We start from the raw sequence: 55,037 nt of genomic DNA, 5'->3' as shown, positions 1-55,037 counted from the left end.
CGGGCTGACGACGGCGCTCCTGCTGTCCCGGGCCGGGCATCGCGTGGCGGTCCTCGAGGCCCGGACCGCGGGGGCGGTGACCACGGGCAACACCACGGCGAAGCTCTCGCTCCTGCAGGGGACGAGCATCTCGGCGATCCTGAAGCACCACGACGAGGACGTGGCCCGGGCCTACGTCCTCGGGAACCGCGAGGGCCAGGCCTGGCTGCTGCGCTTCTGCGACGAGAACGGCATCGGTTACCAGACCCGCGACGCCGTCGGGTACGCGACCACGGACACCGGGGCGCGGAAACTCACCGCCGAGCACCAGGCGTGCCTCACCGCAGGCCTGGACACGGAGCTCGGCAGCGCGGCGTCCCTCCCCTTCCCCGTGCGGAAGACGCTGCGCCTGAAGGACCAGGCCCAGTTCCACCCGCTCGAGGTGCTGGCCGGTCTGGCCGCCGAGTTCAGGCGGCACGGCGGCACGCTGGTGGAAGGCGTCCGCGTGGAGGGCGTCGCCAAGGCTCCCGAGGGGGCGGAGGGCGTGGAGCTGCGGACCAGCGCGGGCCCGGTGACGGCGTCGAACGTCGTCCTCGCCACGGGCATCCCGATCCTCGACCGCGGCGGTTACTTCGCCGTGCTGCAGCCCATGCGCTCGTACTGCGTGGCCCTGACCGTGGAGGACGACGTCCCGGAGGACATGTACCTCAGCGCGGACTCCCCCACCCGGTCGCTGCGCACCGCCGTCGTCGACGGCACCCCGTACCTGATCGTGGGGGGCAACGGCCACAAGGTGGGCCACAGCTCCGCCACGCAGGCACGGGTGGACGGCCTCACGCGGTGGGCGCAGGAGTACTTCCCGACGGCGCGCCCCGCCTACGCGTGGTCGGCCCAGGACTACGCCCCCGCCGCGGCCGTCCCCTACGTGGGCAAGGTCCCGGCGGGCGGCGGCCACATCTACGCGGCCACCGGCTACGACAAGTGGGGCATGACCAACGCGGTCGCGGCGTCGCTGGCCCTGTCGGGGGAGATCCTCGGCGGCAACATGCCGTGGGCCGGGACGCTGTACCGGACGAGGGTCAGTGGCGCCGACGCGCTCCAGACGGCGCAGGCGAACGCCGCCGTCGGCCTGGAGATGGTCTCGGGCTGGCTGGGCGGGCTGGCGCGCTCCTCGTCCTCCACGCCGGGTGAGGGCGAGGGCCGGGTGATCCGCGAGGGCGCGCGCCCCATCGGGGTGTGCACCGTGGACGGCGTCCAGCATCGCGTGTCGGCGGTCTGCCCGCACCTCAAGGGGATCCTCACCTGGAACGACGCCGAACGGTCCTGGGACTGCCCGCTCCACGGCTCGCGCTTCACCGCGGACGGAAAGCTGCTCGAGGGGCCGTCGACCGCGGACCTCGCCGACACGAGACGCTAGCGCCGGGAGCGCGGCGGACCGCGCCACTGCTGCCGGCTCCGCCGACCCCCGGGCTCCGGTGGGAGCCGGGCCGGATCAGGTCGCCGGAGCTCCCTCGATGGCGAGGATGGTGACGTCGACCCGCCCGACCGCGATCCCCTCGGCGTCCACGAGCCGTGCGGCCACGTCCTGTACCTCGCGCGCCAGGTCGAGGGCGGATCGGTTGATATCGGTGGCGACGTCGATCTTCAGGTCCAGGACTCCGTCCGAGAGCGTGAGGAGAAGCCCGTCGCGGGCGACGACGGGGGGTGAGCCCGCGGGCCGCAGGGTCCGGTGCAACTGGTCGAGGGCCGCGGGCGTCCAGCGGTCGATCACGCTGCGCAGCGTCGGTTCGAGGCGTACCACCCCCGGATGGTCGACGAGCGCCGCACTGATGACGTCCGCCAGCGGGTCGAGGTCCACGACCAGCGCCGGCCGGGGCTGCTCAGAGGTCATACAGGTCCTCCACGATGATGTCGATCTGCTGCATGGTGATGGATGTCTGGGCCTGCACCACGGTGGCTACCCGTTCACGGAGCAGGTCCATAGTTGCGGGGACCCTCACCCCGGAGGAGATGGCGACGGTGAGCGTGATCCGGACGTCCCCGGCGTCCACCGCCGCGACGGCCGGATCGGTGGTCGGGTCGGCGCCGGCAGGGGCCCCGGCGATGGTGCACCGGCGGGCACGGACCCCGGGGACGGTGGAGGCCGCGAACCGGATCAGCCCACTCAGGGCCTGCTCACTGATGTCGATCGTGCCCAGGGCCGTGGTCACCAGGGGCGTACGCCGGCTCCGCCGGACCTCGGCGCGGGCGACCATCATGATTGCCTCCTTCACCCGGGCCCCGGGTTGCAGTGCGGGGTCGTCGCGGTCGCGGTCACGCAGCGATCCCGTGACCGACTCCAGATGATGAAGCGCCAGGCGCGCGCTCCGGCAGTCCGGGCACTCCAGCTCGTGGGCGGTCGGCGGCTGGTCGATGGATGCCCAGACGTCATCGATGATCCGCCCGCACCCCAGGCGCGGCTGATCCTCATTCAACGCCATGGCTGCATCCCTTCTGCGAGGAACCGTCGAGCACGCGCAATACGTCCACGGACAGTGCTTTCGGGCAGTTGCACGATCACTGCAATCTCAGCGTAGGAGAATTCGTGGACATCCCGCAGCAGCCAGCAGGCGCGCGGTCCGGCCGGGACGGTCTGCAGCAGGTCGGCCAGTGCCTGCATCTGGGCTTCGGTCTCATGACGGAGCGCCGGATCCTGGACGGCCCTCGAGCCGAGGGCCGTGAGCATCCGACTCCCGGGGCCGCCCTCCCCCCAGTGCGGGGAGTCGGGCCCATCCGGTCCGCCGTCGTCGTCGAACGGGACGGCGTCCACCGGCCGGCGCTGGCGGCCCCGCAGCACGTCGAAGCACTTGTTGGTCGCCGAGCGGTACAGCCAGGGAATGAACGCCTGGGGCGCGGTGAGCGTGGGCAGGTTGCGCCAGGCGGCGATGAAGGTCTCCTGGACGACGTCCTCGGCCTCGGCGTGATCACCCAGCATGCGGAACGCCAGGCGGAAGACCCCGCCCTGATAGGCCGAGACCAGCCATTCGAAGGCGTCGAGGTCGCCGTCCTGGGCGCGGGCGACGATCGTCGCTTCGTCGAGATCGTCCAGGGACATCCACACCTGCTCGGGTGCGCCGGCCGCGGGCATCGCGTCCTCCGCGTCGTCGAACGCGGAGTCCGGCGGGGTGACGCGGAACGCATCGTCCGGGGTGCGGCCCATCCGGCACGCCTCCTTCCGCTGCAACGTCGTGACATCCCCCAGGACCCGCCGAGTGAAATCCATCTCGACATCGAAATCATAAGCGACCGGCACGGGCATCCCTCCCCCGGCATCCGCGCCCGCCGAGAATCGCACAGCGGAAGACGGGTCGACACTGCCGGCCCGGGAATCGGAGGAAAAAATTCCCGCCACCGGCGTGACGAATGAGGAGCGGCGTCGTCCTTACCTGTGTACGACACCATCCCCCACCCACAGGAGACCGATTCACATGGCAGACGATCAGAGCACAGCAGCACGCCGGGCAGCGGCAGTCCCCGCCACGGACGCGGACCAGACGCGCCAGGCCGACGAGATCCGCGGGGCCCGGACGTCCCGGCCGGCGAGCCCGCTGCAGACCGAGCAGGGCAACACGTCGATCGCGGACACCGTGGTGCAGAAGATCGCGGGTATCTCGGCCCGTGAGGTTCCGGGCGTGTACGCGATGGGCAACGCGGCGCGCCGCGCCTTCGACCAGCTCGCGGAGCGCATCCCCGGATCCCAGACCAACGCCTCCGGCGGGGTCAGCATCGAGAAGGGCGAGAAGCAGACCGCGATCGACGTCACCGTCGTCGTCGAGTACGGCGCGTCGATCGTCGAGGTCAGCAACAACATCCGCAGGAACATCATCAGCGCGGTGGAGCGGACGACTGGCCTCGAGGTCATCGAGGTCAACGTGACCGTCTCCGACGTACACCTGCCCACCGACGGGGACTCCGATGACTCCTCGACCGGCGCGAAGACGTCCTCGACCGGCACGGAACTCGAGTAGCCGCTCCCCTTCGTCACGGCCGGTCCAGGATGGGCCCTGGACCGGCTCGCCCGCCCTTATCCGCACCATTTCCTAGGACTTTGTCATGTCACGTAGCACCATCGGCCTCTTCGTCGGGCTCCTCCTCGGCTTCGCCGTGATCTTCGGGGGATTCCTCGAGTTCCTGGCGGTCATCCTCTTCGCAGCAGTCGGCCTGGTAGTGGGACGCCTCCTCGACGGCAAGATCGACCTGCAGGACCTCGCAGGGTCCCGCCGTCAGCGGGACTAGCACCATGACCACCACACCCACCAGGGGCGCCCTGCCACCGGCGCCGCACCGGGGCACCCTCACGCTGAGCGAGAAGGTCGTGCAGAAGATCGCCGCGCAGGGCGCCGCCGAACTCCCCTTCGTCGGGGGCCTTCGAGGAGGAGTACTCGGGATCGCACGCCATGCCGATTCCGGGCAGCGGCCCCGGGCGTCCGTCGAGATCAGCGGGAGGACCGTCGCGGTGTTCCTCGACGTCGCACTCGACTTCCCGGCGGATCTTGCCGCGCAGTCGGCGGACATCCGGCGGCACGTCACCGACACCCTCGAACACACCACGGGGCTGCAGGTGCGTCGGATCGACATCACGGTCCGGGCCCTCACCACCGAACCGGACAGACGACACAGGAGGCTCCAGTGAGCAGCACGACGATCCGCAGGCGCCCGGCCCGGACCATACCGGCGATCCTTTGCGCGGCCCTGCTGCTGGGCGTCGCGTCGACGGCCGTCTGGACCGGAGTCACCGCCCTGTCGGGGGACGCAGCCTTCCTCGACGCGGCCAAGCGGGTGGGTGCGTCCTCCTGGTCGAGTCAGGCCGTACTCGTCGCGGCCGCCCTCGCAGCGCTCGCCGGCGCGCTCCTGGTCGTCGCCGCCCTGGTGCCCGGCCGGTACAACGCCTACCTGATCGACCACGACGGGATTGCCCGCGCCGCGCTGAGGAACGCGGGGCTCGAGACCCTCCTGACCGCCAGGGCGAACACGATCGACGGCGTAGATACGGCCCGGACGACGCTCGCCGCCCGAACGGTCGACGTACACATCACCACGTACCTGCTGGACCGCAACGACCTGAGGGCGACCGTGACCGGCATCCTGCAGCACCGGCTGGACGAGCTGGGGCTGGCCCGCACACCGAGGGTCTCCGTGAGCGTCAGCACCCACAAGAGATAGGACGAGAACCCATCATGCGACACACAGCAGGGCGCCTGAACCGCGCCTGGCTCATCATCACCGGCAGCATCCTCCTCGTCGGCGGGGCTTTGGCCGCGGCTACCGGGCTCGGCCTGCTCGAGGGCCGCTCGTTTTCCGGCCTGCGCGCCCCGGGACGCGACCAGCCGGTCCTCGCGCCGGCCGCCGGGGACCAGGTGCTCGCCGGCGCCCTCCTCGCCGCCGGTCTCGTCCTCGGAATCCTCGCCGTCCTGTGGTTGCTGGCGCAGGTTCCCCGCAAGCACGGTGCGTCGACCGTCAAGCTCGAGGACCCGGACGGCAAGGGCCTCACCCTCGTGGAGCCGGCGCTCCTCGAGGACGCCATCAGCACCCGGATCGAAGAACTCGACGACGTGACCGGCGCGCGGACCGTGATCCGCGGTTCGTCACGGACCCCCGACATCACCGTCCGCGCCACGACCACGTGCGACGCGGCCATCCCCTACGTCGTCACGGACATCGAACAGCACATCAGGCACGACCTCCGCGCGAGCCTCGGCCAGGAGCCGGCCTCCCTCGCCGTCGAGATCGATGTCAGGGCCACCCCGAAGAAGCAGAGCTCCGTGACCGTCGAAGCGGTGGCGCTCGACGCCTGACGGGAACGGGCGCCGCTCATCCGTCAGGACCCAGGAACCCCGGCCGCAATCCGCGCGCCGGTCATCAAGAAACACCACAACCGGAGGAGAATCCCGTGGGATTGGACGACAAGATCAGGAATGCAGCGGAGAAAGTGGCAGGGAAGGTGAAGGAGGGCGTCGGTGAGGCGACCGACAACGAGCGCCTCCAGGCCGAAGGCCGCACCGATCAGGCGAAGGCGGACGTCAAGGATGCAGGCGAGAACGTGAAGGACGCCTTCAGGAAGTAATCACCAGCACGGGGCCACCCTCCGGAAAACACCACGGGTGGCCCCCGCGGATCAGGCGGGGTTGCGGCGGGCCTCGCCGACGGGTTCCGCGACCGGTCGCACGCGGCGGCTGATGAGGAGCACCACGGCGCCGAAGGCCAGGACGGCCACCGCGATGACGACGACGTACACGGCAACCGAGGCGTAGCCCGACGCCGGATCGAGGAACGGGTACGGCACCCAACCGTCGGTGGCGCCCCGCACCAGGACCACCGTCACCCAGACCAGCGGGAACACGAGGATGAGGCGGAGTACGCGGTAGGAAAGTGCGCGGCGATCGGCGGCGACGATCCAGTCCAGGACGGCGTAGACCGGGAATCCGACATGCATGACCCAGTTGGCCCAGGCGAGCTCCACGCCACCCGGAAGTCCTACCAGCAGCAGGTTGTAGACGACGCCGACGACGAACATGTACGTGGTGACGGCGGCCCGGACCGGGAGGAGCCACTCGGGGTCGGCCGCTCCGCGGACCTGGAGTACGGCGGCGAGGAGCAGGACGGCCGCAGCCAGGAGGTTGCCCTGGATCGTGAAGAACCCGAAAAAGTTGAACGGGTTCACCGGGCTCCGGGATGCCGTGTCCAGGAACGTGGACACGACCGCCAGGAGCACGACGGCACCCACCACCAGACGGACGGCGGCGCGGAGTGGCAGGGTCTGCGGACGGAGACCGGGACGACTCGCCACCGGACCGGCCTGGCCGGTCACGGCCGCACGTCCCGAGACGCCAGATCCTTCAGCAGGTCCCGCATCTCGGTCAGGAGCGCGGTGTCCACCGGGATCGGGGCCTCTTCTTCGGCGTCGTCCGGGCCGGCGAGCGCGTCCAGCCGCGCTCGCGCCCGGTTCATCGGCACGACGAACACGAAGTAGACCACGGCCGCCGTGATGAGGAAGGTGACCACGGCCGTGAGGACGGCACCCACGTCGACGAAGGTGGCGTCGTTACCCGGCCGGATCCAGAAGCCGGGCCCTTCCGCGTCGATCCCGCCGGCGGAAGCGATGACCGGGTCGATGATGTTCGCCGTGAAGGCGCCGACGAGGGCCGTGAACGCGCTCCCGATGACGACGGCGATCGCCAGTTCGATCACGTTGCCGCGCAGGACGAAGTCCCTGAAACCCTTGATCATCCTGCTGTCCCCTCGCTGAGCGCCCGTGCCGTCTGCCGGGTCCGGTCGTGCACGTCCCACTCTAGTGAGGCGTCCCTCCTCGGGATCGTCCCCACGCCGGGCGGCGGGACGGGGCGGGTCAGGACGCGACGCCGCGGTGGCTGCTGCGGCTGACGATGAGGTCCACGACGTCGAGGAGCTCGTCGATCTCCGCGCCGCTCGTGCGGCCGGTGCCGGCTGAGGCGAAGAACGCGGCGTCGTAGTAGAGGCCGTCGCCGAGGAGCTTGACGGCGTGCGCCGTCGTGCGATCCCCGAGCTGCGCATCGAGCGCGTCGAGCCATCGCTCCTGGATCTCGGCGAGAGAGGCCTTCGCCGTCGGATGCCCCTGCTGGGCCAGGCGCGCCATGGAGACGAGGGCTCGATCGAGCGGGCTGTCCTCGAAGACGGACGTCCGGACGTAGTAGCGGGCCGCGCCGTCCGGCGCCGCCGCCATCGTCTCGCGGTCCTTCTCGGCGAGGCCCCGGAGGCGGTCGGCCAGACCGTCGACGAGCGCCTCCTTGGAAGGGAAGTGGTACAGCAGTCCGCCCTTGGAGACCTCGGCGTCCGCGGCCACCGCTTCCATGGTGGCGGCCCTCTCGCCGTCGCGGATCAGAGCCTTCTCGAAGCTGTCGAGGATGCGCTCGCGGGAACTGGACACTCCCTGATGATACCGGTCACGATTGTTGTACTGTACCGGCTGGACGGTATAGCTTTGATGGATGACCACAACACCTTCCCCTTCTGCACGTGTGTCCGGGGTGAACCCGCGTGCCGTTCAGTCCCCCGATCCCCTGGCCGGCCGCCGCGAGTGGTTCGCCCTCGCCGTGCTGATGCTGCCGGTGCTGCTGGTCTCGGTGGACAACACCGTGCTGAGTTTCGCCCTGCCCGAGATCTCGCGTCACTTCGCCACGAGCGGGACCACCCTGCTCTGGATCGTCGACAGCTATCCCCTCGTGCTCGCCGGCCTGCTGGTGGCGATGGGCAGCTTCGGCGACCGCTTCGGCCGCCGTCGCCTGCTCATGATCGGCGCCGTGGGGTTCGCCGTGTTCTCCGTGATCGCGGCGTTCGCACCGACGGCGGCGCTCCTGGTCGCCGCCCGCGTGGGCCTCGGCGTCTTCGGCGCCATGCTCATGCCGTCGACCCTCTCGCTCATCCGCAACATCTTCCTGGACCGGAACCAGCGCCGGATCGCCATCGCGGTCTGGGCCGCAGGCTTCTCGGCCGGCGCCGCGCTCGGCCCCCTACTCGGCGGCATCCTGCTCGAGCACTTCTGGTGGGGTTCCGTGTTCCTCCTCGCGGTCCCCGTGCTGCTGCTCATGCTCGCGCTGACCCCCGCCCTGGTGCCCGAGTCGAAGGACTCCCACCCGGGCCGCGTGGACTACCTCAGCATCGCCCTGTCCATCGGGACCATGCTGCCGGTGGTCTACGCCATCAAGAACCTGGCGAAGGGAGGTCCGCTGCTCATCTCGGTGACGGCGGCCTTCATCGGCCTCGCGGCAGGCACTGCCTTCGTCACCCGGCAGCTCCAGCGTCGCAACCCCATGCTCGACGTCCGCCTGTTCGCGGTCCGCGCGTTCAGCGGCGCCGTCCTGGTGAACCTGTTCGCGATCTTCTCGCTCGTCGGCTTCCTGTTCTTCGTCTCGCAGCACCTCCAGCTGGTACTCGGGCTCAGCCCGCTCGACGCCGGGCTGGTCCTGCTCCCCGGCCTCCTCGTGACGATCGTCGCCGGCCTCGCCGTCGTGCCGCTGGCCCGCCGGTGCCCGCCGCACGTCGTCGTCCCGGTCGCCCTGATGTTCTCGGCCGTCGCCTACGCGATGATCGCCCTGCTCGGCGAGGGCGGGTCCGCGGGCCTCCTGATGACCGCCTTCGTGATTCTCGGGATCGGCGTGGGCGCCTCCGAGACCATCTCGAACGACCTCATCCTGTCCTCCGTCCCGGCCGCCAAGGCGGGCGCGGCGTCCGCCGTGTCCGAGACCGCCTACGAGGTGGGCTCCGTCCTCGGGACCGCCGTGCTCGGCAGCATCCTGCTGGCGTCCTATCAGCGGAACCTGCTGCTCCCCGCGGGGCTCAGCGGCGACCAGTCGGAGACCTCCACGGAAACCCTCGGCGGCGCGGTCGAGGTCGCGACCCAGCTCGGCCCGACCGGCGCGGCACTCCTCCGGGAGTCCGCGTTCCACGCCTTCGACAGCGGCGTCACCCTGACGTCCGGCATCGCAGCCCTGCTCATGGCCGGCGCGGCCGTCCTCGCGGCGTGGAGCCTGCGGGGCACGACGGCGGAGCGCGTCGACCACTAGACCCCGGAACTGTTGTCCGCCGCACCCCCGGATGGAACAGTGTGGTCATGATGATCGAGGTGCGCCCGGCGACGGTGTTCGAGGATGTCGCGACGATGGTGGGCCCCAGGCGAGCCGACGCGAACGCCTGCTGGTGCCTCAGCTACCGCCTCCCGGCCAGGCAGAACGCCGCGCTTGTCCGGCAGGAGCGCGGCGCCCTCGTGGAACGCCTGTGCCGTCAGGATCCACCGCCCGGGGTCCTCGCCTACGACGGCGACGACGTCGTCGGGTGGGCTGCCGTCCACCCGCGCGCCGACACGGCCTTCGCCAACAGCCGCACCATCCCTCGGATCGACGACGCCGATGCGTGGACGGTGTGGTGCATCCGGGTGAGGCCCGGCCATCGCGGCAAGGGCATCTCGCATCGACTGCTCGCGGGGGCGGTGGACTTCGCCGTGAGTTCCGGCGCTCCGGTCATCGAGGGGTATCCGGTGGACAACGCGGGCGCGAAGGTGGACAGCACGATGGCCTATGTCGGCACGCGCCGGCTCTTCGAGGCGGTGGGATTCAGCAAGGCAGCCGACACCACGTCGGTGCTGAACGGGTTCCCGCGGGTCCTCATGCGGCTCGAGCTGCACGCACGCCGGTAGCGCCGCCGCGATCCGCCGTCCCCTGCCCCACCGAGGACGCCCGTGTCCAGTCGCACAGTCCGCACCTCGCCCCACCGACGGGTACGGCGCCGGCATCGGGGACAATGGGAGGGTGGCCCTGCTAACCGAATCCCCCGTCCTCGACGCCGATGCCGTCCGCCGTGAGGCCGGACGCCGTCGCACCTTCGCCGTCATCTCGCACCCCGACGCCGGGAAGTCGACCCTCACGGAGGCCCTGGCGCTCCTCGCCCGGGCCATCCAGGACGCCGGCGTGACGCACGGCAAGTCGAGCCGCCACGCGACGGTGTCCGACTGGATGGGCATCGAGCAGGAGCGCGGCATCTCCATCAGCTCCGCTGCCCTCCAGCTCACCTACCGCGACACCATCCTCAACGTCGTGGACACCCCAGGCCACGCGGACTTCTCGGAGGACACCTATCGCGTCCTCGCCGCCGTCGATTCCGCGGTGATGCTGATCGACGCCGCCAAGGGTTTCGAACCGCAGACCGTCAAGCTGCTCGCCGTGTGCAAGGCGCGGAACATCCCCATCATCACGGTCATCAACAAGTGGGACCGGCCGGGCCTGGACGCTCTCGGCCTGATCGACGACGTCGGGGCGCGCACCGGCATGAATCCCGTCCCGCTCACGTGGCCGGCCGGGATCGCCGGGGAGTTCCAGGGACTCATCGACCTCCGGGCCGAGCGGGCCATCGCCCTGACGGCCGTGGAGGCCGGCGCCCAGGCCGCCACCGAGACCGAGGTGGACATCGACGCCCTCGACCCGCGGGACGCCGGTGCCTGGCTCGACGCCCGCGAGGAGTCGGGCCTCGTCGAATCCTCGAACGGATCCTTCGACCGTGAGGAGTTCGAGGCGGCCCGCCAGACGCCCGTCCTCTTCGCGGCCGCAGCCAAGAACTTCGGCGTCTCCCAGCTCCTCGACATTCTGGTGGACGTGGCGCCCTCCCCTACCCCGCGCCCCTCCAAGGATGACGAGCCCCGCCCCATCGATGCGCCGATGTCCGGCTTCGTGTTCAAGGTGCAGGCCGGCCAGGACAGTGCGCACCGCGACCACATCGCGTACCTGCGCATCTGCTCGGGCACGTTCGAACGCGGCATGGTCATCACCAACCAGCGCACCGGGAAGCCCTTCGCCACCAAGTACGCGCACCGCGTCCTCGGCCGCAGCCGTGAAGTGGTGGACACCGCGTGGCCGGGCGACGTCGTCGGGCTCGTGAACGCGACGAGCCTCCGCGTGGGCGACAGCCTGTTCGCCGAAGAACCCGTGCAGTTCCCCGACATCCCGCGCTTCTCCCCCGAGCTGTTCGCCGTCGCGCGCGCCAAGGATCCGGGGCGGTACAAGCAGTTTCGCCGCGGCATCGAGCAGCTCGAACACGAGGGCGTGGTGCAGGTGCTGCGCTCGGACCTCCGCGGCGACCAGGCACCCGTGCTGGCCGCCGTCGGTGCCCTGCAGTTCGAGGTCGCCGCCCAGCGGCTCGGCACCGAGTTCAACGCGCCGACGTCGCTGGACAACCTCTCCTACACGCTCGCCATGCGCGTGGCACCGGAGAGCCAGGGCGTCCCGGCGACGTTCCGCGGCGGCGAGATCCTCTTCCGGTCCGACGGCGAGATCGTGGCCGTGTTCGGCGACAAGTGGAAGGTGGGGCACTTCCGGAAGGACTTCCCCGACGTCGTACTCGAGCCGATCGGCGCGGCCGTCGATCAGTAGCACGGCGGGCGACACGGCCCCCGTGAGCGGGTGACTCAGCTCCACCGGTCCATCGAGCCAGCACCCGCCGCTCAACTGGTTGAGGTCCTGTACGCCCTCTACCGAGCACCGTGAGCCCGTCGGCCACACGGTCGCCTCGACGCGGGACGACGAAGTAGTGCCCCCACCAGAGCCAGTTCCTTGCGGGTCCTGCACGCCGCGTCACCGACATCACCCTGCAGGACCCGTGCCCGCTCGATCCCATCGAGCTCGGAGATCGCGCGGAAGTCCTTCAGCTCTGAGGTGGACGGTCGGATTTCTCGTAAGACTGCAGTTTATGAGGCACTACTGAAGCGGTCCTGGGGTCGTGACTCGGGCTCGTCGTTGGATCTCCCGGTACGCGGTTGTCCGGGAGACGCCCATGAGTTCGGCGATCTCGCCTCGCGTGTATTCGCCCTCGTCGACGAGGCCGAGCAGGTGCTTGCGTTGGTGGTCCGAGAGTTTGGGTTGCTTGCCGCGGAGTCGGCCCTTGGCTTTGGCGACAGCCATGCCTTCCCGGGTGCGGGCGCGGATCAGGTCGGACTCGAACTCGGCCACGATGCCTAGGACGTTGAACAGGAGCTTGCCGATCGGGTCTGTCGGATCGTAGATGCTGCCGCCCAAACTCAGGGCGACACCTTTGCGGGTGAGCTCGTCGGCGATGTTGCGGGCATCGAGGACGGAGCGTGCCAACCGGTCGAGTTTCGTCACGACCAGGGTGTCACCCTTCCGACAGGAAGCCAGCGCTTCCCCCAGGCCCGGCCGGGTGCGGTTCGTGCCGGTGAAGCCATGATCGACGTGGATGTTCTCCTCCTCGACGCCAAGGGACATCAGACTCTCCCGTTGAGCGGTGAGGTCCTGGCCGGCGGTCGAGACGCGCCTATCCGATCTTCATCGACTCAGTGTTGCAGACAAGGTACCTATGCGCCCGTTTTCACCGTCCCGGCTAAACGCCCTCTCCCTCGGTACGACGAGCCCGACCGATTGTCGATTCTCGAAGTCGCCTGCACTACTTCCCGAAGTCATCTGCACGGGCGCAAAGCGACCCATTTACGGACGGCGTTCGATCCTTTATTCGACTCAGCACGCTTCGTATGTCTGACGGCTTGGGGTTGCGGCTCTAGTCGCCCTCAAGGTGCAGGGCCGCATCTGCATCGGTTTCGACCCATCGGGTGAAGGTGGCCGTGAGGCCGGCCCGAGTGGGAGAGGCACAGAACGGGGACCGACCTCGGCACTCGCGGTCTCGTCCAGAGGGCGACGCGAATGAGTCGGAAAGGCTCATCTCCAGCGCGGGCTTTGGCTTCATACCCCATCCGCCCTACCGATTATGATGAACGATTTGACATCGCAGCACAGGTGGTATCTAGCAAATTTAATTTCCTACTCATAATCATTGACATCGTTAAGAACAAGACATCGAGAAAACTCTCGATGCAGCCTTGACCTCTAAGAAGAGTCTTCATATGCTTATAGGACATTGCTGAAAAGTTGTACAAATCGCACTGGGGGCGAAATGACAAAAAATACGCTGAAGATGTCCTTTGTAGGTCTCATCGTGACTTGCGGGTTGGCTGCAGGAAGCACGACCGCCGTAGCGGCACAGCCATCAGCAAGCGTCCCGCTGGAGCGTGTAGCTGTCGCGTCAGCTCCGGACAAGGGAGCCGAGCTCGAAGCAGAGTTGAATTACCTGATGTCGATCCCGGACAGTGTGTTGCTTGAAGGCGATGCCGCGCTCCAGCAGTGGACTGCACAGAATCCGCCAGCTGGGCCGGTGACGGGCTCACCAAGCGATCAAGCGAGTACCGATGCCAATGTCTTCCTGTGTACCGGTGCCATCGCCGCGGCCATCGCAGGGGTCGCCCTACCCGCGTCCAAGATCCTGAAGATCAAAAAGCTCATGAACGAGCTCGGCGGTGTGAGCGAAGCCGTCAAGCTCATGTGGGGTGCAAGTTTCAGTTACGAGAAGATGGCGGTTGCCGGTGGAGCCTTCGCCTCCCTAGCGGCTGAACTTGTCGGAATCGCAGGTATCCAGCAAGAGTGCTTCGAGTAGAAGCTGAAAATATCTCCGAACTCGATAAGGAGCAACGACTATGAAGTACGCACTTCCTGTCTCAATCATTGTCCTAGCCGCCTCGGGATTGGCTGTATGGCTCATCGGCAACAGTCTCATGTTGGGTATAGCCCTCACGGGGTTGGCCCTCGCCCTGTGGGCTTTCGCTCCGAGCACCATAGGTCGGCTGGGAACGGAATACCGGCCTTCGGGAGGAGTTGACGCGAAGCGGGTAAAGCAATACCGCATCGATCACCCCGGGGCGACTATCTCCGACGGGGTGCGCGCAACGCACCAGTAACAACCGCACTACGATCTCGAAGTCCTCATCTCGTCTTTGATGACGAGATGAGGACTTCAAGGTTCGGAGCAAATAGTAATATCATTTATGGTTCTTCGTACAGTGCATCAAGGGCCGAGATAAAAGGTTGCTTTGAGCCTCACATCCTGTTTGGCTGGGTGCTTTCCGAAGAATAGAGGAAATGCCTCAAGCCATGACGCACGTGACCACAGGACGATTGGCAGAATGAGAATACGGAAGCTCGCTACCATTGTGATCATTTTCGGAGCAATTTTCGCCGCGTATAACTTCGGCAAGTACCTAGACATGCTTGTTGGGCTTGCCCTGACGTCCGTGCTCGGATTCGTTGCGTACGTCGTCATCGAGGGGTTGGCGGCAAGAGATAGGACGCGCCAACCCTGATCCAAGCTGCCCTTGGGGTCCTGAAGAAAGTTGCCACAGTCAAAGGGGGATGAGATGAAGGCACGACAATGGGGGATTCTGCTTCTACCTGGCGTGATCCTGGTCTACTCGGTCGTCCGTGGCGTACAAGGCTCTGGTCCTTTGCGGGCTACAGCAGCCGGTATGGTCATCGTCATCGGGAGCCTCGTCGGGCATGCGCTGAAGGGCAGAGCTCGTCAGAAACCGCCACCGGAGGGGCCGGCATCTTGAGCGCCGGACGACGACCTCGCGCCTCCTGGCGCGAGGCACTGGTCACGGGTTTGGCAGGCATTGGCTTCGCTGTGTTTGCCGTTCTGTCGTTTCTGAAGGCCGACGCCTGGTACCTGGTCCTGGGATCGGTGATGATGGCTGGCGGGGCATGCGCCTTCATTTCTCTCGCCATTCAGGCTCTGCGCACCGACGAGCACGGCGGGCCCGGGAAGTGATCGCGTGGGCGCAAAGCCCGTCGTTCGCCGTGGCCTTGAAGCGGATGGACTCCACAATTGTCTCCTCCTGCCCGCGGCCATTTTTGCCGCAGGTGAAAGGATGCGGAAATGACTGATTACCAGGCCTTCCAGACCGAGTTGCGGCGCCTTGCCTTCAGGTCACGCCTGACGCCGTTCCTTGCGGCCGTGTGGCTTATCGTGATCGCGCTGATCGTCGGCTCGTTCGTCGCACCGCAGCCGTGGACGAGTAGTGCGCTGGATGTCGGAACGTGGGTGATCTTCGGCGTGATCCTCGCCGTCGGCGCGAAAGCCAGAACGAACGTCACCAGGAGACGGCAGTCCTCTACCAACTGACTCCTGGCCCAGGCAGACCCAACTGTCAACAACCTCCGTCAGTTCTATAGCTAGTTTCCGCAGTCGGCCTGTTGGATGAGGGATCGTCTTATGGCTGGGTATTGGCGGTGGTGATGGCCGTGTTGAACTCGGGACCGCCTTGGTAACGACGGGTCTGCCCCATGGAGGGTTAGAGTCGGGCGAGCCCTCAGGGACCAGATGAATAGGTTGTCATGCGGAACTTGTACGTTGTCACCCACACGGAAGCGACCCATCATGTCGATAGCCTCGTCGGTGGTTGGTACGACGCGGCACTGACTCCCCGAGGAGTACACGACGCCCAAAGGGTCGCCGCGGCACTGAGCGAGCGAATACCTGACGAGGAGGGAGCGCTGCTCGTCTGCTCGGATCTCCTACGGACCCGCCAGACCGCCGAACCCATCGCTGATCGGTTCGCCGTGGAAATGCTCCTGGACCCAGATCTTCGTGAGCAGTCCTACGGGGCTGCCGAAGGCACACCCCGTGGATCCACCCCCTACGCGCCCCCGCCCGCGGACGGGGATCGCATGCACCATCGCGACGGAATCGATGACTCCGAGACGAGATTCGAGTGGGCAAACCGGACGTATTCAGCTCTTCAGAAGATCCTCGTACATGGTGCCCGGGATGCAGTCGTGGTCACCCACGGCGGTACCGCAACCTACCTCATCGCCGCGTGGATCGGACTTCCCCTCGAACACGCGGGCTACGTGAAGTTCACGGTAGCCCCTGGCAGTATCACCTATCTTCGCGAAGACGACTTCTTCCACGACCGGCAAGTGGTAGCCCTGAACCAGACCAGTCATCTGAGCTGAAGACACCCTCCAAGCCGCGGCGTTTCCGCCCGACCACGATGGGACGTCGGCAGCGCGGGCGCACGAGGACCCCTGAGCGGGCGCCTGGACGAGGGAGGGTCAAGCTCAGATGTCGCCTAACTTCTACTGAGTGCTACCGTGCAATCGACAATGGGTGAGCTTAGGACGTGCGACGGGGTGCTGGTGGAAACGGCTAACAAATGGATCGCACATTTCCAGGCGAACTCGGATCGCCATCGTGCATTGGAAGCTGGTATCGAATGGGATGTCCCAGCGACCATTGATGACAAAACGCGACGCGGGTTCGTCCGCTCGTTTCAACGGTTCGAGCTTGGGGAGAGCGGTGATGGTGCTCGGCTTCTCAGCCTGGCAGCCGCGGCTGGAGATCCTGCCTATACGAAGGCCCTAGAGCTCCTTGTACAGGAGGAGCAGAAGCACTCCGCTTTGTTCCTGCGCGTGCTCAAACACCTAGACGCTGCGCCGCTCGAATCACATTGGACTGATGCGGCCTTTACGCGACTTCGCCGCCTCTTGGGCTTGCGTACCGAGCTTGGATTGTTCCTCATCGCCGAGAGTGTCGCGATGGAATACTTCCGCGCTCTCGCCGACCGGGCTCCCGATCCGATTCTGCGCGCCGTAGGTCGTCGCGTAGCTGAGGACGAAGGAAACCACATCCGTTTCCAAATCGATAGGCTCCGGGTTGGATTCTGCGAGACCCCGGCATTAGCTCGATTGTTTGTCGGAATCGGATGGTCTGTAGTTGCGGCAGGAGCGGCTACCGTGCTCGTCGTCGACCACGGCGCTGCGTTGCGCGCGTGCGGCATATCGGCTCCCGCCTACTGGGGACGCGCAACGCAGAATTTTTTGACGGCAGTTCAATCGGTCCTCGTACATCCTCATGCGCCGCTACTTGGACCCGCAGAGAGGCCCCTCTCAGACGTTCCAGACGTCCGATAACTGATTCTCTCTCGAGACTGCTCCTAGTCGTGGGTGCGTCAGATACCGTCAGTGCATGGAAAACCCTGGAAACAACCGAACTGAACCCGTGCGGATCCATGAAGTTGGTGTCGGATCAGGAAGCCCTGTTTCGCAAGGCACTGAGGGAGAACTTCCACTGGCTCAAACTGATCGCGGCCGTAACTCCTACTTCGTTGGAGCATGGATAATCGCCTTGTTATCGACTGGGCTGGGAGCACTCTGGTTACTCGGACTCATCCGGAAAGCGCCGGAACTTCCCGGCAACATCGTCACAGTCGAGCCAGCTACCGGGCTCGTTTCTAGTGTCGGGTCCAACAGCGGCAGCACCGTACTCGAGAACCTGGCTGAGCTAGGTCCCGGTTTGCTCCTCGTCGGCCTCTGCGGAGTCCTTGCACTGCTCATCGTTCAAGGTCTCACGCGACAGAGACCTTAGGTCGAAGGTCAGTAGCACGAGGCCTCCTCGCACAGGCCCTTGATTGGTTCCGCGGACTGAGGGGTAGCCCTCATACCAAGAGGAATCCGGGCACGCATGTCCATCCTTCAGGGCATCGTGCAATCAGGTTGTGGCGGTCGCTTAGAGGCTCATTGATGATGGACTGCGTCCGTCTTTCGCATACATACACGGTCGTCGACCACCGAAACCCTGGAAGGAGCAGCGTATGGAACCAAAAACGCCCCGGCTGACCAGCACAACCGCAATCCTCACACGACTGGTGGAGGATCCTGATGACCTCGCCGCTCACCCGGACCTGTATGTCGTCGACCTGTTCGCCGAGGAGGACCGGGCAGAAAAAGCGTGGCTGCGTGCTGGTATCCCGCGTTATTTCAGCTACAACGACGGGGTCATCACTCTCATGTGGGATGGCGTCGAGCTACTGGGCGTTCCTGTGTGGGATGACATTGTGGTCCTCTGGGTTTACCTGGTGAACGTCGTCGATGACTACCTTGTGACTGGTCGCGGTCACTGCTACTTCCCTGATCAGCCCACCCCGATCATTCTCGAGCGGATCCGTGGCGGTGCCCTGATCACCATCGGCGACACCAAACTGCGCGTTGATCCCTTAGTTTTCTGTCGAGAGCTTCTGGATGAAGCAGAGCGCTTCTGGCACTGGGTCGATCGACATGAAGTTCCTGTCAGCCCAGGCGACCAGCGGATCGACCGGATCCGAGCGCTCATTCCAAGCTACTGACTGGCCGTACCTACAGCGCCACTCATTCACCGAGGCCCATGAGCTGTACCGGGAAGGATCCCCTCTCGTGCGGCCCGATGTTTTCAGAGAGGCCTCTGGGATGATGGCAATATGCGGAACTTCGGTGCGGTACTGGGAGCATCGGTTCTACTCACCGCTGTCATCGGCTGTTCCATGCAGGTGGTCCCTACAGCTTGCCCAGCGATAGGCCACTCAACAGTGATACCCATCGAGGTAATTGGGACTCGAGCCGGCGCTGTTGCTGCAGTGCAAATCTGCTCAGACGACGGTTGTTCCTCGGGTGTACCCGTTCAGCCACCACAGGAGCCGGTGGAACAACAGCCGCCGAAGCCCCCGGGTTCCTTGGGAACGCCCGTAACCCACCAGCCAGAGCCAGTCTCACTTTTTTCTTCCTCCAGGGCCTCGCGGGTCAGCGAGGAGAGTTGGGAGATTGAAACGGACATGGTTCAACCGGCTGAGGTCACAGTCCAGGCGCTCGATTCTTTTGGCGAGGTTCTTGTGAGAACTGAAGCCGCGTTGGAGTGGACGCGAATTAGCGGTTCGGAGGAGTGCGGAGGGGATGCGCGCTCCTCAACAGTCCGTCTGAACACGGTGTAAAGAACACCGATGCCAGTTCGCGGTAGGGGATCGTCTTACGAACGAGGCGGCTTCCTGCGGACTACTTGGTAAGGAATACTGCCCATATGTCGCCTCCGTCGAAGAGACAATACGATCACCCGTTTCAGACCTGGACTGGAGTAGCTGTCGGCGTGTGCCTAATCATCCCGCCACTACTGCGACGCGACGAACAAGGTTGGACGGGCCTCAACATATTCTTCGTAATTGCCGGATCGACGCTGATAGTGGTTTGGATTACCAGATGGCTCCTGCAGAGGCAGCGCAGGAGACAAGAGCATCAAGGAGGAGACGGTCGCTCGACTTCCTCCGCGACTGACCTCGAGTAACAGCCCGATAAGGGATGGTCATGCGGAACTGAGCGAGCGACCATGAAGCGCTGCGATACCCGTACCAATTACGGTGCGGCTTACGCCGACTTCCCGGCAAGGGTGGGAGTCCGTCCAGCCAAAGGGACTTTGGGCGGACCGCGTTGCGGGCACCGAATGCGCGAGACCAGCACTACATTCGGTGAATGTCTTTCTTCGCAGTTCCCGTGGCCGTGGCGGTTCTACTGTCAATCCTGATCCCCGCGATCGTCGGAGCGGCCGTCCGCCGTGGTGACCGGAACGGTCGCGCGGCGACCGGCCCGACCACAGATACGGGGGCACTGTTCGTCGTGACGAATCGTCGCTGGCAGTCCGTTCTGTTCCGTGTGGTCGGCATCGTCTTCCTGGTGATCGGCGGTTTCTTCACACTCGTCGCTGTTGTGGAATCCGAGCAGATGGATGGGCCCGGCCCCCTCATCACCGGGGCCGGGATCACGGTGGCCGGAGTGCTCTTCGTCGTCCTCGCGATGGGCATCCGGCGGTTCCGGGTCGAGGCGTTCGGGAACCACCTGACGGTCCGCCCCTGGTTTCGAGCGACGCGGGTCGTCGCAGTGACCGAGATCGGGTCGGTCCGTCCATCGCTCAACCAGTACGGCGGAATCGACGTGAGAGATGTGAACGGCAGGATGCTCTTCACGGCGACCACGATCAGCATCGGCTACCACGACATCGCCGCCTATCTGCAGGAGCGACTCCCCCGGAAGCAGACCACCAACCCCGCCGTGCCTGGCGACGCAGCGTCCTGGCAGGGCGCAACCCTTCGAGCCGAATCGCTCCCACTCCCCCGCGGACGCAAGGGCACCGTGAAGTCGGGCGTTCGCCTCACCGCCGGAGGGGTATCCGGGCACATGCATACAAGCGAACTCGTCAACCTGCTCAATCACCGAATCGGCATCGCGGAGTCCACCACTTCGGACCCCCTCGTCTTCCTGTGCTGGCCCGACTCGGCGTCGCCTACATCGATTGTCTGGGAGGCCACGAAGGATCTACCAGCCGACTCGCTGGCCCTCCTCGCCGACCCCATGGAACGCGGCCCGGCCGCCGTGCTCACCGGGACAGAGCTCACCGACTTCTCGAAATGGATCACAGCCCTTCCCCGCTGAGCCAGCCCAATGGGATGCGTACCAGAAGAGAAGCGGCCCAGTTACCCAGGGTGATGGTCTATATCAGCTTGCATCTGCAGAAAGCGCCGATCCGCATACGCCGACGTCGGACACAATGAGTTATGCCGACTACCGAGAAAACCCGATCGCGATTGCTGACTGCGCAGCAGGAGCAGTCAATGGTGCGTCTCGACCGCCGATCACGTCCCGGGCAAAGGAACGACGGCTTCGTTGTCGCGGTGGGCCGAAAGTGGGTTCTGCTCGCGCAGACGATGTATGGGGGGTCTTCGACGGGTACGCGGCCGTCCGTCTCCGAGAGATCGCACGCGTGCGGCCCGATCGGTCTTTCGCGCAGAAGTTCGCCAGGACCGGCCGGAATGGCCACCCATTCCCCCGGTGGATCGACCGGCACTTGACCTGCATACAACCTCGAGCATGCTCAGGTCTTTCCTCGCCCCGGGTGTCCTAATCTCCATAGAGCGGGCTAAAAAGTACGACGCCGTGTGGATAGGGGTTCCGGACGAACTGACGCGCCGGCATCTTTACCTTTGGGAGGTCCGACCGGACGCAACCTGGCACGACGCTCCGCTCGGCTATCGGCTGCGGAGCATCACAATAGTCAGGACCGGAGATCACTACCTCGAAGGTCTCGGCGCAATTGCGGGACCGGCTCCTATGAAAAATTTCACGCGCCCCGAGGCCGATCGCGAAGATCGAACGCCTCCACTAGCTGTCCTGCCTCGGTAGGCGACGGGGGGAGAGGTGTTCGCCTAGGGATCCGCCTACGGACGGCGTTCAATCCTCTATTTGACTCAGCACGCTTCGTATGTCTGACGGCGTGGGGTTGCGGCTCTAGTCGCCTTCAGGGTGCAAGGCCGCATCTGCATCGGTTTCGACCCATCGGGTGAAGGTGGCCGTGAGGCCGGCCCGAGTGGGAGAGGCACAGAACGGACCGACCTCGGCACTCGCGGTCTCGTCCAGAGGGGCGACGCGGATGAGTCGGAAAGGCTCATCTCCAGCGCGGGCCCTGATGGTGACGGCATCACCCGCCCTGCTGAGGCGCACCGTGATCTCCCGATCGATCCACTCAGGGACAGGTGCCACCGACCAGTCAGAGACCCCGTGTGTGACGACGGCCCCAACCTGTGGGATTCCGTCGGACACCTCTACACCGGCCTTGATCCAGACGGATTCCGAAACGTGAAGGTAGATCCCCGCCTGGTCGAACTGCTCGGTGTAATCCAGGAGGAATGAAATCTCGACCGCCCCCTCGGCGGGCAGCCGTGCCAGCAGGGCATGCGCGCTGTCATGGACGAACCCGTACGAGGTCTGCCTCCATGCGTCGCTGTTCTCGGCTGCAGTCACCCGCAGAGCCCGCCCCTCAACAACGGCACGCACAGGCGGATTGCGCCACGTCCCCCGGTCCCAGACAGCGCCGGCTTCACTGATCGTTCGTGTCACGCCACATCCTTCGGGTCGGTCGTTCAAGCCTCGGACTTCATTCAACCAGTGGCGCACCCGGCATAACAGCGACATCCCAGGGACCGATCCCCTCCGCGCACCCTGAACGTGGGATCCCTCAGCGGGACGGGGCCGGGATTGTGGTGACCGGGGTGGGTGGTGTTCGGTGGCGTGTTTCGGCTCGTAGTCCGAGGTAGGTTCCGGTGATGATGAGACCCGCTCCGATGATGCCAAGAAAATGGAGTGTTTCCTGGCCGATACTCAGTCCGATGAGGACCGCCCAGATGGGTTCGGTGCCCATGAGCAGGCTTGCCCTGGATGCTGAGGTTTGTTGGATGGCCCAGGTCTGGACGAGGAACGCGAAGACACTGCACGCGAGACCGAGGTAGAGGACACCGATCCATTCGCCGGTGTCGAATCCCCGTACCGCGTGGAGTACGCCCTGGTAGTCGGCGAGGGTGTAGATGATCGCGCAGACCGCGCTCTGGGTCAGGGTCAGCGTGAGCGCACTGAACCCGCGGCCTCGGGTGAGTGCGGAGACCGCGGTGACGTGGACGGCGCGCACCAGTGCCGCGGCGAGGACGAGCATGTCCCCGACGGTGGGGGCCACAAATCCGCGCCCGGAGACGAGCAGGCACACGCCGACGACCGCGACGATCCCGGCGACGAACACCGTCCGCGGCAGTGGTACGCGGAAGGCGATACTCTCGGTGACGGGGGTGAACACGATGACGAGACTGATGATCAGCCCCGCGTTAGTAGCACTGGTACCGGCGATCCCGTGGGTTTCCAGGATGAGCACCGCGGCCTGCGTGAATCCCAGAACCACCCCGACCAGTGTTTCGCGGCGGGTGCCGCGGCGTCGGTTCCAGATCAACCAGATCACCACCAAAGCCACCGTGGTGATCAAGAACCGTAAGGAAAGGATGACCGTGACACCGACCGTGTCGGTGAGGGTTTTCGCCGCCAGGTAGCTGCTGCCCCAGACGAGGGCGATCAGCAGCAGGAGCAGATCCACCCTGCGCGCTGCCACAAACTTTCCAAGGGCGCTGCGGTATCGGACGGAAGATGGATGCGGGGTCCGGGACGGCGACGAGGAGAGGGAAGGCACTTCTCGAGTCTGTGGGTGATTTTCCGTTAAGACGAGAGGGCACTTGGTGAACTAATGGTTTAGCGTTCACTTATGGATCTTCACCAATTACGGCTGCTCCGTGAGTTGGGTGAGCGGGGCAGCCTCGCTGCAGTAGCGCGATCCCAGCACGTGTCGGCGTCCGCTGTGTCCCAGCAGCTCACGGCGTTGCAGCGAACGGTCGAGGTTCCCCTGACCGAACGGCGGGGACGGAATCTCGTGTTAACCGGCGCCGGCCAGGCCTTGGCGTCGGCGGCGGTGGACGTCAGCGTCGCGATGAGCTCCGCGGAACAGGCCGTCAGCCGGTACGTGCAGGACCCGACAGCCACGGTGAGCGTCTCGGCGTTCACGAGTGCCGGTCTGACCTGGTTCGGACCCCTCCTACATACCCTCTCGCGGGAAGGAGACCCGCGGCTGGTCTTCCACGACCGGGACGTGGGTCAGGACGCTTTCCCCGCCCTGACCGCCGACTACGACCTGGTCATCGCGCACCGCCTCGAGCACAGCAGCCCGTGGCCGGAGACGATCACCGCCCTACCCCTAGTGCGTGAGCCCCTGGATGTCGCGATGTCGGAACGGCACCGGCTCGCTCACACGCCGAGCGTCGGTGTCGCTGACCTCCGCGAGGAGGAATGGGTATCCGTCCAAAAAGGCTTCCCACTCGAATCAGCCCTGCAAGCCGTCGCCGTGCACGCCGGTAAACCCCTGAACATCACCCACCGGATCAACGAGTTCTTCGTCGCGGCCGCGATCGTCTCCGCCGGATCGGCCATCGCGCTGATGCCCCGCCACACCGCGCCCCCACCATCCGGCAGTGGGATCGTGCTGAAACCGCTCCACGGCCTACCGCTTGCCAGGCACGTCGACATACTCTGCCGACCCGAAGCCCTCCACCGCACCGCCGTCCACAAAGTCGCCACCACACTCCAACACCACGCAGCCACCAGAGAACGACGGTGCAGCCGCTAAGGACAGGTCCGCTGTCCGACGCCCTGTCGAGGAGGTGGAGCCGCTTCTGCGTGCAGCGCGACTGCCGGACCGGATGGCCTGCGGCCGGTCACCGCTCTGGCTGACTCCGTGGAAACCCTCCTAGGCTTCGGAGGACCGCCGTCGCCGGCCCTGCACCAAGCGCTGCGACCGCCGGCTCCGCCTACTCCCGCTAGGATCTCAGGGCCCGCAGGTAGCGGGACCGGACAACGCGCTGGGCGACGAGAATGAGCGGGAACAGGGCGCGCCACGGCTGATGCGCAGCTGGTCGCGTCAGCGACCGGATGGTCAGACGGACCTCGTCACCGTCCCGGTGGACGATGAAAGCCTCCTCGCCGTCTACCGGATGCCCGGGCCGGGTCCGGTAGGAGAAACCGACCCGTCCAGGGGTGTCGACGACGGCGACCACCTCGACGGGTTCGACCACGGTGACGCCGAGAATCCTCACTCTCACCTCGAGCTGCCGGCCCTGCTGGACGGGCCGAGCGTCCTCGACGGTGAAGCCACTCCTGGTCTTCACCACCCACCGCAGGACGTCGGCACCTGCCCGCCGCCAGCACTCCTCACCACTCCCGATGGCAGCTGTGACCTCCGACCGCCGGAAATCCGTTCCACCCCGAGGCCACACCGCGGAGGCGGGCGCGGTGGTCACGTTCGCACGCCGGCGCCAGCATAGTGGTGCCGGAGTCTTTCGCTGCAGCGCTGCTTCATGGGGATCGTTTCCGCCCGTTCTGTTGAGTGGGATGGCGCCGTGAGTGCGGGATCGCATCCCATGTCTACCTTGTCTCGCCGAGATCAGTCAGCCCGGCGATCAGGTGAGACGTTCGGTCAGGTGCACGGTGACCGCGTCGCCCACTTCCTTGCCGAGCTTCTTGCGTAGCTTGGCGCTGATCGAGAGCATGTGCCCGCCCACACCGGTCGGTAGCAGACCTGCCGTGACCGGTTCCCCGTCGACGGTCGCGGCGACCTTGATCGCCTTCCCGGTCCCGAAGCGCTCGGCCGAGTCGGGCACCTCCACGCATGACCAGAGGTCGCCCTTCACCATGACGCCGATCGGCGTGGTGAAGGTGATGTCGAGTGGTCCGGGGCTCGTGCTCACGGGGTGCTCCTCGTCCTTGATAGCGGCGTGTTCCTCCTGAGGGTATCGAGCGTCGACACGGGCGGCTCAGCGAGTGGTTCGGGGTGGCAGGAGGGTCACGCACTCACTGCGGAGCGGTGTGAGGATCGTTTCGGTGACGTCCTCGAGCTGCTCGAGCTGCCTGTCCTCGAGAAGCTCGAATACGCGGGCCCTGACTTCCGCGACGTAGCCGGGCTCCACCTCGGCCAGGAGCTCAGCCCCCGCTGGCGTCAGCCTCGCGAGGGTCTTCCGTGCGTCCGTCGGGTCCGTGCTGCGCGCCAGCAGGTCCCGTTTCTCCAGCCGTCCGACGATCCGCGACAGGTGTGACGGCGTCACGCTGGCAGTGGCAGCCAGGCGGCTCATGTGAATCTCCCGGTCCTCGCTGAGCGACAGACAGCGCAGTACCCCGTACTCGGCGTGGCTGAGGTCCGCGGAGCGCTCCAGGTAGGTATCCAACTCCGCGGGCAGCCACATCATGACGCCGACCAGCAACGACCAGGTTCGGTCCTGCTGGGGCGAGAGGCGATCTGCTTCGGACATGAGCACAGAATACCGTTACTTGCCACGGAAACGAATTGGCACTAGCGTTCCTTTCCGCGGCAAGTACTTGCTGCCTCGTACCCGTCAGAAAGCAGAACCCCCATGCGCGCTGCTCGTTTCCACTCCTATGGAGCACCCGATGTCCTCGTCGTCGAAGACGCCCCGGAACCTCATGCCGGCGAGGGATCAGTGCGAATCAGGGTGCACGCCACGAGCGTGAATCCGATCGATGTTCTCCTGCGCGCCGGGCATCTTCAGCAGTTCCTGCCGCTGACCCTGCCGGCCGTCCCTGGCCGGGACGCTGTCGGCGTCGTCGACGAGGTCGGCCCGGGCGTGACGGACACGCAGGTGGGTGACCTCGTCTTCGGTCTGGGTGGGATCAGCGACACCACGGCCGAGTTCGCGGTGCTCACCGCGTGGAGCAGTGTTCCTGAGGGGTGGTCGACCGCGCAGGCCGCCGCAGCGGGGCTCGCGTCCGCCACCGCGGCCGCCGCTCTGGAGGCGCTGGGTGACCTCAACGGCAAGACATTCCTCGTCGAAGGCGCCTCGGGTGCCGTGGGCAGCGCCGCCGCAGCGTTTGCCCTCGCCGCCGGTGCCACCGTCATCGGGACAGGGCGCCAAAGCAACCACCCGTACCTGGAATCGCTCGGCGTTCTGCCCACCACGTACGGTCCCGGGCTGGCCGAGCGTGTGGCCCTCCTCGCGCCCGCCGGCGTCGACGCCGCCCTGCATGCCGCCCCGTCCAGTTCGCTGCCGGACCTGCTAGGCATCGTCGGCGACACGTCCCGGGTCGTCACGGTCGTCGACGGCCAGGGGGCCGCGCACCTCGGCGTCAAGAATGTGAACGCCCGCAACGACTCGACCCTCCTGCGCTACGCCGCCGATCGCGGGCGGGACGGGCTCTACACACCACGCGTCGACCACGAGCTGCCTTTGGCGGACATCGTCAAGGCACACACCCTGGCCGAAGAGGGCAGCGGCAAGGTCGTCATCACCCAGCCCTGACCTCCGTGAATCCGACGACCGGAGGGCCTCGCCGATCGGCGCGGCCCTCCGGCGTCACACGGTCCCTGCATGGTGTCTGGGTCCTCGCCTGTTCCTGCAACATAGCCGCACTGGTGCGTTCGGGCGCACCTTCGAGCAGCCGCTCTCGCACCACGGCATGAGCCCATCGAACCTAGCGCTATTAGTTTTCAGCCTAATGGTGTTAGTCTCGCTCGATGGTTCGTGCATCTCTCAATAGTCCTGCGGTCATCGAGCGGGCCGCGGAACTCGCAGACCAGGACGGCCTCGAGCACGCCACCCTGGCAGCTGTTGCCCGGTCCCTCGGGGTGCGGCCCCCCAGCCTCTATGCGCACGTGCGTGATGCTGCAGCGCTCCACGACGGCGTCACCTGCCTGGCGCTCGGTCAGCTCGCTGACCGGATCACCGAGGGGATCGCCGGCAGGTCCGGCAAGGACGCGTTGACCGCTCTCGCCCAGGCACACCGCGATTACATGCACGAGCATCCAGGACGGTGGGACGCCCTCGGACGCCGAGCCGGTGCCACGGCCGCCCAGAGCGCGGAGGCCGCACGCCTGGTCCGCGCTACCGGAGCCGTCCTCCGCGGCTACGAGATCGTCGGAGACGACCGAATCCACGCCACCCGTATTCTCGGCGGCGCCCTGAACGGATTCCTCGAACTCGAACGAGCAGGGGCCTTCTCCCACAGACCGCCGGCAGCGACGGACACGTGGCCTCACCTGCTGTCCGCTCTGCACCTCGTCCTTTCGGGCTGGACGGCGAACATCATCAACCCTCAGGAAGTCCTGTGATGAAGACACGCGTCACGGCCGAGTTCATCGTCGGTGCGGCGGAGGTCGAGGTCACCGCCCTCGGTGTGCGACCCCACCGACTCCCCGCACACGTGCGCGCACGAGACGCCGATGGGCAACTGCTCGCCGCGGAAGCCCAGCCCTCCGGCGTGCGCGTGGCCCTCCGGACGGCCTCCCGGCAGGTATCCCTCGAGTTACAGGCAAGCCGGGTCACCTATCGCGGCGTGCACCGCCCCCGCGGAGCCGTCGACGTCGTCGTGGACGGCACGCACGTCCACACCTGCACCCTTCAGCACGGGGACAACACCACCATGGATCTCGCCACCGGTACCGGAACATCGACACCGGGAACCACGGACACCATCTCGGTCCACGGGCTGCCCTCCGGAGACAAGGTCATCGAGTTCTGGCTGCCCCACAACGAGATGGTCGACCTCATCCACCTCACCGCGGACCGGACCGTGACCCCGGCCCACCCACCCGGTCGTACCTGGCTGCATCACGGCAGCTCCATCAGCCAGGGATCCAATGCGACCCACCCGACAGGCATCTGGCCGGTCGTCGCAGCGCGTCGCGCGGGCGTGCAACTCATCAACCTCGGCTTCAGCGGCAGCGCACTCATCGACCCGTTCATGGCCCGGGTCATCAGGGACACACCGGCCGACCTCATCAGCCTGAAGCTGGGCATCAACGTGGTCAACCTCGACGCCATGCGCCTGAGGAGCTTCCGCCCCGCAGTCCACGGCTTCCTCGACACGATCCGCGAAGGACACCCCACCACACCCCTGCTCCTGGTATCCCCCATCCACTGCGACATCCACGAAGACACCCCCGGCCCGGGCGCCTTCGACACCGACAAGCTCGCCCAGGGATCGGTCGGGTTCATCGCCACCGGGTCACCCGAGGAGACGGCCCTCGGCCGACTGACGCTGCAGATCATCCGACAGCACCTCGCGGCTATCGTCGCCGAGCGCGCCGACGACGCCCTCCACTACCTCGACGGCAGGGAACTCCACGGTCCAGAGGACACACGCACCCATCCCCTGCCCGACGCACTGCATCCGGGCACGCAATCCCACCGCATCATGGGCGAGCGCTTCGCCGACATCGCCCTCGCCGACGGCGCTCCACTAGGCCCGGCAGGGCGCCCCTGACATCCGATCGTCAGCCACGCACTCCTCCCCAGGGCGTTCCGTCGCCTGAACAGTCGAAGCCCGACCGGCAGGCCGCGGTGCACGATGTCCAGACCCTCACATGCATCCGGTGCGTGGGCCACAGAAGAGCCCCAGGACAACATGATCGGGCCCGATCTGCACTGTTGCGTCGGGGTGTGGCCAAACTAAATGCTTCGATTGATCGAGGGCATCGGTACGAACGGGACGCGGATGCGGGCGAGGCGTGGTTACGATCCGGGTCGACCGATCGTCGCGGTGTCAGCCCTCGGGCTCAGTGTCCCCAGGTGCGCTTCGAGGACGTCGCGGACGGTCGTCCAGTCGTGCGGCCCGTAACGCTCGTTGTCCACGTGGTTCAGTTCGGCCTCGCCGCTGAACATGCTGACGAAGTACTGCATGCCCTGCCAGGCGGGAAAAGTCTCGTCCTCGTCTTTCGACAGGCGGCGTCCGATGCGGGCCGCGGCTGACAGGATGCCCGTGGTGCCGGCCCACTGGGTGGTGAACGTCGTTCCGGTGAGCTCGGTCATGATCCGTGCGATGTCCCGGGCCGTGACGCGGTCTCCGGCGATCTCGACGACGCGGGGCGCGGCGTCGTCCAGTGCGACGCGCGCGACGGTGCGGGCGACGTCGTCCTTGGTGGTGAAGTCCAGTGACTGATCGGGCGAGGACCAGTAGAGGACCTTGTGCCGTTTGAACAGGATCATCGGCGCCTGTCCGGTGAGCATGTCCGCGAAGGCGCCGTTGAGCACCGACGTGACGCGCAGCGGTGCGGCGTCGAGGTCGGCGGCGAACGTGCGGCGGAGCTCGAAGTTGCGGTTGCTGCCCGGGGTGATCCGGCGGTAGTCGGCCGAGTAGTCGGACGGGATGAAGCGTCTCACGCCGGCTTCGACGGCTGCGGACAGCAGTGCCCTCTGGGTGTCGAGGATGACGGCGCGTGCGCCGCTCACCGCAGAGACGACGACGTCGGCGCCGGAGAGTGCGGCGGCGAGGCCTGCTCGGTCGGTGTAGGCGGCCTCGCGGATCTCCACGCGCTTCTGTCCGGCGTACAGGCGCTCCGCGGTCCCGCTTCCGGGTCGGGTGAGGACGCGGACGGAGGTGTCGGGTGTCGTGGCGAGCAGTTCGCGGACGACCCGGCGACCGAGGTCGCCGGTGCCCCCGGCGATAAGGACGGTGGTCATGCTGAGGCGCTCTTCTCTGTGGGGGAGGCATCGGGGGCATCGGCGGGACGCCGGCCGGCTGAGTGGTGCTGGGTGGTCATGGGCTGCCCGGTACCGGCGGCGACCCCGACGCATGACTCCACATCGCCGGTGTCCAGGGCGACGCGGGCCATGAGGCGGCGGAGCTGCATCTGTTCCTCCGGGCCGAGATTCCTCATCAGCATGCCTTCCACCTCGCGCAGTGCTGCCCGCGCAGTGGCGAGGGCGGCTCGACCCTGCTCGGTCGGGAGGACCTGACGAATACGACGATCCTTCGGATCAGGCCGGCGTTCGACCAGGGACTCCCCCTCGAGAGCATCGACGACGTAGACCATCGCCGTCTTGTCGATCCCGAGGCGCTGCGCGAGGACCAGCTGCGAGGTCGGGGCCTCCGTCGTGATGGCCACCAGCACCTGGTACCCGCGCGGCCCACCCGGGACATCCGCGACGGCACCCGTCGCGAGCCGGGAGAACCCCTGCGACATCGCCTGCAACGACCACCCGAGCTCCGTCTGGATGCCCCCGGCCTCCCAATCGATGCCGGAGGCCGTGAGGGGTTCATTCGGTACCCGTGAAGCATCCATAACGAGATCATAGCAAAAAAAGATCGTCTCTCTTCTAGATGATCTGTGTTTATGATGATGTGATCATCCTGGTCGGCATGTCAGGCCTCACCGAAAGGCCACCATGCCCAGACGACTCTCCGCACCCACCCGACACTCCCCCGGCGAAGCGGCCAACATCACCCCGTTTCACCTGGAGATCCCCGCTGCCGACCTCGACGACCTGCGCCGGCGTATCCAGTCCACCCGCTGGCCCGACCGAGAGACCGTCCCGGACACCTCACAGGGGCCTCGGCTGGAGAAGCTCCAAGCCCTGGCCGATCACTGGGCCTCCGGATACGACTGGCGGCGGACTGAATCAATGCTCAACGCGTGGGGGCAGTTCACCACCCGCATCGACGGCCTGGACATCCACTTCCTGCACATCCGATCATCGGTGCCAGGGGCGCACGCGGTGCTGCTGACCCACGGCTGGCCCGGCTCCGTCCTGGAATTCCGGCACGTCATCGGGCCCCTGACCGATCCCGATGCGCACGGCGGCACCGCAGCGGACGCGTTCGACGTCGTCATCCCGAGCCTGCCCGGATTCGGTTTCTCCGGGAAACCCACCGGGACCGGGTGGAACACCCAGCGGACCGCCAGGGCGTGGGCCGTACTCATGGAACGCCTCGGCTACGCGCGCTGGTTCGCGCAGGGCGGCGACCTCGGAGCCTCTGTCACCGCCGAACTCGCCGCCCTGCACCAGGCAGAAAACATCGGCCTCGCCGGCATCCATCTGAACATGGCGCTCTTCATGCCCACCGAAGAGGAGATGCGATCGGCCACACCCGGGGAGCAGGCCATGCTGCAGGAGGGCGGCTACTACTGGCAGACCCTCTCCGCGTACTCGCAGCAGATGTCCACCCGCCCCCAAACCATCGGCTATCCGCTCTCGGACTCGCCCGTCGGCCTCGCAGCCTGGATCTACGCCATGTTCCAGGACGTCGGAGGCTCCCACGACCGGCATGGGAACGCCGAGGCGATCTTCACCCTCGACGAGATGATCGATGACATCATGCTCTACTGGCTCCCCAATACGGCAGCATCAGCTGCACGCATGTACTGGGAAGCAGGCCGGAACGGCTGGGCCAACCCTGGCACGCTCGAGGAACCGATCACCCTTCCCGTGGGACTGAGCGTCATGCCCGGCGAGTACATCCGACGGTCACGCCGCTGGGCGGAACGCCGATACATCAACCTCGTACACTTCACCGAAGTGGCCGACGGCGGCCACTTCGCCCTCCTCGAACAACCCCGCCTCCTCGTGGACGACATCCGCGCCACCTTCCGCACCCTCCGATAATTCACATCAAGACCTGAAGTTGTCCGACCTGCCGCGGTGCCTTGCCGCCGATCCGATCAAAGGATCCTTCGCAAAAGCGGTCGTACTCGACACTCTTCAAGAGTCGTACGCTCTGAACGCGGTGATGGACCGGTGAATGTTGCCCGGGTCGACCGGGCGCCGGATGCGGTGCGCCTGACCCGGAAGGGTCGTGCGCACCGCACAGGGCGTTCGCGTGATGTCACGAGTGATGATGACTGCCGCTGCGTCAGTCGCGGCGGTCCTCGCGCCGGTCCTCGCGCCGGTCCTCACGCCGGTCCCCGCGGTCGTCCCGCCGATCCTCCCGGCGGTCGCGGCGACGGTTGACTCCGTGGGCTACGACGATGGCCCCTCCCACGGCGGCGGCGGTCCTGCGCCTGCGTCGGGCTGCGAGTGGCATGTCAGGCTTCTTCTCTCGTTGCTTCTGATGATCCGGCGTCTGCCTCGTCCGCCTGGAAGGCGGCGATGACGGCCTGGGTCGGGATCCGCCCGCTGGCCACCAGCTGACCACCAGCCTTGCGGACGGCCGAGCCGAACGGGGCAGCCCACTGGTTCTCCCAGACGACCACAGCGGCTGAATGACCGGGCTCGATCGTCTCGGCCAGGTCCATGACATCCTGCTCGGACAGCACCATCGCGAGGTCGGCCTCGGCCATGCGCACCCCGCCGAGCTCCGACTCGTCGAGGTCGGAGATCTCCGCCATCTCCAGCGCGCCGTCGGCGTTCTTCCTGAGGAACGTCATGTCGAGAACCCTGATGAGCTCGCGGTTGATCAGGTCCTCCAGGAACGGGGCGATCTGGCCCTTACCGAAGTCCAACCCGGGGAACTCCACGACGAGCCAGTCGACCGGCCCTAGTTCATCCAACGTCTGAGTCATGCTGACGCCCTCCGTCTCTCGTTGTGATGCGCGGTCCGACGGGCCGCAGTCTCATCCTGTGGGCAGGTTCCGAACGGCGCGTCACCCGCCCGGGGTGACCTCCGGGCGGGCCTCACGCCCGGCCCGAAGGAAGCCTCAGACGGCTGCGGCGACCGGGAGCTCAGGTGTGAACGGATACATCTCCTGCTCGCCTCCGTGCACGACGACGCACGTGGCGTCGGGCACTTCACGCCATGCGCCGCGGAGATCCCCCAGCGGCTCGGAGACCACCAGGCGGGTGTCGTCCGAGAGGCCGTGGAGCAGCGGGTGGTCCGGGTACTGGTGACGAAGCGTCGCGATGTCGGTGCTGTGGAAGAGCGAGCGCGAGTTGCCCTCGCTGGAGTAGCGGAAGGCCCAGGTGGTGTCGCCGTCGGTGGTGGCGACCGTCATCTGGATGGGGTAGTCGATGCCGTGGCGCCGGCCGGTGTCCTCGATCAGTCCCACTGCCTGGGCCACGGCTGACTGCGGATCACGTTCGAGCCCGAAGGTGAGCGCGAGGTGGAAGAACAGCTCGGAGTCCGTCGACCCCTCGATCTCGGGGAAGAGATCGGGCGCGACCGCCAGGGCCAGGTCTCGCTTCACCTTCGGGAAGTCCGTGAGCACCCCGTTGTGCATCCAGAGCCACCGGCCGTGACGGAACGGGTGGCAGTTCGTCTGCTGGACGGCCGTGCCGGTCGTGGCTCGGATATGCGCGAAGATCCGGCTCGCCATGGCATGCCCGGAGAGCTCGCGCAGGTTGCGGTCGTGCCAGGCCGGCTCCGTACTGTGGAAGACACCGGGAATCGGCCCGGCGCCGTACCAGCCGACGCCGAACCCGTCCCCGTTGGTGGTCTCGGCTCCCATCCGGGAGTGCTTGCTCTGCATGACGAGGGAGTTCGACGGTTTGTAGAGGAGGTCCTCCAGCAGCACGGGGGAACCCGAATACGCTAGCCACCGACACATGTCGTCTCCTTGAGGATGGTTCCGGGATCTCGTCGCCGTCACGGCCATGCCGACGACGCCCGGTGTCCATCCTGTGCTCCGCCGGCCCACGGCGCGTCACCCGGGCGGGGTGACCTCCCCATTCGGCCCGGCGGAGCCTCCCGAGTGTCCGGCGGCGCGCCGGATCAGGGGACGAAGTGCGTCTCGGGGACCTGCTGGCCGATCGAGGTGACCACCGCGGCTGCCACCTCCGCGAGCTTCACGTTCCGTCCACTGGACGCGGCCTTGAGGATGGTAATGGCCGCCTCGTGGCTGCACCGGTTCTGGCCCATGATGATGCCCGCGGCCACATCGATCGTGGTCCGCGAGTTCATCGCAGCCCGCAGGTGCTCGCCGGTATCGGTGAGATGGGCGATCCGAACGGCCATGCGGAGCGACTTCGAGGCCTCCGTGGCGAGCTCCACGGCCGCGGCGACGGCGTCGTCGTCGAAGGCGTGCGGCTGCGTCGAGTACAGGTTCAGTCCGGCGGCGGCGAGACCGTCGAGCGGGATCGGCACGCCGATGGCGGAGCGGATCCCGTGCCCGGCGATGGCCGCCGTGTACTCGCCGAAACGCTGCTCCTGGAGGAAGTCGTCCACGGAATAGACCTGCCCGTCCCGGGCCGCCCGGATGCACGGTCCGTCGTCGAACGCGTACTGGACCTCGTCCATGAGTGTCGCCTGCTCGCTGCTGCTGGCCACCGTCGCCTTGGACCGGCCGCGCAGGAGGGTGACACCGCACATCACGTTCCCGCCCGGCGCGGAGAGGGTGTCCGCGGCGAGCCGGGCCAGGGCGTCGAGGAATTCGTTGATGTCCGAGCTGTCCAGGACGAGGTCCTGCAGCCTGCCTGGAAGGGCCAGTTCTCCGAGAATCTGCTCGTCGGTCACGACGGGTACCTTCCGATCCTTGGGGCCGCCGAGGTGCGGGCCCACCTGCCAACGGTACCGGAGCGTCCGCTTCAGAAGGTGGCGGATTTGCGGGCCGGTATGGGGTATGACGACGGCACGGCCGGACCGCTGTGGGATCCGGCCGCGCCGTCATCGATGGCGGGGCTGTGAGGCGTGGCTAGGAGGCGAGGCCTGGGGGCGTGAGGCCGCCGGAGCACGCGGCGCCGGGTTCGCGGGTCTGCTCGCCCTGGATGTACTTGGTGAGGAAGGTGACCAGGCGGGGGTCGTCAGCGGAGTCGGCCGTGAGCTGGAGGCCCCAGGCGCTGGCGGCGACGGGCGATTCGAGGCCGGGGTAGGGGCTGAGGAGCACGTAGGAGCGCGAGCCCACCAGCTCGGTCAGCTTGTCGATCTCGGCCTGACCGATGTCGGGGTTGTAGGCGATCCAGACGGCGCCGTGCTCCATCGAGTGGACGGTGTTCTCGTTCGGGAGGGGCTCGGTGTAGACACCGCAGTTGGTCCACACAGGATTGTGGTCCCCGCCGACGGGCGGTGACTGCTCGTACTCCACCGGACCGTCCACGTGATCGAAGGTCACGTCGGGGTACTCCTGGACGCCCTCGATGGGCTGGGACGCCAGGGCGTCGCGCTCCCGGTTGTCCTGTACCTGATTCACGATGACCAAGGTCACCGCGATGATGATCGCCAGGATGACCGCGCCGATCCCACCGAAGATGAGGGCGTTGCGCTTGCGTTCACCTGCCCGCTGCTGGGCTTGAATGGCGGCCAGGCGCGCCTGGCGGTCCTGGTTCTCCTGAGACCGTTTCTTGTTCAACGAGGTGTCCTTCGGTGCTGGGGTGGCTGCGGCGGTCGCCGCGGTTCGGATAGCGCCGGAATCAAATGTACCGGCGGGCGGCCCTACAGGGCGTCGAGCATGGTCTGCATGAGGGTGATCTCGGCCTGCTGGCCGGACTGGATCTTGGTGGACAGCGTGCGGACCTGGTCCGTCTCCGCGAGCTCGGCGCCCGCTGCGGCCATGTCCACGCCCGCCTCGTGATGGGTGATCATGAGCTGCAGGTACAGCCGTTCGGCGTCCTCACCGCGCGCGGCACGCAGTTCGTCGAGCTGGGCTTCGGTCGCCATGCCGGGCATGAGCCCGTCCGGCCTGAGCATGGTTCCGGCATCGGCCGCCGACCCCATCTCCATGCCGCCGTGGTCTCCCGAGTCCGCCATCCACTCCATGCGCGGCTGCGCGTCGCTCTGCGGAAGCCCCCATTCCTCGAGCCACGCGTACATCTGCCCCGCCTGCTGCTGCTGGGTCAGTGCGATGTCGTACGCGATGGACCGGAGGGTCTCGTCCTCCACGTTGTCCCGCACGATCATGGACATCTCCACGGCCTGGTTGTGGTGCACCTGCATGTCCCGGGCGAACCCCGCATCGGCGCTGCCGGCGTCGGGGTAGGACGGGCCGGCAGAGACACGGCCGGCCGTGAAGGCGAGGGCGAACAGCGCGACGACGGCGATCGCAGCGAGGATCAGGAGGACTCGCTTCTGCCAGCCGGACAGCGAGAGGGTCATGGACGTCCTTGGGTCGAAAGTATGCCGATTAGCCAACGTACGGCATCCTGCTGGGTGTTCCCCCAACGAGGAATAACGGAGCGGCTTGGCCAGTTATACCCCCCAAGGGTATCGTGAACCGTATGCGAGGAGGCACATCATGACCACAGGGACGAATGCGGAGAGCACCGCGGAGTACGGCTACACGGCCGACAAGGACGCCTACCTCAAACGGCTGCGGCGTATCGAAGGCCAGGTGCGCGGCATTGCCCGGATGGTCGAGGAGGACAAGTACTGCATCGACATCCTCACGCAGGTCGCCGCCGTCAACAAGGCACTCCACGCCGTCTCGATGGGGCTGCTCGAGGAGCACATCTCGCACTGCGTCGTCGGGGCCGCCCAGGACGCCCAGGTCTCCGGCACCAGCGATGCCGTGCAGGAGAAGGTCCAGGAAGCCACCGCGGCCATCGGCCGCCTCCTGCGCTAGAACCGATCACCCACCCACCGAGGAGAACACCATGAGCACCACCACCGTCAACATCACCGGCATGACCTGCGGCCACTGCGTCAGCGCCGTACAGAGCGAACTGTCGGCCCTGCCCGGCGTCGAGACCGTCGACGTCGAGCTCGTCAACGGCGGCACCTCCACCGCCACCATCTCCTCCTCCGCACCCCTGGATGCCGCCTCGATCGACGACGCCGTCGCCGAGGCCGGCTACACCGTGGTGCCCGCCGGATCCTGACATGACCACCCGTCAGGCCCCGGCCCAGGGCGTCGAGCAGGAGCACCGCGTCGTCGAACTCTCCATCCAGGGCATGACGTGCGCCTCGTGCGTCGGGCGGGTCGAGCGGAAGCTCGGCAAGCTCGACGGCGTCGAGGCGAGCGTCAACCTGCCGCTGGAGAGCGCCGTGGTCCGCGTGCCGGCCACCGTCAGCGACCAGGACCTGATCGACACCGTCGTGGCCACCGGCTACGGCGCGCACGTGGTGCACCCCGACCACCCGGACGGCGACGAGCACGACCACACGCCGTCGCTCCTCGGCGCGCGCCTGGTCCTCGCCGCCGTCCTGTCCGTGCCGGTGCTGCTCATCTCCATGGTGCCCGCCCTCCAGTTCGCGAACTGGGGCTGGGTGGTCTTCGCGCTGTCCCTGCCGGTGGTGACGTGGTCTGCCTGGCCGTTCCACCGCGCAGCCGTCATCAACGCCCGCCACTTCTCCTCCACGATGGACACGCTCGTGTCCATCGGCGTCACGGCCGCGTTCCTGTTCTCGGCCGGGCAGCTCTTCGCGGACCCCACCCTGACGCAGCATGCGGGCATGGCCGGGATGGACATGACGGAGCACTCCCTCTATTTCGAGGTGGCCGCCGTCGTCGTCACCTTCCTCCTGCTGGGCCGCTTCCTCGAGGCGTCCGCGAAGCAGCGCGCCGGCGACGCCCTGAAATCCCTCCTGAGCCTCGGCGCGAAGGAGGCCCACGTGCTGCGCACCGTCGACGGCGAGCGCACCGAGGTCACCCTGCCCGCCGACGCGCTGATCCCCGGGGACGCGTTCGTCGTCCGCCCGGGGGAGAAGATCGCGACCGACGGCACGGTCACCGAGGGCCACAGCGCCGTGGACACCGCCCTGCTCACGGGCGAGAGCATCCCCGTCGAGGTGGGCCCGGGCGACGCCGTCACGGGGGCGACGATCAACACGTCAGGCCGGCTCGTGGTGCGGGCGACGCGCGTGGGGTCCGACACCGTGCTCTCCCAGATGGGCCGCCTCGTCAGCCAGGCGCAGAGCGGGAAGGCGCGCATCGCGCGGCTCGCCGACCGCATCAGCGCGGTCTTCGTCCCCGTGGTCCTCGGAATCGCCGTCCTGACGTTCGTGCTGTGGCTGGTCCTGACCGGGGACCTCGACGCCGCCTTCACGGCGTCCGTGACGGTGCTGGTGATCGCCTGCCCGTGTGCCCTCGGTCTCGCCACGCCCACCGCACTCCTGACCGGCACCGGCCGCGGCGCCCAGCTGGGCATCCTCATCCGCGGCCCCCAGGTCCTCGAGGACACCCGCACCGTGGACACCATCGTCCTGGACAAGACCGGCACCGTCACCACGGGCACCATGGCCGTGGTCGACGTCGTCGCGCTCGCCGCCGTCCCGGCGCCCGACCTGCTGCGCCTCGCCGGCGCCGTGGAGTCCGCGAGCGAGCACCCCATCGCGCAGGCCGTCGCACGGCACGCCGGCGGCCCGCTGCCCGAGACCCGTGCCTTCTCGAGCGCGCCCGGGGGCGGCGTACGCGGGGAGGTCGACGGCGTCGTCGTCACCGTGGGGCGGGCCGACTGGCTGGAACGCCACGGGATCCGGACGTCCGAGGCGCAGGCGACCAGGTTCACGGCCGCGGAGGACGCCGGACGGACGGCGATCTGGGTGGCCGTCGGCGACGACGTCGCAGGCCTCATCACCCTCTCCGACACCGTCAAGGACGGCTCGGCTGCAGCGATCGCGCGGCTGCGGCGCCTCGGACTGCGGCCCGTCCTGCTCACCGGCGACAACCGGGCCGTCGCCCTGCAGGTGGCCGCCGCCGTCGGGATCGACGCCGCCGACGTGCGCGCCGGGGTCTCGCCCGAGGGCAAGGTGGACGCCGTCCGGGAACTGCAGGCCGGCGGGGCCACCGTCGCCATGGCGGGGGACGGCGTCAACGACGCCGCGGCACTGGCGCAGGCGGACCTCGGCATCGCCATGGGCTCGGGCACGGACGTCGCCATCGAGGCGGCGGACCTCACGGTGATGGGCAACAGCCTGGAGCAGGTGGCGCAGGCGATCGAACTGTCCCGCCGGACGCTGCGCACCATCAAGGGGAACCTGTTCTGGGCCTTCTTCTACAACGCCGTCGGCATCCCCGTCGCCGCGCTCGGCCTCCTCAACCCGATGCTGGCGGGGGCGGCGATGGCCGCCAGTTCCGTGCTCGTCGTCGCGAACTCGCTGCGGTTGCGGAGCTTCGGACGGTAGCCCGGCGCGTTCATGACGCGCCGGGTGTCAGGTCACGGTGGTGCGGCCGCCGGGGCGTCCTCCGCAGCAGCGCGGGCGTAGGTTCCCGACACCCGCCGGTAGACCGGGGTGAAGAAGGCCAGGACGGCGGCCGCGATGATGAGGATGCCGGCCACCAGGAACACGAGGGCGATACCGCGGGAGGATCCCTCCCCCAGTAGCGGGGCCAGGCGGGCGGCGCCCTCGGCCGATCGCGCGTACGGGATGATCCAGACCTGCGCGATCGGCGCGATGACGAACGCGGTGACCGGTGCCGCCGCGGACTCGAACGCCATGGCCAGTCCGAACACGCGCCCCTGCCGGGGCAACGGGACCACACGCTGGATGACCGTCTGCTCGGCGGCCTCGACGAACGGGACCAGGACCAGGTAGAGCCAGATGCCGAGGACGTACAGCCAGCCCCATTCCCTGAGGGTGAACACGGCCCCGACGACCCCCATCACGATCACCGCGCTGAGCATCGTGCGCAGCGGGTTGGAGCCGAGGCCGAACTTCCCGATCAGGGCGCCGCCCAGGACGAACCCCGTGGCACCGACGGCGAGGTAGATGCCCCACATCTCCACGCTGAACAGATCGAGACCGTAGGGGTCCATCAGCGCCATGTAGACACCGCCCATGAAGTTGTTGAACGTGGAGAACAGGATGAGCGCGAACAATCCCGGGATCGCGAGGACCGCGGCGATGGAGCCACGCAGATCGAACCCGCCCTGCGCGTCCGTGGCGGCCGCGCCCACCTCTTCGGGCATGCGCAGCGTGAGCAGGTGCGCGAAGGCGAACGCCGTCAGCACCAACGCGACGACGATGGTCCAGCCCATCCCGAGGAGCCCGATCGACAGCCCGGAGAGCACGGACGTGATGATGAACATCAGCCCCTGCACCATGCCGACCAGCCCGTTGGCGTTGGCTCGCCGGTCCGGCTCGATGAGGATGGTCACGGTCGTGGACAGCGCGATGTTCCGCATGTTCTCCACGACGGCACCGATCAGGATGATCAGGGCGAAGACCCAGAACCACGGCTGCTGCAGATCGAGCAGGGTGGCGGCGGGCGTCACGAGGAACACGGCGCCCGCCAGCAGGAACATCACCAGGGTGACGCCGGCTGCGAAGCGCATGACGGCGAGCTTGCGGTGGCGGTCCACGAGGGTGCCGAAGCTGATGCTGGAGAGCGCGATCAGCAGCATGTACGCGCCGCCGATCACGCCGGTGGCGATCACGTTGCGCGTCTCCAGGTAGGCCCAGAACGTCAGGGCGAACCAGAGGTAGCTGGTGGTGATGTTCGCGAGCCCGGTGTTCACCAGGATGCCGAGGAAGGTGCGGTGCCGCTCGGCCGGGCTGCGGAGGGACGCGGCCTGCGGCGAGGGGGCGGCCACCTCCTCGCGAGGTGCCGCACTGTGCTGGGGAACCGCACCGACCCCCGGCGGGGCCGGATCCTGCCCGGTCATGCGCCCCAGTGTACGGCGGGCCGGCGACGGCCTGAAGAGTGCGGACCCGCCGTGCACCCGGCGCGACGGCCCAGACCCGGTGCGGCGTTCCCCCGGATCTGCCCGCCCGCCGCGGCGGCCCGCACCTACCCGGTCAGCTCCCTCCGCGATGGACGTCGACGTGCACGTGGTCGAGATGGCGGAGGATCTCGTTGGCGGGCTCGGGGGCGTCGTAGTCGCCCCACTGCGCCCGGGTGCTGTGGTCGCTCCAGAACCGGTCGTCGAAGATGACGTACTGGATATCGAGGTCCTCGGCGTGGGCGACGAGCCAGTGGGCCACCAGCCACCCGGCGCGGCGGTTCTCCTCCGTCACGGGGCGGAAGAAGACGTCGACGGCCCGGCCGTCGTAGTGCGTGGACTCCGCCCCGTGACCCTGCCCCACGCCGCCCGGGGCAAACCCGCCCAGGCTCTGCTCCCCGAACACCTCGGCCATGGCGGCACGGACCTCCTCGGCACGCGGCGTCAGGCCGGTGGCCGTCAGCTCCTGGACGGGAAGGTCACCGGCCGCGGAGCCGCGGCAGGCCAGGACGGGACCGGCGTCGTCGGCCGGTCCCTCCGCGAGCCGGCGCAGGACCTCCGCATCGATCCCGGCGGTGTCCATAGCCGGCATCCCGCGCGCCGTGAGCGCCACCGCCGTCGTCGCCTGCTGCGCCTCGCTCCGGGTGAGCCCCATCTCCCCCGCGGGTGTCGTGACAGTGCACGGCGATCCCCCGAGCACCGGAGGGCCGGCGGACCGCAGACTGCTCAGCAGCCCGGGGCCCAGGAGAGCGAGCGTGGCGGCCAGCAGTCCGATCACGAGGAGGCCCGCCAGTGTTCGAGGCAGGCGACTCCGACGCCCTCGGCCGTGCCCGGTGGTGCTGTTCACGGCGTGCGTGTCCTCCCGTCGGATGGCACCGCCGGAAAGACGCTGCTCACAGTTCAACCGATCACGGCCGGGCGGGAGTTCCCGAGGTGCCTCACGGGCGCGGCAACGGCTCCACAGGGTTGGGCTGGTCGAGTGCGGTCTCGAGCTCGCCGTCGGGCACCGAGCGCAGTTCGTCCACCCGGACGCACACGACGCCGGCGACGATCAGCAGCCCGCCGACCAGCTGCACGGGCCCGGGCAGCTCGCCGAGGATCAGCCAGGCCGCGAGCACCGCGAACATCACCTCGGTGAGGGCCACGAAGCTTGCGACCTTCGAGCCGAGGCGCTGGGCGGCAAGGATGCCCGTCACGTAGGCGGCGACCGTCGCGACGAGCACGAGGACGGCCACCGGGACGATCCAGCTGTAGGTGCCCCCGGCCAGCTGGACGTCCGAGAACACGAACCGGAACGGCATGATGTTCGTCAGGCCGAGGAGCAGGATGGTGGCCGCCGCCACCACCATGCCCCCGCCGGCCATGACGATCGGTGGCAGGGTGTCGTCCACCCGCGCGGACATCAGGAAGAACACGACCAGGCAGACGGCGGCGGCGAGACCGAACAGCACCCCGACGGGATCCAGTCGGGCGTCCCCCGTAAGGTCGAGGACCAGCAGGAGCCCGAGGATCGCCGTCACGGACCCGATGACGGTGAGGACGCGCGGGGCCGTCCGCGAGCGCAGCCAGAGGAATCCGACGAGCAGCACGGGTGCGAGGTACTCGAGCAGCAGCGACACCCCCACGGACATGCGCTGCACGGCGTTGAAGTAGAAGAGCTGGCAGAGCGCGATCGCCGTCGTGCCGTAGATGGCGATGGTGAGCGCGTTGCCGCGCAAGGTGGACCAGCGGCCGCGCAGGATGATCAGTACGGGGACGAGCAGGACGACGGCGGCGCCTCCGATGCGCAGCCCGACGGCGGCGCCGGGGCTCCAGCCGATCTCGAGCAGGGACTTCGCGAACGGCCCCGAGACGCCGAAGGTCGCGGCGGAGACGAGCGCTATCCAGAGGCCGGCGGTGGGGCGCAGGGACACGTCCTCTCCCTTCGGCTCGATACTTGGTGTCAGGGGTGACAAGTGGTTATGGTCGTGACACTAGACGAGCGCGATGTCAGGAGTCAACATGCCTTTCACCTATGACACGGAGGTGGCACTGGCCACCGTGGCTGCGCTGATCAACACCGCGAAGGACGACCTCGATCCCCTGGTGACGCCCGGGGGTCTCGATCGGTTCCTCGAACAGCAGCGGTTCAGCGGCTCCCGCACCCGCACCGACGCCGAGCTGCGGGCTGTGCGCGCGCTGCGCGCCGAACTCGAGGTCATCTGGTTCGCGGAGGAGGACGACGCCGTCCGGCTCGTCAATGCGATCCTCCGCCGGGCCCACGCGCTCCCCCAGCTGGTCCGGCACGACGAGTGGGACTGGCACTTCCATGCCACCGCGCCGGAGGCACCGCTCGAGGAACGGATGGCGACCGAGGCCGCCATGGCCCTGGCGGATGTCATCCGCGGGCACGAGTTGGACCGCCTGCGCTCCTGCGCGGCCGAGGACTGCGACGGCGTGGTGCTGGATCTCACCCGCAACCGCTCAAAGCGCTTCTGCGACACGGGCAACTGCGCGAACCGGACGCACGTGAAGGCGTACCGCGCACGGAAGGCGCAGGGGGCCTGACCGGGCCACTGCTGACCATCACCTGAAGGTCTCGGTTCCATAACATTCAGCCAGCGTCTTGTCGCGATGATGCCCGGCCGATATGTTGTCTTCGCCTACATATTGTCGATGGCCACATCGACCGGGCGCTACAGCGTTGTATCAGCTCGATCCAGCCACACGGCACACCAGCGGCCCGCCGACCGTCACCTCCGGCATCCGCCCTGGCGTCCTGACCTCCGGTCGGATCCTTTTCAAAGGTTCACCCATGACCACGATCAAGAATGTCTCGGCCCTCCTGCTGGCCGCCGGCGTCGCGGCGGGCCTGTCGGCCTGCGCCCCGGCCGGATCGGCGACCCCGGACGCCGAGGGCGATGCGGCCACCACCTGCAATGTAGGGATCTCCATGCCCACCCGCAGCCTCGAGCGCTGGATCAACGACGGCGAGGGGCTCAAGGAGAAACTGGAAGCCGCCGACTGCACGGTCGACCTCCAGTACGCCGACAACAAGACCGACCAGCAGATCAGCCAGATCCAGAACCAGGTGGCCGGCGGGGCGAAGATCCTCGTGGTCGCGGCCATCGACGGCCAGACGCTCGGCCCGGCGCTGGAGGAGGCGAAGTCCCAGGACGTCCAGGTCATCGCCTACGACCGGCTGATCAACGGCACCGAGGCCGTGGACTACTACGCCACGTTCGACAACTACAAGGTGGGCCAGCTCCAGGGCCAGTTCATCGAGGAGCAGCTCGGTCTCGCCGACGGCAAGGGCCCGTTCAACCTCGAGCCCTTCGCCGGCAGCCCGGACGACAACAACGCCGCGTTCTTCTTCGCCGGGGCCTGGGACGTGCTCCTGCCGTACGTCGAATCCGGCCAGCTGGAGGTCCCCTCCGGCAAGTCCCCCGCCGATAACGACGGCTGGAAGGCCATCGGCATCCTCGGGTGGGGGTCCGACGACGCCCAGGCCGAGATGGACAACCGCCTCCAGTCCTTCTACACCGGCGGGGACAAGGTGGATGTGGTCCTGTCCCCGAACGACAGCCTCGCGCTGGGCATCGAGGCCTCCCTCAACGCGGCCGGCTACGAGCCGGGCACCGACTGGCCCCTCATCACGGGACAGGACGCCGACGTCGCCAACGTCAAGGCCATCCTGGCGGACCAGCAGTCCATGACCGTCTGGAAAGACACCCGCGAGCTCGGAGGTCAGGTCGAGTCGATGGTGGCCGCGATCGTCGCGGGCGACGAGGTGGAGGTCAACGACACCGAGACCTATGACAACGGCACCAAGGTGGTTCCCTCCTACCTCCTGGATCCCGTGGTGGTGGCGAAGGACGACGTCGAGTCGACGCTCGTGGAATCGGGCTTCGTCGCAGCAGCAGACCTCGGTCTCTGACCACCCCGAGGACGAGCGGGGCGCGGCCGTCGGGCCGCGCCCCGCTCGTCCGCACTAGGCGAAGCGAGAGCAGCATGAGTGAGCCCATCCTCGAGATGAGCGGGATCGTCAAGGAGTTCAACGGCATCAGGGCGCTCGACGGCGTCTCGGTGAGCGTGCAGCGCGGCGAGGTGCACGCCATCTGCGGGGAGAACGGGGCGGGCAAGTCCACCCTGATGAAAGTGCTGAGCGGCGTCTACCCGCACGGCAGCTTCGACGGGACGATCACCCTGGACGGCGACCCGGTGGCCTACGGCTCGATCAACGACAGCGAGCGCGACGGCGTGGTGATCATCCACCAGGAGTTGGCGTTGAGCCCGTACCTGTCCATCGCCGAGAACATCTTCCTGGGCAACGAGGTCCAGCGGGGCGGGGTGATCGACTGGAACAGGACGAACGTCCGGGCCGCCGAGCTCCTCGCCCGCGTGGGACTGCAGGAGAACGCCGCGACCAAGGTGCTCGAACTCGGCGTCGGCAAGCAGCAGCTGGTCGAGATCGCGAAGGCACTCTCGAAGGAGGTGAAGATCCTCATTCTCGACGAACCCACCGCGGCCCTCAACGACGACGATTCGGCACACCTGCTAGGCCTGATCGAGCAGCTTCGGACTCAGGGCATCACCTCGATCATCATCTCCCACAAGCTCAAGGAGATCCGAGCGATCGCCGACACCGTCACCGTCATCCGGGACGGACGAACCATCGAGTCCTTCCCGGTCGAGGACAGCGACGAGATCGAGACCCGCATCATCCGGGACATGGTGGGGCGCCCGCTCGACCACCAGTTCCCGCCCCGGGAACCTTCCATCGGCGAGGAGAAGTTCCGCGTCGAGGACTGGACCGTGCACCACCCGATCGACGTGGATCGGATTGTCGTCGACCGCGCGTCGTTCCACGTGCGTGCCGGCGAGATCGTCGGATTCGCAGGACTCATGGGGGCGGGACGTACGGAACTCGCCATGAGCATCTTCGGGCGCTCCTACGGCAGCGGGATCTCGGGGCGGGTCTTCAAGGACGGCCGGGAGATCCAGACCCGCACCGTGGGGCAAGCGATCCGCAACGGCATCGCCTACGTCACAGAGGACCGCAAGCGCTACGGCCTGAACCTGATCGGCAGCATCACCGTCAACGTGTCCGCGGCAGCCCTCGGGAAACTCGCACGGCTGGGCATCATCGACCGGCACCGCGAGTACGCCGTCGCCGAGGAATACCGCCGGCAGATGAACATCAAGACGCCGAGCGTCTCCTCCGTGGTGGGCAACCTCTCGGGCGGGAACCAGCAGAAGGTGGTCCTCAGCAAGTGGATCTACTCGGGCCCGGACGTCCTGATCCTCGATGAACCGACGCGGGGCATCGACGTCGGCGCCAAGTACGAGATCTACGGAATCATCAACGAGATGGCAGCCCAGGGCAAAGCGGTGATCGTCATCTCGAGCGAACTGCCCGAACTGATCGGCCTCTCGGACCGCATCTACACCATCGCGGAAGGCAAGCTCACCGGCGAGCTGGATCGCGCCCATGCCAGCCAGGAGGACCTCATGCGCCGCATGACCGCTTCCAGGATCCAAGGAGCACAGCCCTCATGACCACGACCACGGCCGAGCAGGCCACCGCCCCCGTCCCGCCCCGGCCTGACGGGGCCAAGAAGAAACGCCGCCGCGTCGACCTGCGGCAGTACGGCATCCTCGCCGCCCTCGCCGTGATCATCCTGCTGTTCCAGGTGCTGACCGGCGGCCGCCTGCTGTATCCGGGCAACGTGAGCAACCTGATCCAGCAGAACGCCTACGTCCTCATCCTTGCGATCGGGATGGTCATCGTTATCATCGCCGGGCACATCGACCTGTCCGTGGGCTCCGTCGTCGCCACCGTGGGGGCTGTCGCCGCCCTGTCGATGAACAGTTGGGGACTCCCCTGGGGTGCCGCCGTTGCCCTGTCCCTCCTCGTCGGGGCGCTGATCGGGGCGTGGCAGGGCTTCTGGGTGGCCTTCGTGGGCATCCCTGCCTTCATCGTGACCCTCGCGGGCATGCTCGTCTTCCGCGGCGTCGCCCTCGTCCTGCTGACCGGCGGGACGATCAGCGGACTCCCCCGCTCCTTCAACGCCATCGGGTCCGGCACCCTGCCGTCCACCGGCACGCCGGACCTGATCACCCTCGGCATCGGCGCCCTCGCCTCCCTGGCCCTGGTGGTGCAGCAACTGAAGGGACGCGCCGACCTCCGCCGGCTCAACCTGCCCCGCGAACGGACCGCCTCGTTCGTCCTCAAGATCGCCCTCGCCGTCGTCGCGATCATGTACCTGTGCTATCTGCTTGCCTACAACCGCGGCACACCGATCATCCTCATCATCCTCGCGACCCTCGTGCTGCTGTACTCGTTCATGCTCTCCCGGACCGTCTTCGGCCGCCACGTCTACGCGATGGGTGGCAACCTCTACGCCGCGATGATGTCCGGAGTGAAGACCAAGTGGGTGAACTTCTTCATCTTCGTCAACATGGGCTTCCTGGCCGGCCTCGCCGGCGTCGTCAGCACGGCTCGCGCCGGGAGCGCCGTGGCATCGGCGGGCCAGAGCTTCGAACTCGACGCCATCGCCGCCGTCTTCATCGGTGGAGCGGCTGTCCAGGGCGGCGTCGGGACGGTTATCGGCGCGGTGATCGGCGGCCTGGTCATGGGCGTCCTCAACCAGGGGCTGTCCATCCTGTCGGTGGATGCCGCCTGGCAGCAGGTCATCAAGGGGCTGGTGCTCCTACTCGCGGTGGCCTTTGACGTCTACAGCAAGCGGCGCACGGGTCGCTGACCATCCGGGCCGGCGATGGCACGACCCGGGTCGGTTCCCCGACGTCAGGCCGGGCCGTCGAGGCCGCCGATGTCCTGCACGCCGTCCTCCGGAAAGCCGTCCTCAGAGTAGCCGCCGTCGGCGAGACCCGGGCCCGGCAGGGGCGAAGATGCTCCCGCGTACGCCGCCACCCCGGGAACCCGTCCGAAGGACACCGCGGGCGGGTCGGGGACGCCCGCCGTCGGCTCCGGGCCGCCGCTGCCGAGCAGGCTCCGGGTCAGGGAGGCATCGTCGGCCATCAAGCCCTCCACGGCGGCGAGCAGGTGGGTGTCCGCGACGGCGACGCCCTGCAGCGCAGCGGAGAGGACGGCCCGGCGCACCAGTTCCCGCGTGAAGGACGCCGTGGTGCCGGCGGTGCCACCGGCGGCGGAGCCGAGGGCGTCCGCGCTGAACGGCAGGTCCCGCGCGTACAGGCGCAGCAGCGCGGCGCGCTCGCGCTCGGCCGGCAGGGGGATCTCGACGGCCAGGTCCACGCGCCCTGGCCGCTGCGCGAGCGCCCGCTCCAGCATGTCCACGCGATTGGTGGTCAGGACGAACGTGACGTCGGCGTCGTCGTCGAGCCCGTCCATCGCATCGAGCACCTCGAAGAGCAGGGGCTGCGGCCCGTGGCCGAAGCTGCGGTCCTCGGCGATGAGGTCGCAGTCCTCGAGGACCACGATGGACGGCTGCAGGGCCCGGGCCGTCCGGGCCGCCTCGGCGATGTGGGCGAGGGTGCCACCGGACAGGATGATCGCCGTCGTGCCCTCGCTGGCACTCAGCAGGTACCGGACCGTGTGCGTCTTGCCGGTGCCGGGAGGCCCGTACAGGAGGATGCCGCGCTTGAGATGCTGGCCCGCCGCGACGAGCGCTTCCCGGTGCGCCGCGATACCGAGCGCGTGCTCGCTCACGCGCTCGAGGAGGCCGTCGGGAAGAATGACGTCGACGGCCTCCAGTGTGGGCCGGCGATGGAAGGTCACGCCCGCGGCGCTCGGCCCGAAGTCCTCCGCGGTCAGCGACAGGACCTGGCCCTTCATCACGCTCTCGCGCTGCATCCGCCGTCGGAAGTCGGTCAGGAAACCGGCGACGACGTCGGCATCCGCGCAGAGGACCTCGAGGGACCCGACCTGCCGACCGTAGCGCGGCTCCGCGCGGCGCTGCAGCAGGGCGACGGGAACGTCGTCGCGGTGGAACAGGCGCAGGCCGAAAGCGGTCACCTGCCGCTGCTCGTCCGGGCCGACGGGAAGGTTCGCGTAGTCCGGCTGCGACAGCGGGAAGTTCGGGTAGAGCTCCGACTGCTGGATCATGTCGCCGAGGGACAGGTGGTGGCGCTGGTCGCCGCCGCCGACCCCTATGGCGCGGACCTCGGGCGTCAGCGCCGCGAGGATGATGTCGGCGTCCACGAAGCGGTGGGCCGGCACTTCCTCGACCACCACCGGGAGGTCACCCGGAGCCGCACCGAGGTGCGCGGCGAGGGTCTCGACGAGCTCCCTCCCGCGCGCGTGGTGTGGCTGCGCCTCCTGCGCGAGGCGCACCATGGTGCCGAAGTCCCTGATGAATGCCGGTAGATCGTCGCCCATGGGGGCAGGCTAACAGCGCCGTCAAGCAGGCGCGGGCATTCCCGTCAGGAATCCTGCTTCGGCAGGCGCTCCCCGTAGCGGGGCGGGTCATCGTGCCCGGGAGCGGCCGCCGAGGAGGCGGGCGGACCTGGCGCCGCCGGGTCCTGCGCGGACGAGCCCTTGGCATCCGGCCGCGCGGAGGACCGGTTGACACCGGAGCCCTGGCTGAGGTGCTCGGCGTTCGGCGTCTCCGCCATCATCAGCATCGCGCAGATCACGAGGGAGACGATGAAGGCGATGCCCGCCGCCGTCAGGCCCAGGCCCATGCGAAGCTCGTTGGAGCCTCCGCCCGTGGCGAAGATCGACGTCGCGAATCCGGCTACCAGGGCCAGGACCGCCGAGAAGACGAGGGGCGCCTTGATGCCGTGGCGGAACCGTCCCTGGGTGGGTTTCCCCGGTTGACGCTTGGCCACGGGCACTCCTTCCGGTGATGCGAACTTTCTACGAGGCGTAGAGTCTCCAGTTTACGGGGTCCGGCTCGCCCTGGGAGCCTCAGGCCCGGGGTGCGCTGAGCGCTGAATCATGGCGGTAGCTCAGGCTCGCGATGCCGAGCACGACGGCGGTGAGCAGCGCGCCGCCACCCGAGACGCCGAGCAGCGCATGCGCCCCGAGCGACTCGACGAAGGGCAGGATGGCGCCCGTGGTAAGGCCGACGGCGCCGACCACGACGAGATCCCGCGCCGCGACATGCCCGCGCGTTGCGAGCCCCCGCAGGAGTTCGGCGGCTCCCGCCACGACGAGCGCGACGGCGCCGGCGTACGCGAAGACGGCATCGGTCCGGAGTGCGAGGACGGCCACGCCGGCCCCGAGCAGCAGGCCGCCACCGACCGTCGTAAGCACCCCCGACCCGGCACGCCAATGCGCTCCGCGGTGCGCCCACAGATAGCCGCCGCCGGCCAGCAGGAAGTACAGCCCGCCGACGACGGCCAGCACGAGAGTGGACGGTTCACGCCAGAAGATCGTCACGAGACCGAAGGCGCCGCTGACGACGGCACGCATCAGGAACGGCTTCCACACCGTGAATTCGGCGGGGTCGGGCCTGGCGCCCGGGGCAGGCGATGCGGCAGCCATCAAGGGCCTCTCTGCAGGAGTGCGGGGCCGGGCGGTCTCCGGCGTGTCCAGTTTAGTCCGGCGCGTGAGCAGGGTTCCACGGGGCAGCCAGGGCGGAGCTCGGCACCCCATTCGCCCCACAGGCCAATCCCGTATCTGGTTTCGCGAGGAAAAACACAGCCGATCTTGACGGGCGTACGAGGCTGAGCCACTGGGCAGGAGCGCATACTGGAATCACCCCTAACGATGTCCACGGATCCGTCCGAGGGCTTCAGCCGGAATACACCGACGAGCCTCGTGCACGAACGTGGGACTCTTTCCGGCCGTCAAGCAGTCGGCCGCCGGAGGGAGATCGGTCCCGCACCCCTCCCGCCCCGTGCCGGACCGCAGCAGCTGAACAGTTGCCGGGCGCACGTAGGACGACGACAGGTCGACAACCGGACAGCCCTGCGGGTCGTGAACGATGCGATTGTTGCTATTCTTTTGCTTTTGAGGTCCTGGTTGAGACGCCAGCCCGGATCAGAGCACGTCGAATGGCTTCCGCATGACTCTCCCCCTCGATCCCTCGGCGTCCCTTCCCGGGCCCGTGTCCGATATCGAGTACTTCATCGACTGCCCGACCGGCACCGTGGAGCACTACTTCGCCGACGACACCTACCACTGGTCCGACGGGGTGTACCGGATCCACGGCTACGAACGCGGCGACGTCGTCCCCACCCTGAAACTCGGCATGTCCCACTTCGACCCCGCGGACCGGGACGCCGTCCAGGCGTTCTGGACCAAGGTCACCACCACCGGCGGACCCTCATCGGTCTACGCCTCGCTCCGCGACCTTCACGGGAACACGCGCAAAGTCCTCATCTCCGCAGACTTGATCCTCGAGGACAACGAACCCATCGGGGTGTGGGCGCTCGTCGTGGACCTCACCCGGTCCATCCACCTCGACCGACACCAGCTCGCCAACGAGGCCGTCGCCGCATCTGCGCTCCGCCGGGCCGTCATCGAGCAGGCCAAGGGCATCCTCATGGGCCGCGCCGGCCTCACGGCCGCGGACGCATTCGCCCGGATCAGCTCCCACAGTCAACACACCAACCGCAAGGTCGTCGTCATCGCCCAGGAGATCATCGACCGGGCTGTGACGCTCACCCGCCAGGACCCGGACGGGGCCAGGGGCCGGGCACTGCAGGACCTCCTCCGGGCCCTCTGACCCGGCTACCGGCGATCAGCAGGTGAGTCCGCTCAGTGCTGGTCCGGGGCCAGCGTCTCCGGCGGTATCACGAGAAGTTCCGCGATGCGCCGGCGGTCGATGCTCGTCACCTGAAGCGTGACGCCGTCGACCTCGACGGTGTCCCCCTCCGACGCGAGCCGGCCGAGGCGGTCGAGGACGAACCCGGCGACCGTGTCCCACGTCCCGCGGGGCAGCTCGATACCCGTGGCTTCGGCGAAGTCCTGCAGGTTGAGCCGGCCGTCGACGACGCCCCCGCCCTCTGCCAGCTTCAGGGGGGCCGCATCGGTGTCGTACTCGTCGAAGATCTCCCCGACGACCTCCTCGACGAGGTCCTCCAGGGTGACGATCCCGTCGGTGCCGCCGTACTCGTCGATCACGACCGCGATGTGGGTGTTCCGGGCGCGGAGCTTCGTGAGCGTCGGCAGGACCCGGGCGGTCGCGGGCAGGTAAGGGATCGGGCGGAGGACCTGCTCCAAGGGTGCGTCCGGGTCCTGGGACGCGGCGTCGTACAGGTCGCGGACATGCACGAAGCCGGTGATGTCGTCGATGGACTGATCCACCACCGGGTAGCGGGAGAACGGCAGCCCCTCGATGTGCGCGATGGCCTCAGCGACGGACTGGCCGCTGTTGACGGCGACGACTTCCGGCCGGGGGCGCATCACCTCGCTGATCTGCCGGTCACGGAGCGAGAGCACGTCGTCGAGGATGCGGCGCTCGTCCTCGGGCAGTCCCTCGTGGGTGGTCACGATGTCGCGGAGTTCCTCCTCCGTCATCTCCTCGCTCCGCTGGTTCGGGTCCCCGCCGAGGAGCCGGACCACCGCGTTCGTGGACACGGACAGCAACCAGATCACCGGCCGCATGAGGTGCGCGAAACCGTTCAGCACCGGCGCCACAGCGTACGCGAACTGCGCGTTGCGCTGGATCGCGAGCCGCTTCGGCGCCAGCTCGCCGAGCACGAGCGACAGGTAGGCGACCACCAGGGTGAGCAAAATCGTGGCGACCGTGAGTGCGGCCGCTGCGCTCAACCCGAGCGGGACCAGCAGCGGCGCGACGGACGGCGCGATCGATGCGGCCCCGTAGGCGGCCGAGGCGAACCCGGCGACCGTCACGCCGATCTGCACCGCGGACAGGAACCTGTTCGGGTTGCGGGCGAGTGCAGCGACCTTCTCGCCCCGCTTGCCCCGCTGGGCTATCGCGTTGACCTGGCTGTCGCGGAGCGTGACCAGTGCCATCTCGGTGGCCGCGAACACGCCGCCGATCAGGACGAACACCACGACCAAACCGATGTTCAGCAGCAGCTCCCCGTTCATCGCACGGTCCCGGGAGTGCCCGGCCTCCGCCGGGCGCCGGGTCTGTCGCAGTCGGACGAGGCTTCAGGAGAGCGAGTCATGGATCCACTCTAGGAAGGAAACCGCTACACGGTCGAGCCGGAAAGCCGTCAGCGAACCTCAGGAGCGCCCGCGACATGTCCTGCAGCGTCAGCCGTGTCCATGGCGGGGCGTCCCCAGATCATGGTGAGCAAACCGACGACGAGGACTGCAGGCACGCCGTAGACGAGGACCGTGCTGACGATCGGTGTGCGGAGCGTCCGGATGACTTCCCCGATGCCCGGGATGGTGAACGCCTGTTCGTACACGTAGTTCCCGTCGAGGGTCGCGATCCACGGATCGACGGCCTCGTTGGCGTCACCCTTGGTGCGGACCGCCGTCGTCCCGTCGTCGTTGGTGATGACCTCGATCACCCGGTGTGTCTCCACCCGATGGTCCTCGACCGGAATGTGGTAGCTGATGACATCGCCGACCTGCACGCCGGCGACAGGCTGCTGGGTCGTCACGACGACGTCGCCCGGCACGATGCTCGGCGCCATGCTGCCGGTGAGCATCGTGGCCGTCTGGTAGCCCAGGAACCGGGGCCCGACGGCGAGGAACAGGAAGGCGAGAAGGGCACCGATCACCAGCACCGTGCCGGTCACGCTCACCACGCGCGCCATCACGCGCCGCACCAGGGACCGCTCCGTCACCTCCGGGCGCCCGGAAGGGAGCGCATCAGGCATCGAGGTGGAGACTGCCGGGGCCGGCGGGGTGGAGGTGGGGGCGGGAGCGGGGATGACGGGCAGGGGTGCCAGATCGAGCAGAGCCATGATGGGACCATTTCGTGAATGCTGCCGGGAAGGAGACCTGGAACGGGGCCGCTGGAGCGGCGTTCGTCCGGAAGCCACTCTGCTGCCCCCACCCGAATCCATGAGTGGCCGAACCTCGAAGTAAGACCGAAGAATCACCGAAGCCGTGAAGCGCACCCACGCCGGCAAGTGCCCATCCCGAAAACCGATGCCGAGCAAGTCCCGAGGTCAGGAGGAGTTCGCGCCCGGGCCGGACCCCGAGTTGCTCGAGCTGACCCAGACCACCGCCGACCTCGAGATGGCGGACATCGACGCCATCGTCCCCGGGCAGTACACCTAGCGGGCGTCGCCGACCCAGATCTCGATCTGCAGATCCAGCGCCATGCGCTGGAGGGTCAGGGCGTCGTCGTCGCTGAAGGAGCGTGGGCGGTCATCGATGAGGCAGAGCGTCCCGATCCGCCAGCCGTCGGCGGTCGTGATCGGGTAGCCGGCATAGAAGCGGACATGAGGGCCGTCGACGACGAGCGGATGGTCGCAATACTCGGGGTCGGTCGCCGCATCCGTGATGATCAATGCCCCGGAGGCTTCGATCGTGCGCGCGCACAGGGCGATGTCGCGGGGCAGGTCCTGACCGATCGGTCCGGAGACCGATTTGATGACCTGCCGGTCCTCCGTGATCAGCGCCATCGATGCCGAGCTCACCCCGAAATGCTCGCGGGCCCGCCTCGTGTAGCGGTCGAAGCGGTCCTCCGCTCCCGTGTCCAGGAGCCCCGTTTCGTAGAGGGCGTTGCACCGCCGGTACTCGGGATCATCATCCTCCTCGGAGGCTTCGTCGAGCTGCTGACCGTCGCCGGCGATCCCGTACGGCGCCGTTACGGCGGGCCGGTCGAACCGGTGCCCGTCGGGATCGAGTACCAGCTCCCGCAGGTTGTCCCCGAAACCGGACCCGTCCGTCACCTCGTCGGTGCTGTAGTGCGCCCCGTCCACCGGAAGCTCGCCGTCATCGATCATCTCGTTCAGCGCGTGCGCCACCAGGTCCCGATCCGGGGCAGCCAGAGTACCTCCTCCCTCGAAGTAGGAGACCACGTCGCGGACGTCACGCGTGCCGCCGAGACCCGTGTAGGTGACCCACACCGACTGCGCATCGAAAGCCGTGATCCGGAGAGCCTGGACAGCCATCCATTGCTGTACGTCCTCGCTGATCATGATGCCGCTTCCCTGGAACAAGTAATGCCGATGTCTGCCGGGCGGATGCCCATCCATCAATCACGGTAGTCCGTGCACCTGATCAGCGCGCATCGCGCCCACCCTCCGGACCTGAGTGGACAAATCGCGGAGAGGCGGTGGCTACAGGAGAAGAATCCTGCATAGATCACGACGACGACGGTGGGCGGTTTTCCGCCGCCGCGTCCAGTTCTGTCCCGCTGCGGCCCGGGGGCCCGCGAGAATGCCCGGGTCACCTAGAGTGGGT

General features: G+C 67.6%; 59 protein-coding genes and 1 pseudogene (1 of these 60 only partly in view). 30 read left to right on the top strand and 30 right to left on the bottom strand.

The features are described from left to right. A protein-coding gene (locus C4K88_RS13340; protein WP_104122101.1) for an FAD-dependent oxidoreductase crosses the window boundary here: on the top strand, window positions 1–1,396 show its 3' portion. 98 nt of this gene lie to the left of the window's left edge; 1,396 of the gene's 1,494 nt are visible here — the last part of the coding sequence; its start codon lies beyond the left edge, outside the window; it ends in the stop codon at window positions 1,394–1,396. Window positions 1,397–1,471: 75 nt separating this feature from the next. Here C4K88_RS13340 and C4K88_RS13335 read toward each other — a convergent pair whose 3' ends face one another. Genes C4K88_RS13335 through C4K88_RS13325 form a run of 3 tightly spaced genes read right to left on the bottom strand, consistent with a single transcriptional unit; the run spans window position 1,472 to window position 3,241 of the window. Then, a complete protein-coding gene (locus C4K88_RS13335; protein ID WP_104122100.1) occupies window positions 1,472–1,870 on the bottom strand; it encodes a hypothetical protein in 399 nt (132 codons plus the stop codon). After that, window positions 1,860–2,459 (bottom strand): Asp23/Gls24 family envelope stress response protein, encoded by a 600-nt coding sequence (locus C4K88_RS13330; protein WP_104122099.1) that lies wholly within the window; start codon window positions 2,457–2,459, stop codon window positions 1,860–1,862. Before C4K88_RS13330 ends, C4K88_RS13335 begins: the two co-directional genes overlap by 11 nt. Further along, window positions 2,450–3,241 (bottom strand): RNA polymerase sigma factor, encoded by a 792-nt coding sequence (locus C4K88_RS13325; RefSeq protein WP_206604371.1) that lies wholly within the window; start codon window positions 3,239–3,241, stop codon window positions 2,450–2,452. Before C4K88_RS13325 ends, C4K88_RS13330 begins: the two co-directional genes overlap by 10 nt. A gap of 205 nt (window positions 3,242–3,446) precedes the next feature. Here C4K88_RS13325 and C4K88_RS13320 point away from each other — a divergent pair, with 205 nt between their 5' ends. The 6 genes from C4K88_RS13320 (at window position 3,447) to C4K88_RS13295 (ending at window position 6,082) form a co-directional block, all read left to right on the top strand. Beyond that, a complete protein-coding gene (locus C4K88_RS13320) occupies window positions 3,447–3,986 on the top strand; it encodes an Asp23/Gls24 family envelope stress response protein (RefSeq protein WP_104122098.1) in 540 nt (179 codons plus the stop codon). Between the two features lie 85 nt (window positions 3,987–4,071). After that, entirely contained in the window at window positions 4,072–4,254 is a 183-nt protein-coding gene (locus tag C4K88_RS13315) for a DUF2273 domain-containing protein (RefSeq protein WP_104122097.1), read from the top strand. Between the two features lie 4 nt (window positions 4,255–4,258). After that, window positions 4,259–4,651, top strand: coding sequence for an Asp23/Gls24 family envelope stress response protein (locus C4K88_RS13310; RefSeq protein WP_104122096.1), 393 nt, complete (start codon window positions 4,259–4,261; stop codon window positions 4,649–4,651). Beyond that, window positions 4,648–5,181: a DUF6286 domain-containing protein gene (locus C4K88_RS13305; RefSeq protein ID WP_104122095.1), complete on the top strand. Its 534-nt coding sequence runs from the start codon at window positions 4,648–4,650 to the stop codon at window positions 5,179–5,181. Before C4K88_RS13310 ends, C4K88_RS13305 begins: the two co-directional genes overlap by 4 nt. A 14-nt stretch (window positions 5,182–5,195) precedes the next feature. Continuing rightward, the gene (locus C4K88_RS13300) at window positions 5,196–5,813 is read left to right on the top strand and encodes an Asp23/Gls24 family envelope stress response protein (RefSeq protein ID WP_104122094.1); all 618 of its coding nucleotides are present in this window, start codon (window positions 5,196–5,198) and stop codon (window positions 5,811–5,813) included. Window positions 5,814–5,908: 95 nt separating this feature from the next. Further along, window positions 5,909–6,082, top strand: a complete 174-nt coding sequence (locus C4K88_RS13295) for a CsbD family protein (RefSeq protein ID WP_104122093.1) — start codon at window positions 5,909–5,911, stop codon at window positions 6,080–6,082. Window positions 6,083–6,133: 51 nt separating this feature from the next. On the opposite strand, the gene C4K88_RS13290 is transcribed toward C4K88_RS13295, so the two are convergent. From C4K88_RS13290 to C4K88_RS13280, 3 genes are all read right to left on the bottom strand, one after another. Next, window positions 6,134–6,805 (bottom strand): Pr6Pr family membrane protein, encoded by a 672-nt coding sequence (locus C4K88_RS13290; protein ID WP_104122252.1) that lies wholly within the window; start codon window positions 6,803–6,805, stop codon window positions 6,134–6,136. Between the two features lie 17 nt (window positions 6,806–6,822). Continuing rightward, window positions 6,823–7,245, bottom strand: coding sequence for a large conductance mechanosensitive channel protein MscL (gene mscL / locus C4K88_RS13285; protein ID WP_104122092.1), 423 nt, complete (start codon window positions 7,243–7,245; stop codon window positions 6,823–6,825). Between the two features lie 118 nt (window positions 7,246–7,363). Beyond that, window positions 7,364–7,921 (bottom strand): TetR/AcrR family transcriptional regulator, encoded by a 558-nt coding sequence (locus C4K88_RS13280; protein WP_104122091.1) that lies wholly within the window; start codon window positions 7,919–7,921, stop codon window positions 7,364–7,366. 61 nt (window positions 7,922–7,982) lie between these two features. Between C4K88_RS13280 and C4K88_RS13275 the strand changes: the two genes are divergently transcribed. The 3 genes from C4K88_RS13275 to C4K88_RS13265 all read left to right on the top strand — a co-directional run bounded on the left by C4K88_RS13275 (window position 7,983) and on the right by C4K88_RS13265 (window position 11,912). Then, the gene (locus tag C4K88_RS13275; protein WP_104122090.1) at window positions 7,983–9,557 is read left to right on the top strand and encodes an MFS transporter; all 1,575 of its coding nucleotides are present in this window, start codon (window positions 7,983–7,985) and stop codon (window positions 9,555–9,557) included. A 47-nt stretch (window positions 9,558–9,604) separates the two neighbouring features. Next, a complete protein-coding gene (locus tag C4K88_RS13270) occupies window positions 9,605–10,186 on the top strand; it encodes a GNAT family N-acetyltransferase (RefSeq protein WP_104122251.1) in 582 nt (193 codons plus the stop codon). Window positions 10,187–10,298: 112 nt separating this feature from the next. Further along, complete coding sequence (locus tag C4K88_RS13265) at window positions 10,299–11,912, top strand: peptide chain release factor 3 (RefSeq protein WP_241521929.1); 1,614 nt, start codon at window positions 10,299–10,301, stop codon at window positions 11,910–11,912. Between the two features lie 324 nt (window positions 11,913–12,236). On the opposite strand, the pseudogene C4K88_RS13255 reads toward C4K88_RS13265, so the two are convergent. Beyond that, window positions 12,237–12,809, bottom strand: a pseudogene (locus C4K88_RS13255) (recombinase family protein); the annotation flags it as partial. Between the two features lie 634 nt (window positions 12,810–13,443). On the opposite strand from C4K88_RS13255, the gene C4K88_RS13250 reads away from it, so the two are divergent. The 4 genes from C4K88_RS13250 (at window position 13,444) to C4K88_RS13240 (ending at window position 16,334) form a co-directional block, all read left to right on the top strand. Next, window positions 13,444–13,980, top strand: coding sequence for a hypothetical protein (locus C4K88_RS13250; protein WP_146065691.1), 537 nt, complete (start codon window positions 13,444–13,446; stop codon window positions 13,978–13,980). Between the two features lie 948 nt (window positions 13,981–14,928). Then, window positions 14,929–15,147 carry a hypothetical protein gene (locus C4K88_RS17155; protein WP_146065690.1) on the top strand — a complete coding sequence of 73 codons (219 nt, stop codon included), beginning with the start codon at window positions 14,929–14,931 and terminating at the stop codon, window positions 15,145–15,147. Between the two features lie 108 nt (window positions 15,148–15,255). Next, window positions 15,256–15,501, top strand: coding sequence for a hypothetical protein (locus tag C4K88_RS13245; protein WP_104122087.1), 246 nt, complete (start codon window positions 15,256–15,258; stop codon window positions 15,499–15,501). Window positions 15,502–15,713: 212 nt separating this feature from the next. Next, entirely contained in the window at window positions 15,714–16,334 is a 621-nt protein-coding gene (locus C4K88_RS13240) for a histidine phosphatase family protein (protein ID WP_104122086.1), read from the top strand. Window positions 16,335–16,823: 489 nt separating this feature from the next. Here the strand turns inward: C4K88_RS13240 and C4K88_RS17435 are convergent, their stop codons facing one another. Further along, the gene (locus C4K88_RS17435) at window positions 16,824–17,006 is read right to left on the bottom strand and encodes a hypothetical protein (protein ID WP_167399051.1); all 183 of its coding nucleotides are present in this window, start codon (window positions 17,004–17,006) and stop codon (window positions 16,824–16,826) included. A 965-nt stretch (window positions 17,007–17,971) separates the two neighbouring features. On the opposite strand from C4K88_RS17435, the gene C4K88_RS13230 reads away from it, so the two are divergent. Next, window positions 17,972–18,502, top strand: coding sequence for a hypothetical protein (locus C4K88_RS13230; protein ID WP_104122085.1), 531 nt, complete (start codon window positions 17,972–17,974; stop codon window positions 18,500–18,502). 1,150 nt (window positions 18,503–19,652) lie between these two features. Then, complete coding sequence (locus tag C4K88_RS13225; RefSeq protein ID WP_104122084.1) at window positions 19,653–20,609, top strand: hypothetical protein; 957 nt, start codon at window positions 19,653–19,655, stop codon at window positions 20,607–20,609. 852 nt (window positions 20,610–21,461) lie between these two features. Here the strand turns inward: C4K88_RS13225 and C4K88_RS13220 are convergent. Together C4K88_RS13220 and C4K88_RS13215 are read right to left on the bottom strand one after the other, a co-directional pair. Continuing rightward, window positions 21,462–22,070 (bottom strand): DUF1349 domain-containing protein, encoded by a 609-nt coding sequence (locus C4K88_RS13220; protein WP_277621650.1) that lies wholly within the window; start codon window positions 22,068–22,070, stop codon window positions 21,462–21,464. 118 nt (window positions 22,071–22,188) lie between these two features. Then, entirely contained in the window at window positions 22,189–23,103 is a 915-nt protein-coding gene (locus C4K88_RS13215) for a DMT family transporter (RefSeq protein ID WP_206604370.1), read from the bottom strand. A 150-nt stretch (window positions 23,104–23,253) separates the two neighbouring features. On the opposite strand from C4K88_RS13215, the gene C4K88_RS13210 reads away from it, so the two are divergent. Then, a complete protein-coding gene (locus C4K88_RS13210) occupies window positions 23,254–24,168 on the top strand; it encodes a LysR family transcriptional regulator (protein ID WP_104122082.1) in 915 nt (304 codons plus the stop codon). A gap of 190 nt (window positions 24,169–24,358) precedes the next feature. Here C4K88_RS13210 and C4K88_RS13205 read toward each other — a convergent pair whose 3' ends face one another. From C4K88_RS13205 to C4K88_RS13195, 3 genes are all read right to left on the bottom strand, one after another. Further along, on the bottom strand, window positions 24,359–24,955 hold the full coding sequence (locus C4K88_RS13205) for a DUF1990 family protein (protein WP_104122081.1): 597 nt from the start codon (window positions 24,953–24,955) through the stop codon (window positions 24,359–24,361). A 42-nt stretch (window positions 24,956–24,997) separates the two neighbouring features. Then, entirely contained in the window at window positions 24,998–25,285 is a 288-nt protein-coding gene (locus C4K88_RS13200) for a DUF1905 domain-containing protein (protein WP_104122080.1), read from the bottom strand. A gap of 66 nt (window positions 25,286–25,351) precedes the next feature. Beyond that, window positions 25,352–25,843: a MarR family winged helix-turn-helix transcriptional regulator gene (locus C4K88_RS13195; protein WP_104122079.1), complete on the bottom strand. Its 492-nt coding sequence runs from the start codon at window positions 25,841–25,843 to the stop codon at window positions 25,352–25,354. 102 nt (window positions 25,844–25,945) lie between these two features. On the opposite strand from C4K88_RS13195, the gene C4K88_RS13190 reads away from it, so the two are divergent. From C4K88_RS13190 to C4K88_RS13180, 3 genes are all read left to right on the top strand, one after another. After that, a complete protein-coding gene (locus C4K88_RS13190) occupies window positions 25,946–26,848 on the top strand; it encodes an alcohol dehydrogenase catalytic domain-containing protein (RefSeq protein ID WP_104122078.1) in 903 nt (300 codons plus the stop codon). A 215-nt stretch (window positions 26,849–27,063) separates the two neighbouring features. Then, entirely contained in the window at window positions 27,064–27,657 is a 594-nt protein-coding gene (locus C4K88_RS13185) for a TetR/AcrR family transcriptional regulator (RefSeq protein WP_104122077.1), read from the top strand. Continuing rightward, on the top strand, window positions 27,657–28,811 hold the full coding sequence (locus tag C4K88_RS13180; protein WP_104122076.1) for an SGNH/GDSL hydrolase family protein: 1,155 nt from the start codon (window positions 27,657–27,659) through the stop codon (window positions 28,809–28,811). Before C4K88_RS13185 ends, C4K88_RS13180 begins: the two co-directional genes overlap by 1 nt. Before the next feature lie 248 nt (window positions 28,812–29,059). On the opposite strand, the gene C4K88_RS13175 is transcribed toward C4K88_RS13180, so the two are convergent. Continuing rightward, window positions 29,060–30,007, bottom strand: a complete 948-nt coding sequence (locus C4K88_RS13175; protein WP_104122075.1) for an NmrA family NAD(P)-binding protein — start codon at window positions 30,005–30,007, stop codon at window positions 29,060–29,062. After that, window positions 30,004–30,609 (bottom strand): MarR family winged helix-turn-helix transcriptional regulator, encoded by a 606-nt coding sequence (locus C4K88_RS13170; RefSeq protein WP_104122074.1) that lies wholly within the window; start codon window positions 30,607–30,609, stop codon window positions 30,004–30,006. The genes C4K88_RS13175 and C4K88_RS13170 overlap by 4 nt, the downstream gene beginning before the upstream one ends. Window positions 30,610–30,712: 103 nt before the next feature. On the opposite strand from C4K88_RS13170, the gene C4K88_RS13165 reads away from it, so the two are divergent. Next, window positions 30,713–31,930: an epoxide hydrolase family protein gene (locus C4K88_RS13165; RefSeq protein WP_104122073.1), complete on the top strand. Its 1,218-nt coding sequence runs from the start codon at window positions 30,713–30,715 to the stop codon at window positions 31,928–31,930. 247 nt (window positions 31,931–32,177) lie between these two features. Here C4K88_RS13165 and C4K88_RS17430 read toward each other — a convergent pair whose 3' ends face one another. The 6 genes from C4K88_RS17430 to C4K88_RS13140 form a co-directional block, all read right to left on the bottom strand. Then, on the bottom strand, window positions 32,178–32,348 hold the full coding sequence (locus tag C4K88_RS17430; RefSeq protein ID WP_167399035.1) for a hypothetical protein: 171 nt from the start codon (window positions 32,346–32,348) through the stop codon (window positions 32,178–32,180). Window position 32,349: 1 nt separating this feature from the next. After that, complete coding sequence (locus tag C4K88_RS13160) at window positions 32,350–32,826, bottom strand: DUF6325 family protein (protein ID WP_104122072.1); 477 nt, start codon at window positions 32,824–32,826, stop codon at window positions 32,350–32,352. A gap of 135 nt (window positions 32,827–32,961) precedes the next feature. Next, the gene (locus C4K88_RS13155; protein WP_104122071.1) at window positions 32,962–33,807 is read right to left on the bottom strand and encodes a class II glutamine amidotransferase; all 846 of its coding nucleotides are present in this window, start codon (window positions 33,805–33,807) and stop codon (window positions 32,962–32,964) included. Between the two features lie 164 nt (window positions 33,808–33,971). Continuing rightward, entirely contained in the window at window positions 33,972–34,712 is a 741-nt protein-coding gene (locus tag C4K88_RS13150; RefSeq protein WP_167399050.1) for a GAF and ANTAR domain-containing protein, read from the bottom strand. A gap of 178 nt (window positions 34,713–34,890) precedes the next feature. Then, window positions 34,891–35,544 carry a thioredoxin-like domain-containing protein gene (locus C4K88_RS13145; RefSeq protein ID WP_104122070.1) on the bottom strand — a complete coding sequence of 218 codons (654 nt, stop codon included), beginning with the start codon at window positions 35,542–35,544 and terminating at the stop codon, window positions 34,891–34,893. A gap of 83 nt (window positions 35,545–35,627) precedes the next feature. Beyond that, on the bottom strand, window positions 35,628–36,287 hold the full coding sequence (locus tag C4K88_RS13140; protein ID WP_104122069.1) for a DUF305 domain-containing protein: 660 nt from the start codon (window positions 36,285–36,287) through the stop codon (window positions 35,628–35,630). Window positions 36,288–36,426: 139 nt separating this feature from the next. Here C4K88_RS13140 and C4K88_RS13135 point away from each other — a divergent pair, with 139 nt between their 5' ends. The 3 genes from C4K88_RS13135 to C4K88_RS13125 are packed head-to-tail and all read left to right on the top strand — an operon-like array spanning window position 36,427 to window position 39,254. Continuing rightward, on the top strand, window positions 36,427–36,753 hold the full coding sequence (locus C4K88_RS13135; protein WP_104122068.1) for a metal-sensitive transcriptional regulator: 327 nt from the start codon (window positions 36,427–36,429) through the stop codon (window positions 36,751–36,753). Window positions 36,754–36,784: 31 nt separating this feature from the next. Next, the gene (locus tag C4K88_RS13130) at window positions 36,785–37,009 is read left to right on the top strand and encodes a heavy-metal-associated domain-containing protein (protein ID WP_104122067.1); all 225 of its coding nucleotides are present in this window, start codon (window positions 36,785–36,787) and stop codon (window positions 37,007–37,009) included. 1 nt (window position 37,010) lies between these two features. After that, on the top strand, window positions 37,011–39,254 hold the full coding sequence (locus tag C4K88_RS13125; RefSeq protein ID WP_104122066.1) for a heavy metal translocating P-type ATPase: 2,244 nt from the start codon (window positions 37,011–37,013) through the stop codon (window positions 39,252–39,254). 32 nt (window positions 39,255–39,286) lie between these two features. Here C4K88_RS13125 and C4K88_RS13120 read toward each other — a convergent pair whose 3' ends face one another. The 3 genes from C4K88_RS13120 to C4K88_RS13110 form a co-directional block, all read right to left on the bottom strand. Beyond that, window positions 39,287–40,735, bottom strand: a complete 1,449-nt coding sequence (locus C4K88_RS13120) for an MFS transporter (RefSeq protein WP_104122065.1) — start codon at window positions 40,733–40,735, stop codon at window positions 39,287–39,289. 133 nt (window positions 40,736–40,868) lie between these two features. Then, entirely contained in the window at window positions 40,869–41,639 is a 771-nt protein-coding gene (locus C4K88_RS13115; RefSeq protein WP_241521920.1) for a VldE C-terminal domain-containing protein, read from the bottom strand. Between the two features lie 91 nt (window positions 41,640–41,730). Further along, on the bottom strand, window positions 41,731–42,705 hold the full coding sequence (locus C4K88_RS13110; protein WP_104122064.1) for an EamA family transporter: 975 nt from the start codon (window positions 42,703–42,705) through the stop codon (window positions 41,731–41,733). A gap of 88 nt (window positions 42,706–42,793) precedes the next feature. Here C4K88_RS13110 and C4K88_RS13105 point away from each other — a divergent pair, with 88 nt between their 5' ends. From C4K88_RS13105 to mmsB, 4 genes are all read left to right on the top strand, one after another. After that, window positions 42,794–43,339: a CGNR zinc finger domain-containing protein gene (locus C4K88_RS13105; protein ID WP_104122063.1), complete on the top strand. Its 546-nt coding sequence runs from the start codon at window positions 42,794–42,796 to the stop codon at window positions 43,337–43,339. Window positions 43,340–43,586: 247 nt separating this feature from the next. Beyond that, the gene (chvE, locus tag C4K88_RS13100; protein ID WP_104122062.1) at window positions 43,587–44,708 is read left to right on the top strand and encodes a multiple monosaccharide ABC transporter substrate-binding protein; all 1,122 of its coding nucleotides are present in this window, start codon (window positions 43,587–43,589) and stop codon (window positions 44,706–44,708) included. A 74-nt stretch (window positions 44,709–44,782) separates the two neighbouring features. Then, entirely contained in the window at window positions 44,783–46,330 is a 1,548-nt protein-coding gene (gene mmsA, locus C4K88_RS13095; RefSeq protein WP_104122061.1) for a multiple monosaccharide ABC transporter ATP-binding protein, read from the top strand. Then, window positions 46,327–47,535, top strand: a complete 1,209-nt coding sequence (mmsB, locus tag C4K88_RS13090) for a multiple monosaccharide ABC transporter permease (RefSeq protein ID WP_104122060.1) — start codon at window positions 46,327–46,329, stop codon at window positions 47,533–47,535. Before mmsA ends, mmsB begins: the two co-directional genes overlap by 4 nt. Window positions 47,536–47,579: 44 nt before the next feature. Here the strand turns inward: mmsB and C4K88_RS13085 are convergent, their stop codons facing one another. From C4K88_RS13085 to C4K88_RS13075, 3 genes are all read right to left on the bottom strand, one after another. Then, entirely contained in the window at window positions 47,580–49,130 is a 1,551-nt protein-coding gene (locus C4K88_RS13085; protein WP_104122059.1) for an AAA family ATPase, read from the bottom strand. A gap of 44 nt (window positions 49,131–49,174) precedes the next feature. After that, window positions 49,175–49,582, bottom strand: coding sequence for a hypothetical protein (locus C4K88_RS13080; protein ID WP_174705238.1), 408 nt, complete (start codon window positions 49,580–49,582; stop codon window positions 49,175–49,177). Between the two features lie 79 nt (window positions 49,583–49,661). Then, on the bottom strand, window positions 49,662–50,240 hold the full coding sequence (locus tag C4K88_RS13075) for a hypothetical protein (protein ID WP_146065689.1): 579 nt from the start codon (window positions 50,238–50,240) through the stop codon (window positions 49,662–49,664). 523 nt (window positions 50,241–50,763) lie between these two features. Here C4K88_RS13075 and C4K88_RS13070 point away from each other — a divergent pair. After that, entirely contained in the window at window positions 50,764–51,426 is a 663-nt protein-coding gene (locus C4K88_RS13070) for an ANTAR domain-containing protein (protein ID WP_104122057.1), read from the top strand. Window positions 51,427–51,458: 32 nt separating this feature from the next. On the opposite strand, the gene C4K88_RS13065 is transcribed toward C4K88_RS13070, so the two are convergent. Both C4K88_RS13065 and C4K88_RS13060 read right to left on the bottom strand, forming a co-directional pair. After that, window positions 51,459–52,757, bottom strand: a complete 1,299-nt coding sequence (locus C4K88_RS13065) for a hemolysin family protein (RefSeq protein WP_104122056.1) — start codon at window positions 52,755–52,757, stop codon at window positions 51,459–51,461. Window positions 52,758–52,885: 128 nt separating this feature from the next. Then, window positions 52,886–53,587, bottom strand: coding sequence for a signal peptidase I (locus C4K88_RS13060; RefSeq protein ID WP_241521919.1), 702 nt, complete (start codon window positions 53,585–53,587; stop codon window positions 52,886–52,888). Between the two features lie 187 nt (window positions 53,588–53,774). On the opposite strand from C4K88_RS13060, the gene C4K88_RS17860 reads away from it, so the two are divergent. Continuing rightward, complete coding sequence (locus C4K88_RS17860; RefSeq protein WP_277621649.1) at window positions 53,775–53,906, top strand: hypothetical protein; 132 nt, start codon at window positions 53,775–53,777, stop codon at window positions 53,904–53,906. On the opposite strand, the gene C4K88_RS13055 is transcribed toward C4K88_RS17860, so the two are convergent. Beyond that, window positions 53,903–54,772 carry a GAF domain-containing protein gene (locus C4K88_RS13055; RefSeq protein ID WP_167399049.1) on the bottom strand — a complete coding sequence of 290 codons (870 nt, stop codon included), beginning with the start codon at window positions 54,770–54,772 and terminating at the stop codon, window positions 53,903–53,905. The two genes, C4K88_RS17860 and C4K88_RS13055, sit on opposite strands and share 4 nt — an antisense overlap. Window positions 54,773–55,037 lie beyond the last annotated feature (265 nt).

It is taken from the genome of Arthrobacter pityocampae (genome assembly GCF_002927275.1).
Classification (GTDB): Bacteria; Actinomycetota; Actinomycetes; order Actinomycetales; family Micrococcaceae; genus Arthrobacter_D; species Arthrobacter_D pityocampae.
Note: the sequence above shows the minus strand (reverse complement) of the source record. Positions and strands in the feature narration are given on the sequence as shown.

Coding starts and splice junctions, on each gene's coding strand:
- C4K88_RS13320 (WP_104122098.1), top strand. CDS start 3,447: ATGGCAGACGATCAGAGCACAGCAGCACGCCGGGCAGCGGCAGTCCCC.
- C4K88_RS13085 (WP_104122059.1), bottom strand. CDS start 49,130: ATGGGCGACGATCTACCGGCATTCATCAGGGACTTCGGCACCATGGTG.
- C4K88_RS13310 (WP_104122096.1), top strand. CDS start 4,259: ATGACCACCACACCCACCAGGGGCGCCCTGCCACCGGCGCCGCACCGG.
- mmsA (WP_104122061.1), top strand. CDS start 44,783: ATGAGTGAGCCCATCCTCGAGATGAGCGGGATCGTCAAGGAGTTCAAC.
- chvE (WP_104122062.1), top strand. CDS start 43,587: ATGACCACGATCAAGAATGTCTCGGCCCTCCTGCTGGCCGCCGGCGTC.
- C4K88_RS13175 (WP_104122075.1), bottom strand. CDS start 30,007: ATGACCACCGTCCTTATCGCCGGGGGCACCGGCGACCTCGGTCGCCGG.
- C4K88_RS13055 (WP_167399049.1), bottom strand. CDS start 54,772: ATGATCAGCGAGGACGTACAGCAATGGATGGCTGTCCAGGCTCTCCGG.
- C4K88_RS13185 (WP_104122077.1), top strand. CDS start 27,064: ATGGTTCGTGCATCTCTCAATAGTCCTGCGGTCATCGAGCGGGCCGCG.
- C4K88_RS13240 (WP_104122086.1), top strand. CDS start 15,714: ATGCGGAACTTGTACGTTGTCACCCACACGGAAGCGACCCATCATGTC.
- C4K88_RS17860 (WP_277621649.1), top strand. CDS start 53,775: ATGCCGAGCAAGTCCCGAGGTCAGGAGGAGTTCGCGCCCGGGCCGGAC.
- C4K88_RS13130 (WP_104122067.1), top strand. CDS start 36,785: ATGAGCACCACCACCGTCAACATCACCGGCATGACCTGCGGCCACTGC.
- C4K88_RS13075 (WP_146065689.1), bottom strand. CDS start 50,240: ATGGCTGCCGCATCGCCTGCCCCGGGCGCCAGGCCCGACCCCGCCGAA.
- C4K88_RS13070 (WP_104122057.1), top strand. CDS start 50,764: ATGACTCTCCCCCTCGATCCCTCGGCGTCCCTTCCCGGGCCCGTGTCC.
- C4K88_RS13170 (WP_104122074.1), bottom strand. CDS start 30,609: ATGGATGCTTCACGGGTACCGAATGAACCCCTCACGGCCTCCGGCATC.
- mscL (WP_104122092.1), bottom strand. CDS start 7,245: ATGATCAAGGGTTTCAGGGACTTCGTCCTGCGCGGCAACGTGATCGAA.
- C4K88_RS13270 (WP_104122251.1), top strand. CDS start 9,605: ATGATGATCGAGGTGCGCCCGGCGACGGTGTTCGAGGATGTCGCGACG.
- C4K88_RS13135 (WP_104122068.1), top strand. CDS start 36,427: ATGACCACAGGGACGAATGCGGAGAGCACCGCGGAGTACGGCTACACG.
- C4K88_RS13250 (WP_146065691.1), top strand. CDS start 13,444: ATGACAAAAAATACGCTGAAGATGTCCTTTGTAGGTCTCATCGTGACT.
- C4K88_RS13315 (WP_104122097.1), top strand. CDS start 4,072: ATGTCACGTAGCACCATCGGCCTCTTCGTCGGGCTCCTCCTCGGCTTC.
- C4K88_RS13060 (WP_241521919.1), bottom strand. CDS start 53,587: ATGGCTCTGCTCGATCTGGCACCCCTGCCCGTCATCCCCGCTCCCGCC.
- mmsB (WP_104122060.1), top strand. CDS start 46,327: ATGACCACGACCACGGCCGAGCAGGCCACCGCCCCCGTCCCGCCCCGG.
- C4K88_RS13325 (WP_206604371.1), bottom strand. CDS start 3,241: ATGGATTTCACTCGGCGGGTCCTGGGGGATGTCACGACGTTGCAGCGG.
- C4K88_RS13225 (WP_104122084.1), top strand. CDS start 19,653: ATGTCTTTCTTCGCAGTTCCCGTGGCCGTGGCGGTTCTACTGTCAATC.
- C4K88_RS13140 (WP_104122069.1), bottom strand. CDS start 36,287: ATGACCCTCTCGCTGTCCGGCTGGCAGAAGCGAGTCCTCCTGATCCTC.
- C4K88_RS13230 (WP_104122085.1), top strand. CDS start 17,972: ATGGAACCAAAAACGCCCCGGCTGACCAGCACAACCGCAATCCTCACA.
- C4K88_RS13205 (WP_104122081.1), bottom strand. CDS start 24,955: ATGCGATCCCGCACTCACGGCGCCATCCCACTCAACAGAACGGGCGGA.
- C4K88_RS13125 (WP_104122066.1), top strand. CDS start 37,011: ATGACCACCCGTCAGGCCCCGGCCCAGGGCGTCGAGCAGGAGCACCGC.
- C4K88_RS13275 (WP_104122090.1), top strand. CDS start 7,983: ATGACCACAACACCTTCCCCTTCTGCACGTGTGTCCGGGGTGAACCCG.
- C4K88_RS13330 (WP_104122099.1), bottom strand. CDS start 2,459: ATGGCGTTGAATGAGGATCAGCCGCGCCTGGGGTGCGGGCGGATCATC.
- C4K88_RS13210 (WP_104122082.1), top strand. CDS start 23,254: ATGGATCTTCACCAATTACGGCTGCTCCGTGAGTTGGGTGAGCGGGGC.
- C4K88_RS13065 (WP_104122056.1), bottom strand. CDS start 52,757: ATGAACGGGGAGCTGCTGCTGAACATCGGTTTGGTCGTGGTGTTCGTC.
- C4K88_RS13245 (WP_104122087.1), top strand. CDS start 15,256: ATGACTGATTACCAGGCCTTCCAGACCGAGTTGCGGCGCCTTGCCTTC.
- C4K88_RS13155 (WP_104122071.1), bottom strand. CDS start 33,807: ATGTGTCGGTGGCTAGCGTATTCGGGTTCCCCCGTGCTGCTGGAGGAC.
- C4K88_RS13180 (WP_104122076.1), top strand. CDS start 27,657: ATGAAGACACGCGTCACGGCCGAGTTCATCGTCGGTGCGGCGGAGGTC.
- C4K88_RS13105 (WP_104122063.1), top strand. CDS start 42,794: ATGCCTTTCACCTATGACACGGAGGTGGCACTGGCCACCGTGGCTGCG.
- C4K88_RS13160 (WP_104122072.1), bottom strand. CDS start 32,826: ATGACTCAGACGTTGGATGAACTAGGGCCGGTCGACTGGCTCGTCGTG.
- C4K88_RS17430 (WP_167399035.1), bottom strand. CDS start 32,348: ATGCCACTCGCAGCCCGACGCAGGCGCAGGACCGCCGCCGCCGTGGGA.
- C4K88_RS13335 (WP_104122100.1), bottom strand. CDS start 1,870: ATGACCTCTGAGCAGCCCCGGCCGGCGCTGGTCGTGGACCTCGACCCG.
- C4K88_RS13195 (WP_104122079.1), bottom strand. CDS start 25,843: ATGTCCGAAGCAGATCGCCTCTCGCCCCAGCAGGACCGAACCTGGTCG.
- C4K88_RS13300 (WP_104122094.1), top strand. CDS start 5,196: ATGCGACACACAGCAGGGCGCCTGAACCGCGCCTGGCTCATCATCACC.
- C4K88_RS13190 (WP_104122078.1), top strand. CDS start 25,946: ATGCGCGCTGCTCGTTTCCACTCCTATGGAGCACCCGATGTCCTCGTC.
- C4K88_RS13120 (WP_104122065.1), bottom strand. CDS start 40,735: ATGACCGGGCAGGATCCGGCCCCGCCGGGGGTCGGTGCGGTTCCCCAG.
- C4K88_RS13165 (WP_104122073.1), top strand. CDS start 30,713: ATGCCCAGACGACTCTCCGCACCCACCCGACACTCCCCCGGCGAAGCG.